Genomic DNA, 53,431 nt, shown 5'->3' with positions numbered 1-53,431 from the left:
GCTACGACACCGACCTGATGCTGGAGTGCTATATGGGCTGGAACCTGGAGTACGCCAAGCGCATCCTGCCCAAGCTGGAAAAGTTCGAGCCGCGCTGGCTGGAAGAGCCCGTCATCGCCGACGACATCGACGGCTATGCGGAACTGAACCAGCTGACCTCGATCCCGATCTCCGGCGGCGAACACGAATTCTCGCTCTATGGCTTCAAACAGTTGCTGGACCGCAAGGCGGTGTCGGTGGTGCAGTACGACACCAACCGCGTGGGCGGCATCACGGCGGCGCACAAGATCAACGCGCTGTGCGAGGCCTACAGCGTGCCGGTGGTGCCGCATGCCGGCCAGATGCACAATTACCACCTGACCATGAGCACGCTGGCCTCGCCCATGAGCGAGTACTTCCCCATGTTCGACGTGGAAGTCGGCAACGAGCTGTTCTATTACATCTTCGACGGCGAGCCGGTGGCCAAGGAAGGTTTCATCGACCTGGACGACGACAAGCCCGGCCTGGGCCTGACGTTGAAGACGGAATACCTCAAAGACTTCAACATCATCGAATGAACATGGCTACCTACCAGAACCCGCGTTATCGCGGCATATTCCCGGTCGTGCCCACCACCTTCACCGAATCCGGCGAGCTGGATCTGCCCAGCCAGAAGCGCGCGGTGGATTTCATGATCGACTCGGGCGTGGATGGCCTTTGCATCCTGGCCAATTTCTCCGAGCAGTTCGTGCTGTCGGACGACGAGCGCGAAATCCTGACGCGGACCATCCTGGAGCACGTCGCCGGCCGCGTGCCGGTGATCGTGACCACCACGCACTTCAGCACCCAGGTCTGCGCCGCGCGCAGCCGGCGCGCGCAGGAGCAGGGCGCCGCCATGCTGATGATCATGCCGCCTTACCACGGCGCGACGATCCGGGTGTCCGAGGAACAGGTGGCGGGATTCTTCCAGCGCGTGTCGGACACGGTGGATATCCCCATCATGATCCAGGATGCGCCGGTCGCAGGCACGCCGTTGTCGGCGGCGGCGCTGGCGCGGATGGCGCGCGAGATCGAGCACGTCGCCTACTTCAAGATCGAAACCGCGGGCGCGGCCAGCAAGCTGCGCGACCTGATCGCGCTGGGCGGCGAGGCCGTGGAAGGGCCCTGGGACGGCGAGGAAGCCATCACCCTGCTGCCCGACCTGGATGCCGGCGCCACCGGCTCCATGACCGGCGGGGGCTTCGCCGATGGCCTGCGGCCCATCATCGAGGCCCATCGCGCAGGCAGGCGCGACGAGGCCTACCGCCTGTACGAGCGCTGGTTGCCCCTGATCAATTACGAGAACCGGCAGGGCGGCATCCTCACGGCCAAGGCCTTGATGAAGGCCGGCGGCGTGATCGCGTGCGATGCGCCGCGCCACCCTTGGCCGGCCATGCGCGCAGAGGTCCGGCAGGGCCTGCTGGAGACCGCGAGCCGTCTTGATCCGCTGGTCCTGCGCTGGGCACGCTGAGCAGGGATTGATCAGCCTGCCAAACACACTGTTCCGTCACGGCGAACAAGCCTGTCACGCGTGACGGTTAAAATCCCTGGCTATCCATCCAGTCGGGGGCGCGTGTGCAGCCGGTCATTTCAGTTCAGGATCTATCCAAACGGTACGCATCCGGATTCCAGGCGCTCAAGAGCGTGAACCTGGATATCCGGCGCGGCGAGATCTTCGCCCTGCTCGGGCCCAACGGCGCGGGCAAGACCACGCTGATCAGCATCATCTGCGGCATCGTCAATCCCACCGCCGGCCGCGTGCTGGCAGACGGCCACGACATACTCACGGAGTTCCGCGCGGCCCGCGCCAAGATCGGCCTGGTGCCCCAGGAAATTTCCACCGACGCGTTCGAAAGCGTCTGGAACACCGTCAACTTCAGCCGCGGCCTGTTCGGCAAGCCGACCGACCACGCCTACATCGAAAAGGTGCTGCGCGACCTGTCCCTGTGGGACAAGAAGGACAGCCGCATCATGGCGCTGTCGGGCGGCATGAAGCGCCGCGTCATGATCGCCAAGGCGCTGTCGCACGAACCCGCGATCCTGTTCCTGGACGAGCCCACCGCCGGCGTGGACGTCGAGTTGCGGCGCGGCATGTGGGAAATGGTGCGGCGCCTGCGCGAAAGCGGCGTCACCATCATCCTCACCACGCACTACATCGAGGAAGCCCAGGAAATGGCCGACCGCATCGGCGTGATCCGCAAGGGCGAGATCATCCTGGTCGAAGAGAAGCACGCGCTGATGGCCAAGCTGGGCAAGCGCCAGCTGGCGCTGACGCTGAAGGCGCCGCTGCCGGGCATCCCCACGGCGCTGGACGCCTTCCAGCTGGACCTGTCCGACAACGGCCACAAGCTGGTCTACACCTACGACAACCAGGGCGGCGGGGAAATCTCCCGGCTGCTGCATGAGCTCTCGCGCCTGGAGATCGAATTCACCGACCTGAATTCGTCGGAAAGCTCGCTCGAGGATATCTTTGTCAGCCTGGTGCACGGTCAATCATGAACTTCTACGCCATCCGCGCTATCTACCTGTTTGAAATGGCCCGCGCGTGGCGCACGCTGATGCAGAGCGTGCTGTCGCCCGTGATCTCCACCTCGCTGTATTTCGTGGTGTTCGGTTCCGCCATCGGTTCGCACATGGTCGAGATCGACGGCGTGAGCTACGGCGCCTTCATCGTGCCCGGCATGATCATGCTGTCGCTGCTGACACAAAGCATCGCCAACGCGTCCTTCGGCATCTACATGCCGCGCTTCTCGGGCACCATCTACGAAATCCACTCGGCGCCCATCTCCTACGTGGAGATCGTCATGGGCTATGTGGGCGCTGCCGCCAGCAAGTCCATCATCCTGGGGCTCATCATGCTGGCCACGGCGCGCCTGTTCGTGTCGTTCGAGGTCGCGCATCCGTTCTGGATGCTGGGTTTCCTGGTGCTGACGGCCGTGACCTTCAGCCTGTTCGGCTTCATCATCGGCATCTGGGCGGATGGCTTCGAAAAGCTGCAGATCATCCCGCTGATGATCATCACGCCGCTGACCTTCCTGGGCGGCACCTTCTATTCCATCAAGATGCTGCCGCCGTTCTGGCAGACCGCCACGCTGTTCAATCCGGTGGTGTATCTGGTCAGCGGCTTTCGCTGGGCCTTCTATGGCGTGGCGGACGTCAGCGTCGGCGTCAGCGTGGGCATGACGCTGGTGTTCCTGCTGGCCTGCCTGATCGGCGTGCGCTGGATCTTCAAGACCGGCTACCGGCTGAAGACCTAGCCCAGACGGACAGGGGGACGGTGGCTCAGGCTTGGGCCGCCGGCGCGCGGCGGGCCAGGCCGTCATGGGCATCGAGCAGGCGCTCGCGCCAGGCGTGGACCGGATCGTCCTGGGCCAGCAGTTCCAGCGTGCTGGTGCAGCGCGCCCACATGAACATGCCAAACACCGCGTAGTCGGCATAGGCCGGCTGCGCGCCCGCCAGATAGGGCTGCTTGCCCAGCATCTGCCGCAAGGGCAGCAGCGCCGCGCGCAGCGCGGCGATCTGGTCTTCATAGCCCGCCGGCAGGTCTTCCAGCCGGCCGAAGCGCTTCTCCCGCGTGGCGCGGAAATAGTCCCGGTCCTTTTCATGGATCAGGCCGTGGATGCTGGGCAGCAGCAGCCGCGCCAGCGTCGGCACCAGGGTTGTGTCCGACCATGAATTCACGAAAAGGCTCAGCGCACGGCCGCTGGCGCCGCCGAACAACGAGGGCCGCTCGGGGAAGGTGTCTTCCAGGTAGCACGCGATCTGCCAGGAATCGCTGACGACATGGTCGCCGTGCACCAGCACCGGCACCAGCTTCTGGCCGGAAAAGTCTATGGCTTCCTTTTCGGTGAAGCGCCAGGGCACGGTCGCCGCGGTCAGGCCCTTGTGGGCCAGGGCCATGTGGGTCTTCCAGCAATGCGGGCTGAAGCGCAGCGAGGCGTCGGCGCCCGCCAGGTCATAGAGAGTGAGATCCGGGGTCAAGATACTGCGCTCCTTCTACGTGTCGGTGAGGGAATCCGGAACAGGATAACCGGTTGCGCAGGGCGGGTGGCTCAGGCTTGCCGGACCCGCTATTTGCCGGCGTCGGGCCGGGCCAGCGTGCGGCCTAGCAATTGGCCGGGCCAGCCATTCACGTCGAAGGTCGAAATCCGTTCGTAGCCGCAGGATTCGTAGAAGCGCACCAGAGCGCCGCTGCCGCCGCCGTAGCAGTCCACCCGCATGCGTTCCACGCCGGCGGCGCGCGCCTGCTCATCGGCAAATGCCAACAGGCGCCGGCCCAGGCCGCGCGCCCGGTCGTCGCGCGAGGCCACCAGCAACCTTACGTAGATTTCTGGTGCGGTCGCCGCAGGCACATAGGGCATGGATGCGCCCAGCACCAGCGCGCCATGGATGCCCCCGCCCGGTTCCTCGGCGACCCACGCCCCGGGCAGCGCGCAGGCTTCGGTCACGTTGGCGATGCGCTTGGGCAAGGCCGACCAGGGCTCGCTGCCCCATTGCCCCTCATTGCCCATGTCCACGAACCAGGCGATCACTTCGTCGAAGACCCGCAATACTGCGGGGGCATCTTCCACGCGTGCGCGGCGGATCGTCAGCTGGTTTGTCTCGTTTGCCGTCAAGGTCACAACGCCTCCTGGTTCCTTTCGCTCGGGTATCCCGAACTGGCGTCATCATAGTTGCGCCGCCAGGAGCCTGGGCGATTCGCGCTCAGTTCCACAGCAGCCTGAGCGCCGCCGCCGACAGATAAAGGCCGCAGCCGAACACCGCATGCGTCGCCAGGCTGCGCAGGCGGTTCCTCCAGGGCGTGGGCGTGCGGGACGCTGCAATCCCCGCGCCCATGGCGGGCTGCATGACGAAAAACGGCATGACGACGGTTGCCACGCCCACGGCCAGCGCGGGCAGCCATGTGGGATCACGCAACCATGCCGCGCCCTGGACGCCGACGAGCAGCGCGGCGAAGGCTACGCCCACGGCGTAGTGGATCGTCCACCCCAGCGCCGATTCGCCCGCGATGGGCTCGGCCCGGCCGATATTGGCGTGGGCGAGCTTGCCCCGGCACAGGTGGCCGGCCCACCGGCCGACCAGCGCGTAGCCCAGCGTGGGCATGCCCAGCGCTTTCTGGAGCATGCCCCACAGGTCCATCACGACCGTCGCGCCGATCCCGATCAAAACCACTTTCGCCGCCAATTCCATCGATTCCATGTCCTGTTCCTTCCGTTGATGACCGCATCGTTTGCAGGCATGATAGAAGTTGAAGTCAACTTCAAGTCAAGGAGGACGCCATGGATATTTCGGAAGTCGCCCGGCGCACGGGCCTGCCGGCCTCCACGCTGCGCTTCTATGAAAACAGGGGCTTGATCGCGGCGGTCAGCGCCGCCGGCGAGCGCCGGCGCTTTGCGCCCGGCGTGCTGGATCAACTGGCGCTGATTGCGCTGGGGCAGGCCGGCGGCCTGTCGCTGGACGAGATCCAGGCCATGCTTGCGCCCGACGGCGCGTTGCGGGTGGACAGGCAGTTGTTGCTGGACAAGGCCGACAGCATAGATGCGACCATCAAGCGCCTGCGGGCGATGAGTCAGGGCCTGCGCCATGCGGCGGTATGTCCTGCCGCCAACCATGCGCAATGCCCGACTTTCCAGCGCTTGCTGAAGGCGGCTTCCGGCAGGGTGAAGCAAAGCAGAACGGCTCCGGCCGTCGCAAAGAAAAAAAACGCCATCCGTTCCTGAGGACGGATGGCGCCAACACTAGCTCTCGGAGAGCCTTACCCTACTTCGCGGCGGGGGCGCCCTTGCCCATGCTCATCAAACGTTGCTTGAGCTGGGGGTCCTGCTGGATGGCCTGGCCGATGCCGTTGAATTCCTCGACGCTCAGGCCGTCGGCCTGCACCAGCTTCACCATCTTGGCGTCGGCTTCCTCGACGACCTTCTGCTTGGCGGCATCTGTCTTGGCGGCGTCGACCTTGGGACGGTATTCGTCGACGACGCCGGAAATCTTCTGCGAAGCCGAAGCGAAACGCTGCAATTGCTGGTCGGTCGGCTGGATCGCGGGTGGGGGCGCCATGCGCGGTTGGGCCTGGCCTTGCGCCTGGCTGGCTTGCTGCGCAAGGGCGGGAGCACCGGACAGCGCCGTCGCCAGCACGGCGGCGGACAGGAATGCATAAGTGGAACGCTGCATGAAACCTCCTTGTTCCGGTTGAATGTCGGGCCATGATGACGACCGGGGCGGTGCGGGGGCAAGTTTCGCGATGTGTTTTCCTGTTTCGGCAGGCCACGGGATCGGCGCGCGCCCCGGGAGGGAGTCCCCCGGGGCGCGGCGGAAACGTTTTGCGCGGTTTCGTAGTCGCTGCTGGCCGCGATGTTTCCTTAAATTTATGCGGGACGGGTCTACACGATCAGCATGCTCAGCATTACCAGCGCCAGCAGCAGCACGTAGACGCGGGCGTGCAGGCGGTCGGGGATGCGCGGGATCAGCGGCGCGGCCAACCGGATGCCGACCAGCGAGCCCAGCGCCAGCGCGGCGAAGGCCAGCAGGTCCACATAGCCCACGATCCAAGGCGCCAGCGGCTCGGCCAGGCCGCCGGCCGCCGCCATGTAGGCCAGCGTTCCCACCACCGCCACCGGCAGCGTCAGCGGGTTGGCCATGGCGGCCGCCTTGGCCATGGGCAGGCCGCGACGCCGCAGCAGCGGCACCGTCATGACGCTGCCGCCCACGCCCAGGAAGGCCGCCACCGCGCCGATGATCACGCCGCCGCCGACCAGGACGCCACGGTCCAGGGGCTGGGGAGACGCGTCCTGCTGCGCCATGAAACCCTGGCGCAGCAGGCAATCCAGGATGGTCACGCCCAGGTAGGCGATGAAGGCGTAGCGCACGAAGTCGCCGCTGGCGCGCGTGGCGGCGAGCGCGCCTAGCGCCGCGCCTGCGGCGATGAAGCCGGCCAGGGGCCAGACATAGGCCCGCAGGATGTTGCCGGCGCGCTGGTGCTTGCGCGTGGCCGCCACCGAATTCACGATCATGACGCAGGTGGAAGTGGCCACCGCGATGTGCATGGCCGCCAGGCCGATGGCGTCGTGCGCGCCGTGCGCGGCCGTCAACACCGCATACAGCACAGGCACCACGACAAAGCCGCCGCCAAAGCCGAACAGCACGGTCGTCACGCCGCTCAAGCAGCCGAACAGGGCCAGAACCAGATAAAGCATTGCTGCGTCCTTCCAGGGGAAAACGCCACGATACGGCGGCCGGCCTTGGCCCGCTTTCGAGGATGAGACAATAATATTCGAGTTTCGGCCAATCGACCTGCCGTGAAGGCGCTTGAACGGGCCATGATTCCCAGGCTATGCGCCCCAGGCTATGCGCCCCAGGCTATGCGCCCCAGGCTATGCGCAATACCCACATCGACCGCTACGACCATCTGAACCGCGCCGTCGTCGCCATCGGCAACGACTATCCGCCTGGCCGGCTGCTGCCGGCCCACGCGCACCGCCGCGCGCAACTGCTGTATGGCGCCACCGGCGTCATGCACGTGGTCACGCGCGACGGCAACTGGGTGGTGCCGCCGCAGCGCGCGGTGTGGATCCCGGCGGGCGTGACGCACCAGGTCCGCATGCTGGACGTCAGCACGCGCAGCGCCTACATCGAGCCGGGAGCGGCGCGCGCGGACCGCGAGGCCTGCGAAGTGATCGAGGTGTCGCCGCTGCTGCGGCAGCTGCTGCTGGACGCGGTCGACATGCCACCCGCCTACGATCTGGCGGGGCGTGACGGCGCGCTTGCAGCGCTGCTGCTGCACGAGGTCGAGCGCGCGCCGGTGCTGCCGCTGCATATCCCGCTGCCGCGCGACAGGCGCCTGGCGCCCTTGTGCAAGGCCTTCATCGCCGCGCCTGACGCGCGCGCGGCGCCGCAGGCCTGGGCCGAGCGCCTGCACATGAGTCCGCGCACCTTCAGCCGCCATTTCCGACAGCAGACGGGCATGGCGTTTTCGGAATGGCGGCAGCGCGCCTGCGTGGTGCTGGCCCTGGCCCGCCTGGCCTCGGGCGAGTCGGTGACCGCCATTGCGCTGGATTTCGGCTACCAGAGCCCGGCGTCGTTTTCGACGATGTTCCGGCGGGTGCTGGGCCGTCCGCCCACGGAGTATCTGCGCGAGGGCTGAGGGCAGTTGGTACTATGCCGGCTCCCGTGGCGGCCCCTTCGGGCCGCCGGGCCACGCCATTCCATGACCATTACACATACGCCGCTATCCATCGGCATCGCCGGCGCGGGCAGCGCCGGACTGGCCGCCGCGCTGGCGCTGGCGCAAGCTGGCCATCAGGTGCGCGTCTTTGAAAAGCACCAGGGGTTCACCACCCTGGGCGCGGGGCTGCTGCTGCAGCCGCCCGGCGTGCGCGCGCTCAAATCGCTGGGCGTCGACGTCGCGGCGCTGAACGTAGGCGCGCCGATCGATCGCCTGCTGGGCCTGTCGCATCGCGGCTGGCGGGTCGTGGACATCGATTACGTGGGCGACGGCGCGCGGGCCGTGACGCGGGCGGCGCTGGGCGGGGTGCTGTTCGAGGCCGCGCGGCGCGCGGGCGCCGAGTTCTCGTTCGGCTGTCCGGTCGAGACGCTTGCGACCCGCGAGGGCAGGGCGCACGTGACGCATGGCGCGGGCGCAGCCCGGGCCGAGTCCAGTTTCGATGTGTTCGTGGTGGCCGACGGCGCCGCGTCCGCGCTGCGCGAGCAGGTCGGATTGGCGGCAAGTTCGCGCGCCTATGCCTGGGGCGCGTTGTGGGGCCAGTTCTGGACGCCCGGATGGCACGGCGCGACGCAGCTGTTGCAGCGCTTTCGAGGCACCAGCGAAATGATGGGCTTGCTGCCCACCGAGATCGGCCCGCAGGGCGTGCGGCTGTCGCTGTTCTGGAGCATCCGGCACGACGCCTTGCCGGCCTGGCGCGCCGCGCCCATCGGCGCCTGGAAAGACCGCATGCTGTCCCTGTGGCCGGAGGCCGCGCCCGTGGTCGATCAGATTTCGCGGCACGACGACCTGGCGGTGGCCACCTACCGGCACACCTGGCCGCGCGGATTGGCGGCGGGCCCGTATTGCGCCGTGGGCGATGCGGGCCACGCGATGAGTCCTCAGCTGGGATTGGGAACGACGCTGGCGGTGCTGGATGCGATGGCGCTGGCGCGGGCCCTGGGGCAGCATGGCGCCGCCGCGGGACCCGCGCGCTACGCCCGCAGCCGCTTATTGCCTTCGCGCCTGTACCAGAGCCTCAGCCGGGCGCTGACACCGTGCTTCCAGGCTTCAGGGCCGGGGTTGTGGCGCGACCTGCTGTTCGGCGGCGGGCTGCTCGTGCCGGGGATGAAGTCATTGATGAAGCGCGGCCTGCTCGCCATGCCGCAGCCGGGGGAATCGGGCCGCGGCTGAGCGGCCGCGCGGCGGCCCTCAGGCCGCGTACCAGAGCACGGCGAAGAAGTGGCACACGGTGCCGGCGAGCACGAACAGATGCCAGATGAAATGGCTGTAGCGCCAACGGTTGTCGAGCACGAAGAAGGCCACGCCGCCGGTGTAGGCCAGTCCCCCCGCCACCAGCCACCACAGGCCGCCCGTGGGGACGCGCTCGATCAGCGGATTGACTGCGATGATCACCAGCCAGCCCATCGCCAGATACAGGCCCGTGGAGATGGCCGGGCGGTTGAGCCGCTTGCTGGCTTTCAGCCCGACTCCCAGCAGGGCCATGCCCCAGACCAGGCCGAACAGGGTCCAGCCCCAGGGGCCGCGCAGGGCGCCCAGGGCGAAGGGCGTGTAGGTGCCCGCGATCAGCAGGTAGATGGCGGAATGGTCCAGCACGTTGAAGAGCTGCTTGGCACGGCTTCTGGGCAGCGCGTGATAGATGGTGGACGCCAGGTACAGCAGGCACATCGTCGCGGCGAAGACCGCGGCGCCCGCGATGAAGGCGGCATCGCCCTGGCGCACGGCGGCCAGGATCAGGATGGGGGCAGAGGCCACGGCGCCCGCGGCGCCGACGCCGTGGCTGATGGCGTTGGCGATTTCCTCGCCCAGGGTCTGGGGTCTGTCGTTGGGAAACATGAATGCGTCTAGGTTGGTTTAGCCTACACCTTAGGCGCTTTGGGGCGGCGGCTCAAGGCGGCGTGCCGGTTGGCCGCGGTCGAGGCGGTATCCGTTTGATCTACTGCAAATCGGCCTGCGTGTCGGCGTCCCGAAAGCGCTGCCTGGAAGTTACTCTGTGATACATTCAGCGCGCAAGCAAACGCAGGTTTACTGGCCGAGGCCCAGCAATGGCGCGCAGTTTCACCAACTTGTTTTTCAAGGCCGCGAAGAAAATCGGCAAGCTGCAGCGCGCCGCCATGCGCATGGCCACGCCCAAGGCCGCCAAGAAGCGCAGCGCGCCCAAGCGCCGGGCCGCCAAGCCCGCTGCGGCCTCAGCTTCCCGCAGCGCCGCCGCGCCTTCGCTGGGGACGGGCCGCTGGGAAGCCTCCCGGCAATTCTCCGACGCCCAGGGCCGCCGTCTTACCTTCGCGCGCTACACGCCCGCCGCGGCGCCGCGCGCCGGCATGCCGCTGGTGGTGATGCTGCACGGCTGCAGGCAGACGGCGCTGTCGTTCGCCCGCGGTTCGCGCATGAATCAATGGGCCGACGCGGGCGGCTTCATGGTGCTGTATCCGCAGCAATCCATGACCCGTCAGGTGCAGCGTTGCTGGCGCTGGTTCCAGCCCGACGACGCGCACGGCGGGGCGGAAGCCGACCTGATTGCCGCCCTGATCCGCGCGGAGTGCGCCAGGCATGCGCTGGACCCCGAACGCGTCTACATCGCGGGGCTTTCGGCCGGGGCCGGCATGGCCGCGCTGGTGGCATTGCGGCATCCGCGCCTGATTGCCGCCGTGGCCATGCATTCCGGGCCGGTCGCGGGGGACGCCCACAGCGCCACCGGGGGCATAGGCACCATGCGGCGCGGCGCGCTCAAGCCGTTATTGCCCTTGCTGGAAAAGGTCGCGGACCCAGCGGTGTTCCGCCTGGGCATGCCCGCCATGATTCTGCAGGGGCAGCTGGATCCTACGGTGGCGCCGCGCAACGCGCGGCAGTTGTTCGAACAGTTTCGCGCCGTGAACGATCTGCCGCCCGAAAGCGTACCGGTCGAGCGCGTGCTGGGGTTGGGCACGGATAAGTCCTACCGCCGCGTCGACATGCTGCGCGGCAGCCGCACGCTGCTGCGGCTATGCGAAATCACGCTCGTGGAGCACGCCTGGAGCGGCGGCGACGCCTCGGTGCGCTATCACGCGCGCAGCGGGCCGGATGCCTCGGCGCTGATCTGGCGCTTCTTCCAGACGCACCGTCGCGTGGCGCGCGGGCAGGCGGAATAGGCCTGGGGCAGCTCGCGCAGCAGGTGGCGGTTCCGTAACCGCCTCGGCAGTAAGATCAGCGTGTTCCCGGCGTATTCCGCGCCTACCGCCTCGTCCCTGTAGGGAGCTCCGACATGTCACTATCCATGTATCAGGCCAGCGTGCCTGCCTTCGTCCGCGGCCTGAAGGTGCTGGCCGCGCTACTGCAAAAGGCCGCCGACCACGCGGCCGCCGCCGGCATGGATCCGGCCGAACTGATCAATGCCCGGCTGGCGCCGGACATGTATCCGTTGAGCGGCCAGATCCAGCGCGCCAGCGACGCGTCCAAATTCGCGGTGCAGCGCCTGTCGCGGGTGGAAGCGCCCAAGTTTCCGGATGAGGAAACCACGTTCGAGCAATTGCAGCAGCGCATCGCCGCCACGCTCGCGTATCTGCAGGACGTGCCGGCGGACCGGCTGGATGGCGCCGAAGGCCGCAAGGTTTCGCTGGCGTTCGGCGACTTCAAGCAGGAGTTCCGCGGCGACGACTACCTGCTGACGTTCGCGCTGCCGAACTTCTACTTCCATGTCACGACGGCCTACGCCATCCTGCGCCACGCGGGCGTGAAGATCGGCAAGCTGGATTTCCTGGGGCCGTATCCGCAGCCGGCCGCTTAACTCTGTTTCTTGGTCGCGTCGCCGCAGCCTTCCATCGGCCCCATCTTCGCCATGTTCTCCTGCACTTCTTGCGGCGTCAGGTCGAACTTGTGCGTGGCGATGGACCAGCGGTGTCCGCAAGGGTCCACCACCTGGCCGTAGCGGTCGCCCCAGAACATGTCCGCCACGGGCATGGTCACCTGGGCGCCGGCCGCCACCGCCTGTTTCATCGCCGCGTCCACGTCGGCCACGTACAGGTGCAGGGTGACGGGCGTGCCTTTGAGCGCCTTCGGGCCCAGGCTGCCCCATTCGGGGAAGTCGTCCATCAGCATCATGACGGAATCGCCGATGCGTATGGCGGCATGCATGATCTTGCCGTTGGGGCCGGGCAGCCGGGCCAGCTCCTCGGCGTTGAAGGCTTTCTTGTAGAAGTCGATGGCCTGCGCCGCGCCTTCGCACACGATGTGCGGGGTGAGCGTATGCATGCCTTCGGGTATGGGTTTGCTTGCAGGGTTAGCCATGAGGTATCTCCAGATTGTTGCGTTTGAAGGGGCGGGAAAGATCCTGCCGCCTCAGTTGCCTACCAGTGTGGCGAAGCCGCCCCAGCACATGCGCTTGAAATCGAACACGCCTTCGCAGCAGTGCTCGGCCAGGCGCGGGTCCGACATGACCTTGGCGTTGATCCGGTCGCGCTCCGCCTTGTTGGCGTAGGTGATCCAGGCGAACACCACCGTCTCGTCCTCGCGCGCGCCGGCAGCGGCGCTGAATGCGGCGAAACCTTCCTTGTCGATCTCTTCGGCCACGCATTCCCGGTAGTCGAGGGCGCCGTGCTCCAGCCACACTGTCTGCGCCTGCTGCGCCATCTTCCGGTAGGTTTCGAGGTTGGCCTTGGGCACGGGCAGCAGGAAGCCGTCTACATACTTTTCCATCAGTAACTCCTTGATCCACGTTGTTCTGTTCCGCGCCAGGACGCCCCGCAAGCCGCCCCTGGCGCTGCCCGGATCTCATTCCGGCAAGTGTCACTGTATCGGGATCGGCGGCGATCTCAGATAGGCGATTGCGACAATCTTGAGGGTGGATTGCGACAGCTGGCAGGCGTATGCTTTGCAGGATGAAAAACGTCGCCTTCCTACTGCCCCTGGGGGCGAACATCGCCTCGCTGGAAACCGCCAGGCATGGCTTCCTGGTCGCCAACGAATACCTGGCTGCGCACGGGCGCGAACCCCGGTTCACGGTGCGCACCCTGGCCGTGAACCGCGAAGTCCGCCTGGACCAAGGCCGCATCACGGTGCAGGCCGACATGGTCCTGGCCGATGCCCACGACATCGACATCTGCATCGCGCCGCCGCTGCTGGGCTCGGTGTCCGACGCGGTGTTGTCCAACCGCGAACTGATCGAATGGCTGTCTCGCCATCACCGTGATGGCGGCGAAGTCGCCAGCCTGTGCATGGGCGCCGCGTTGCTGGCGGCGGGCGGCGTCCTGGACGGCCAGCAGGCGGTGGTCCACTGGGTGGCGCAGAACCTCTACGCCAGCCTGTTTCCCAACGTGCAATGGGTCAGCGACCGCGTCGTCATGGCGGACAACGGCATCTACACCAGCGGCGGCGCGTTCTCAGCCGCGCACCTGGTGCTGCATCTGATCGAAAAATACACCGACCGCGACACTGCCATCTGGTGCGCCAAGTACTTCCAGCTGGACTGGAGCCGCCAGAGCCAGTTGCCATTCGCGGTGTTCGTGGGGCAGAAGGCCCACGCCGACGAGGTCGTGCGCGCGGTGCAGGATTACATCGAAGGCCGCTACACGGAAAAAATCACCGTCGAGGAACTGGCGGACCGCCACGCCATGGGACGCCGGACGCTGGAGCGCCGCTTTCGCCAGGCAACCGGCAACAGCATCGTCGAGTACGTGCAGCGGGTGCGGGTGGAAGCGGCCAAGAAGCGCCTGGAGACCTCGCGCAAGAGCGTGGCCGAAGTCATGTACGAAGTCGGCTACAACGACACCAAGGCCTTCCGCGATATTTTCAACAAGTACTGCGGCATGTCGCCGGTGGGCTATCGCGAGCGCTACCACTTCCAGTAGCGGCTCTAGCGCAATGCGGTGCGACCGCGTATCGCGCGCCGCGACATCCGCGGGTTCGGGCGCGCTACCTTAGCGTAGTCGCCGACACCCTGTCCGGATACCAAGCGGTGAATTTCATTGCGCCGGCCAGCGCCGCCACCGTCACTGCGATGGCGACCGCCTGCGGCAATTGGGGCTTATACAGCAGCAGCGCGTCGGCCGCCACCATGCTCGCAAACGCCAGCGCCCAGGCCGTGGCCACGGCATAGTTCATGCGGGCATAGCGGCGGTTCTTCCAGACGTATTCCGGCTCTTTTTCCCGCGCATATTCCAGTGTGAACGGCCGGCGCAGCGCCAGGGTCAGCAACACCAGGGCCAGTATTCCGGCGTCGACCCGCAGGCGCGCCTGGGCGATCGTCCAGGAATCCCCGTCCGCCATCGGGGCATACAGGGTCAGTCCTGTGAACAGCAGCAGCGTGCCGGTTTCCAGGATCTTGATGCGCCGTTCGGGGCTGAGCCAGTCGCGAAGCACCAGCCCGGCGGATACGAAGGTGCCGGCAGCAAGCCCTTCCAGCACACCGACGGTTCTTTCAATGATGACAAACACGATGAACGGCGCGAACGCCAACAGGATATTCATCTTGGTTCCCCGACCTCGAGCGCGCGCCCCCGCGCGTTGTCAGCGTCGCCTTGAGAATCAAGACGCGAACTTGTCTATTTACGCCTGTCCGCCAGGGTGCGGGATATGACGCCGTTCGCCTATCGGCAAGGTGACCGTGTACGTATGGACTATTGTTCCGGTGGCGCAGCGATGCATCGGCCGTCTGGCCGGCGCCGGCTGGCGCAAAGAAGTAGTTCGACGGGCGATGGCCGGCTGACGCGCGGCACGCAGGACGGACCACCTTCGGCGGACCTTCCGCCGCGACGACGCAGACGTTGATCCGCCAGCGGACGTCGGCTAAGGTCATGGGCTGATTACAACCCCGCCGCCGAGGAAACCATGACATCAGCCCTTCCGTCCACGACCCTGAGCGTGGATCCCGCCTGGATCGACGAGTACGGCCACATGAATGCCGCCCATTACGTGGGCATCTTCGACCGCGTCGGCTTCCAGTTGCTGCGCGAGGTCGGGGTGGGGCTGGACTACACCGAGGCCACGCGCTGCGGCATCTACACGATGAACGTGCACGTGGCTTATCTGCGTGAAGTGCTGGCGGGCGATCCGCTCGCGTTGCGCATCCGGCTGCTGGAAGCGGACGACAAGCGCCTGCTGTGCCTGATGGAGCTGATGCAGACCCGCGACGGTTACGTCGCGGCCACCATGGAGCAGCTGTCGCTGCATGTGGATCTGGAAACGCGGCGCGCCAAGCCGTTTCCGCCGGAGTTGGCGCAGCGGCTGGCGCGCACCGTCACGGAGCACGCCGCCCAGCCGCTGCCGGCGGGCTACCGGCGGCTCTTGCCGCTGAAGCCGCCGCGTTGAGTCATCCCGCCTTACCGGCCCGACCGTTCAGCGCGCGACCGCGATCGGCCGGTCGCCCGAGATCGTGGTGCGGTGCATCTCGCGGTCGAAGCCGTCATAGTCGTTCATGGCCAGGTGCTGGGTGCAGCGGTTGTCCCAAAGCGCCAGCGAGCCCGGCGCCCAGCGGAAGCGGCAGGTGAACTCCGGCCGCGCCGCGTGGCGGTACAGGAACTGCAGCAGGGGTTCGCTTTCTTCCTGGGTCATGCCGTCAAAGCGCAATGTATAGGTGCTGTTCACATACAGCGCCTTTTTGCCGGTGGCCGGGTGCACGCGCACCACGGGGTGGACCACTTCGCTGGCGGCGCGGTCGTCGGTGCGCACGTCCATCTTGTGGGCCGGGTCGCCGTTGTTCACCACCGCGCCACCCGCGCCATAGGAGCGCACCGCGCTGTGCACAGCGCCCAGCCCGTCCAGTATCTGCTTCAGCCGGTCCGACAGCGCGTCGTAGGCGCGGTACATGTTCGCCCACATGGTGTCGCCGCCGTAGGGCGGAATGACGCGGCCGTATAGCGCCGAGCCCAGCGGCGGCTCTTCGGCATAGCTCATGTCCGTGTGCCACAGGCCGCCGAACAGGCGCCGGGTGGTTTCCGCGCGGCCTTTCATCACGGGCAGGATGGTCGGGTGTCCTTCCAGCGCCCGCACGAAGGGCACTTCCAGCAGCTCGCCGAAGCGCGAGCTGAAATCGATGTGCTGCTGCGGCGTCAACTGCTGGTCGCGGAAGAACACCACCAGGTGCTCGTGCAGTGCGTTGCGCACTTCGTCGAACTGATCGTCCGATAGCGGCCGCGACAGGTCGATGCCGCGGATCTCGGCGCCCAGCGCGCCGGCTATCGGTTGGGTTTCCAGATGGCGATACGTGGTCATGCTTGTCTCCTTGCCTATTGAAGCTTGATCTGCGCCTTGCTCACCAGCGCGCCCCACTTGTCGGTTTCCGCCGCGATGTAGCGGCCGAAGTCCGCCGGCCCTTCGGCCGAAATGATGCCGCCCATGGCGCCTATCTGTTCGCGCACGTCGGGCATGGCCAGCACGGCCAGCAGTTCCTTGTTCAGGCGTTCGATGATGGGCTTGGGCGTGGCGGCAGGCGCCAGCACGCCGAACCATCCGGCGATCTCGTAGCCCGGCAGGCCTGCCTCGGCCATCGTCGGCACGTCGGGCAGCTGCGGCGAGCGCGCCGTGCTGGTGATCGCCAGCGCGCGCAGCTTGCCGGCCTTCACCAGTTGCAGCGCCGAGGGCATGTTGTCGAACATCATCGGCACGTGGCCCGCCACGGTGTCGTTCAGGCCCGGCGCGCTGCCGCGGTAGGGCACGTGGGTCAGGCGCACGCCCGCCGACGCGGCGAACAATTCGCCCGCCAGGTGCAGCGAGGTGCCCGCGCCGGGGGTGGCGTAGTCCAGCGGCGCTTTCGATTTCTTCGCGTAGGCGATCAGTTCCTGCACCGAACGCACCGGCAACGCGGGATTGACCACCAGCAGGTTGGGCACGCTCATCAGCATCGTGACGGGCGCCAGGTCCCGCTGCGGCTTGTAGGGCAGGTCCGGGTAGAGGGCGGGGTTGATGGAAATGGGGCCGATATTGCCCATCACGATGGTGTAGCCGTCGGCCGGCTGCTTGACCGCGAAATCGGTGCCTATGTTGCCGCCGGCCCCGGCCTTGTTCTCGACGATGACTGGCTGGCCCAACCGTTCGCCGAGCTTGTGGCTGACCAAGCGGGCCAGCATGTCGGTCGATCCGCCCGGCGGGTAGGGCACGATCCATTTGACCGGCTGCGCGGGCCAGCTTGCTTGCGCTGCGGCGGATCCCGTACAGAACACGAGACCCGCCGCCAAGGCGAGTGCGATGCGTTTCATAGCTATGTCTCCTTCCCGGGCTCGCCGGTCTTGCCGGGAGCATCGTTTATGTGTATTGTTCACCTAGTGATCAATACGTTTATCAGGTGAACGATTGAAGAATAATAGATCGATTCAGCGGTGTCTATCCATCATGCGGGCCTTCCGCGGCAACGGCCGACCCACGCTGGCCGAACTTGCGCGCGCGGTCGACCTGCCGCACGCGACCGTGCTGCGGTTTCTGCAGACGCTGGAAGAAGAGGGCTACGCGGCGCGCGAAGACAGCCGCTGGCGGCTTACGCCGCTGGTTTTCGAGCTGGGGTTCGCGGCCATGGAGAGCCTGGGAGTGACGGACGCCGTGCAGGAGATCCTGCAGAACCTGGCCGACGCCTATTCAGGCACGTCCAACCTGGGCGAGGCCAACCCCGAAGGCGTGATCATCATCGGCCGCGCCATGGCGCCGGCCGAGCGCCGCCGCCTGGTGGTGATGAACCTGCGCGTGGGCAGCGTGCTGCCGCCGGCGAGCGCGTTGGCCGGCGGCTTGCGCCTGGGGCCGGGGGAGTGGACCCGGTTCGACTACCCGGACAGCAACCAGGTGTCGGTGGCCGTGCCCGTGCCGCAGGCCGGCTCGCGCCTGTTGTCGGTGGGGATTTCGGTGGCCGCCCCGGAAGTGGCAGGGAACCGGCTGGAAGCGGACATGGTGCCCGCCTTGCAACAGGCGGCGCAGACCATCGCTGGTGTGATCCGGGTCGGCGTGGTGTGAGCGCGACGGCCCGGATCAGTCCTGGGCCGTCTGCGGCAGTTTCGCGATCACCTTGATCTCGAAGTCGAAACCATTGAGCCAGGTCACGCCCACCGCGGTCAGGGCCGGGTACGGCGCCACGCCCCAGAATTCCGGCACCACCTGCCAGATCGTCTCGAACCGGGATGCCGGGTCGACCATGAACACCGTCACGTCGACCACGTCGTCGAAGCTGCTGCCGGCCGCCGCCAGGATGGCTTGCAGATTGCGGAACGCAAGCCGCACATGCTCCTGCAGGTCGGGCTCGGGCGTGCCGTCCTCGCGGCTGCCCACCTGTCCCGAGACGAACAGGAATCCATTGGAACGAATTGCGGGTGAATAGCGGTCGCGCTCATACAAGGCGTGACGCCCCGGGGGAAAAACAACGTCGCGTTGGGTCATGGCTATCTCCATCTATGGGCCGCATCCGGCCCGGGATTGACGATGTAGGCACTTTAGGTGCCCCCGTTGCCGCGATAAACGGGCAAGTCCGTCCATCACTGTTTGTAGAATCCAAATAATCAGGAAGAGCGGGAGCAGAGATGGACCGTTTCGACGCGATGCAGGCCTTCGCCCGCGTGGTGGAATCCGGCAGCTTCACCAAGGCGGCCGAGACCTTGCACATGAGCAAGACCAGCGTGACGCAACTGGTGCAGCAGTTGGAGGCGCGCTTGCGCGTCAAGCTGCTGAACCGCACCACCCGCAAGGTCAACGTGACCGCCGACGGCGCCGCCTACTATGAGCGCGTGCTGAGGCTGCTGGCCGACATGGACGATGCCGAGACCAGCCTGTCCGGGGCGTCGGCGGTGCCGCGGGGGCGTTTGCGCGTGGACGTGCCCAGCCCGCTGGCGCGCATGATCCTGGTGCCGGCCTTGCCGGCGTTCCATGCGCAATATCCCGACATCCAGCTGGACATGGGCGTGAGCGACCGGATCGTCGATCTGATCGGCGAGAACGTCGACTGCGTGGTGCGCGGCGGCGAACTCACCGACCAGTCGCTGATGGCACGGCGCGTGGGCGACTTGCTGCTTGGCGTGTACGCGGCGCCGGAGTACCTGAAGCGCGCAGGCACGCCGGCGCATCCGCGCGAGCTGGAGGACACGCATCACCGTATCGTGGGCTTTCTGTGGGCGCGCAACGGCAAGGCTTTGCCCTACGCCATGCGCCGCGGCGGCGAAAGCCTCAAGGTGCACGGGCGCTATGTGCTGGCGGTCGACGACGGCAACGCCTATCTGGCGGCCGGCCTGGCCGGGCTGGGCGTGCTGTGGTTGCCGGACTACATGTCACGCGCCCACGTCGACAGCGGCGAGCTGGTGCCGCTGTTCCAGGACTGGCGCCTGGATTCCATGCCGATGTACGTGGCGTTTCCGCCCAACCGGCACGTGAGCGCCAAGCTGCGCGTGTTCATCGATTGGGTCGCCGGGCTGTTGGGGCAGTACACGCCGGACCGACCGCGCGCCTGAGACTGGCGCGCGGCGCGGGCCGGCTTCGCGTCTTTCAAGCCTGCTGGCTGCGCGCTCCGCGCAGCAGCTTGCCCGGCAGTTCGCCGGTGGCCGCGCCGCCTTCGAAGATCGGCAGGCCATTGACCAGCGTGGCCACGTAGCCGTCGGCGCGCTGGATCAAACGGCGGCCGCCGCCCGGCAGGTCGAACACCATCTCCGGGCAGTGCACGCGCACCGCATCGGGATCGATGATGTTGACGTCGGCCTTGTAGCCGGGCTGCAGCAGGCCGCGATCCAGCAGCCCGTACACGCTGGCGGTGTCGCGCGTCTGGCGCTTGACCACATGCTCCAGTTCCAGCAGCGGGCCGCGGCGGCGGTCGCGGGTCCAGTGGCTGAGCATGAAGGTGGGCATGCTCACGTCGCAGATGTAGCCGCAATGCGCGCCGCCGTCGGACAGGCTGTTGACCGTGTAGGGCTGCTGCATCAGCTGGTGCAGGTGGTCCAGGTTCTCGTACGAATAGTTGAAGGACGGGTAGTAGAGGATCGCCTGGCCCTCGTTTTCCAGCATCAGGTCATAGACGATCTCCAGCGGCGCGCGGCCGCTGCGTTGCGCCATTGCGGCCACGCTTTCCCCGGGCAGCGGTTCGTAGTCGGGATCGCTGCCCAGGCGGAAGATCTTGTGGAAGCTGCTGAACAGCGTTTCAGCGCGGCGGTCCAGAAGGCCGCGCTGTTCGTTCATGATGCGGCTGCGCGTGGCGGGGTCGCGCAGGCGGGCCAGCTTTTCCGCCAGCGGCAGGGCATGCAGCGCCTGATAGCTGGGATGCGCGATGAACGGGTGCAGCGTGCTCTGCCACGAAAACAGGATGCCCAGCGGACGTCCGCTGATGCCTGCCAGCAGCGGCACGCCTGCGCGGTGCGCGCGGTCCAGGCTGCCGGCGATCTGCTTCCAGACGTCGGGCGCGGCGTCGGTCTGCTGCAGGTTGAACAGCACGGGCAGGCGGTTGTGGCGCGCCAGCTGCTCCAGCCACGGCATTTCGCCTTCCATGGCGGGATGGTTGGCGGTCATCTGGAACACGCCATGCCCGACTTCGCCCATGACCGAGCCCAGGGCGGTGATCTCCTCGCCGGTGGCGAAGGTGCCGGGCGGATACTTGCGTTCGTCGTACTTGTGCAGGAAGGTGCGCGAGGTGGAGAAGCCCACCGCGCCGGCGGTCAGCGCTTCGCGCACCACTTCGCGCATGGCGATCAGGTCGCTGGGCGAGGCCTCGTCGTGGTGGATGGCGCGTTCGCCCATCACGTAGGCGCGCACCGCGCTGTGCGGGATCTGTGCGCCCACGTCCAGGGCCTTGGGGCGGCGGTCCAGCGCGTCCAGGTATTCGGGAAAGGTCTCCCAATCCCACTGGATGCCTTCGGAAAGCACCGAGCCGGGTATGTCCTCGACGCCCTCCATGACCTTGATCAGCCATTCGCGCCGTTCGGGTTTGACGGGGGCGAAGCCCACGCCGCAGTTGCCCATGATGGCCGTGGTGACGCCGTGCCAGGTGGAAGGGCTGAGATACGGGTCCCAGGTGGCCTGGCCGTCGTAGTGGGTGTGGATGTCCACCCAGCCCGGGGCCACCAGGCAGCCGTCGGCGCGGATCTCGCGGCGCGCCGCGCCGGCCCGGCCTTCGGCCTGGACCACGCGTCCGTCCTCGATCGCCAGGTCCGCCTGGTAGCGGGGCCGTCCCGATCCATCGACGATGGTGCCGCCGCGTATGACCAGATCATGCATTGCGCTCTCCTTTCGATACGTGCCGCGGTTACTGGAGGACCAGGCCGATGCGCTTGATCACCGCGCCCCAGCGTTCGCTGTCCTGCTGGACGATCTGCGCGAACTCCTTGGGACCCGCGCCGCTGACTTCATTGCCCTGGGACACGATGCTCTGGGTTACGTCGGGCGAGTCCAGCGCCTCGCGGAACACCTGGGCCACGCGCTCGGCCAGCGCGGGCGGCATGTCGCCGGGGCCGAAGATGCCTTGCCAGCCGACGATGTCCAGCCCGGGTATGCCTTGCTCCTTCAGGGTGGGCAGGTCCGGCAGCACGCTCAGGCGGCGGTCGGTGGCCGGGCCCAGCAGCTTGACCTTGCCGGCGCGCGCGTTTTCCACGGCGGTGGCCGTGCCGTCGAAGTAGACCTGGACCTCGCCCGCCAGCAGCGCGCGGCTGGCGTCGGCCGTGCCCTTGTAGGGGACGTGCACGATGTCGATGCCGGTCTGCTGCTTGAGTATTTCGCCGTTCAGATGCGAGGTGGACCCCGGGCTGTAGGAAGCGAAGTTCAGCTTGCCAGGATTGGCCCGCGCGTAGTCGATCATCTGCGCCGTGGTCGAAAAGGGCGCGTCCTTGTTGGCGACCAGCACGGTGGCAGAACGCACCACCTGGATGACCGGGGTGAAGTCCTTGACAGGGTCGTAGGGCAGCTTCTTGTACAGATGCGGATTCTGCGTGTGCGTGACGACGATGGTGTAGAGCAGGGTGTAGCCATCGGGGTTGGCGCGGGCCACTTCCTGCGCGCCTATCATCGTGCCCGCGCCGGGCTTGTTGTCGACGATGACCGGCGCCCCGGTGCGTTGCGTGACCTTCATCGCCAGCATGCGCGCCAGCGCGTCGGACCCGGACCCGGCCGGAAACGGCACTACCAGGCGGATGGGCTTGCCGCCGCCAGGCCAGGGCGGCGCCTGGGTGACGGGGGCGGCGGCCGCCGAAAGACAGGCCAGGGCGCCCAGCATGGCAGCCCCGCCGCTACCCAACAGCTTCAAGAACGACTTGCGGTTCATCTTGTCTCCTCCTGGGGGTAGGCAATGTCTGGCATTGCTCTGGAATGAGGTTCACCACAGGGCGCCGGCGCTGCAATCTTCCGTCGCTGCAAGTCTTTTGTAGTCTTGCCTTTGCGGTCAATCAAATGCATATTTGGCGCAATATTGATGAGAAAAATACATGAGCCTCACAATACGGTCGCTCCAGCACTACGCCGTGCTCGTCGAGGAAAAGCACTACTCCCGCGCGGCGCAGCGGCTGCATCTGACGCAGTCCGCGCTGACGCGCAGCATCCAGTCGCTGGAGGACTCACTGGGCCTGGTGCTGGTGGACCGGGCGTCCACGGGCGTCACGCCCACGCAGGCCGGGTGCATGGTGCTGGAGCGCGCGCAGCGCATCCTGGCAGAAACCCGCGACCTGCGGCGCGAAGCCGAGTTGATCCGCGGCCACGACACAGGCCGGGTGAACCTGGGCGTGGGGGCGTTTCCGGCGGCCGGATTCCTGTCGCCGCTGCTGGTGCGCATCGCGCGCGAGCATCCGGGCCTGAGCGTGCACGTCGAGATCGAAAGCTGGCAGCGCCTGCTGGACAAGCTGCTGCAGGACAAGCTGGATTTCGCGGTGGCCGTGACGCACAGCCTGCCGCCGCCCGACGACTTTTCGGTGCGGCCCTTGCCTCCGCAGCATGGCGGCCTGTTCACGCGCGCCGGCCATCCGCTGCAGGGCCTGGGCAAGCCGCGCCTGCGCGCCGCGCTGGCGCAGTACCGGCTGGCCGCCACCGACCTGCCGCTGCGGGCGCGCGAGTACCTGGCCCGGCTGTATCAGGTGGCACGGCCGGAAGACCTGCCCATCGCCTTCGAATGCGATAGCGTCGCCACGTTGCGCGAGGTGGCGCTGGGCAGCGACGTGGTGCTGTTCTGCACGCGCGAGGCCATCGCGGCCGAGCTGGCGCAGGGCGTGCTGGAGCCCTTGCCGCTGTCCTATCCCGCCGCCGGCCCGCTGACCTACAGCGTCATCCACCGCGCGCGCCGTACCCTGTCCCCGACCGCCGAGCGGGTCATCGAGCTGGTGCAGGACCTGCTGTCGGGCGCGGCCGCGCCGCAGGCCGTCTCCGGGAAAACGCGCCGGGCGCGGCGCTAGCGTCGCGGCCCAAGGGGGCTGAATGCCAGGGGCCGCGCCTACATCCGCTCGCCGGGCAGCGCGCTGGCCTGCTGCACCCAGTCCATGAACTGCGCTTCGTCCAGCTCATCGTCCTCACGGATATCCAGATAGCGCGTGTCCTGGCTCTTGGACGGTCCCGGCGGCACGGGCCGCAGCTGCGCGCCGCGAAAGAACGCCACCTTCACGTACTTGGTGAAGCAATGGATGCTCAGGAACCAGGCCTGGCCGTCCATGCCATACAGCGGCGAATTCCACTTGACCGCCTTCTGCACGCCGGGCGCTGCGCGCTCGATCAAGGCGTCCAGGCGGCGTCCGAGATCGCTCTTCCAGCCAGGCATGGCCGCGATATAGGCCTGCACCGGCGCGTCGCCCGCGCCCTTGGCGATCTGCGGATTGCCGCCGGACAGCAGGACGGGTTGCGAATCTGCTTTCTTGGTGGCCTTCACGGGTTTCGCCGTGGATTTTTCTGCCATGCGTGGGCTCCTTTCGCTTGACCTCAAGTCGACTTGAAGTGAAAGACTATCTGCATTCCGGCACGAGACGGACGGGAGTGTTCCCTTGCCCTGAGCCGTGACCAACAACCTGGGAGTTCAAGCATATGTGGGATGAACGCTACGCCGTCGACGAATACGTGTATGGAACCGAGCCGAACGCTTTCCTGGCGGAAAACGCCGGCCTGCTGTCCGGGCCGGTGCTCAGCCTGGCCGAGGGAGAGGGGCGCAACGCCGTCTTCCTGGCCTCGCTGGGCCTGGACGTGCTTGGTGTGGACGGTTCCGCCGTTGGACTCGCCAAGGCGCGCAGGCTGGCGGGGGCGAAGGGCGTATCGATCCGCACCGAAACGGCGGACTTCGCCGGGTACGAGCCGCCGCCGGCATCCTTCGGCGCGGTGGTGTCGATCTTCGCCCACATGCCCAGCCACGTGCGCAGGAGGCTGCACCGCCTGGCGGAACGCTCCCTGCGGCCAGGCGGCATCATCCTGCTGGAGGCATACCGGAAAGCGCAGTTGGGTCGCGGCACCGGCGGGCCTCCAGATGCGGACATGCTCATGGCGCGCGAGGACCTGGAGCAGGACTTCCCGAATTGCCAGGTGCTGCTTTCCCAGGAAATCGAACGCGACGTGGTCGAAGGCATATTCCACACGGGTCCGGCATGCGTGGTGCAGTTCATCGCCAGAAAGACGTGAGGGCGGCCAGGCCCACTCCTCAATCGGGAATCTCCGGTTCGACCAGCCGCATCAGCTGCGCCAGCGACTCCTGCCAGCCCAGGTAGCACATCTCCGGCGGTATCGCCGCCGGTATGCCTTCCTGCACGATGCTTACCTCCGTGCCGCAGGCGACCTGCCGCAGCGTAACGGTGGTCTGCATGCGGCCGGGCAGGTTCGGATCGTCGAACTGGTCCGAGTACCGGATCTTCTGGCCCGGCGACAATTCCAGGTACTCGCCGCCGAAGTCATGGCTGTGGCCCGTGCCGAAGTTGCGGAACGACATCTTGTGCATGCCGCCGACCTTTGCATCCAGTTGATGGACCTGGCAGGTGTAGCCGTAAGGGGGGAGCCAGCGCGCGATCGCGTCGGGTTCCAGGAAGGCCCGATAGATGCGTTCGGCCGGCGCGCGCATGACGCGATGCAGGGTTACGGTTCCGGTAGTCATGGTAAGTCCGCCTTTCAGGAAAGTTGTGCGTACTGACACGACGTACGAGTTGACCGGAAATCGACAACCGAAATCCTGGGGGAAACCCTTAAACGGCACATCTGGTCACGATTGGCCGGGCCGATGCGGACCTTTATTCGATGGGCTCGCGCATCACCAGCACGGCGATCGTATGGTTCTTCCAGAACACCTGGTGTATGCGGGGCGCCAGCGCGCGCAGCTCCTCGGGCCCGGCGCCATCGAACGTCACCAGGACCGCGGGCCGTTCGCCCTCGCTAGGCACCCGCTGGATGCGGTCGCAGGATGGAAAGCCGTATTTCATGAGAAAACCGCGGATGTCCTCGTCGGAGGTGCTTTCTTCCACATGGTTGATCAGCAGGGCGGCCATGAGCGTTCTCCTTGGAAGCCTGCGGGCGTCAGAGGCGCACCGCTCAGAATTTGGCGGGGACCATGCGCAAGGGATGTCCCGGGTCGCGGTAGCCGCCGGCTTTCTGCCGCTTGGGCAGCTTCACCTTGGCCCGCGGCATGCGCTTGTACGGGATGCGGGCGAGCAGGTGGCTGATGATGTTCAGGCGCACCTTTTTCTTGTCGTCGGATTGCGCAACATACCAGGGCGCCACGCCGGTATCGGTGGCCGCGAACATGTCGTCGCGGGCGCGCGAGTAGTCGTACCAGCGGCTGTACGAATCCAGGTCCATTTTGGTCAGCTTCCAGATCTTGCGCTCGTCGTTGATGCGGGCCTGGAGCCGGCGGGTCTGTTCTTCTTCGCTGACTTCCAGCCAATACTTGAGCAGGATGATGCCCGAGCCCACGATGGCCCGTTCGACCAGCGGCACGCCTTTCAGGAAGATCTTGACGTCGTCCTTGGAGCAGAACCCCATTACCCGTTCGACGCCGGCCCGGTTGTACCAACTGCGGTCGAAGATCACGACCTCGCCCGCCGCCGGCAGGTAAGGCAGGTAGCGCTGCATGTACATCTGGGTTTTCTCGCGGTCCGAAGGGGCGGGCAGGGCGATCACGCGGAAGACGCGCGGGCTGACCCGCTCCGTGATCGCCTTGATCGTTCCGCCTTTGCCGGCGCCGTCGCGTCCTTCGAAAATGATGCAGACCTTGGCGCCCGTCTGGCTGACCCATTCCTGGAGCTTGACCAGCTCCACGTGCAGCCGGGCCAGTTCCTCGGCGTATTGCTTTCCCGAAAGCTTGGCTTGCGCCGGCTGCTTGTCCTCTGCTGCTGCCTTCTTCTGAGCGTTCATGACGGCACTCCAGAATATGCTGCGGGGAAACGGTCGGAACGTTGGAATTTTTCACTTTAGCGCCGACCGTTGCCCCTTGTACACAGGCAGGTAGGAGCAGTTCGTTTTATTTAGTGCTTGCGTCGAAGCTATCCTCTGGCGAGAAGCGGAAAAGGCCAATAGAATCAATTCGCGCACAGCGCTCCGGCAAGGTCGGAGCTGCGTCGTGGACCATGGCGGTCAGGCTCTACACGGACCCGATAACCGATGTCGCCGCTGATCTGTTTGAATCGGCTGTTGCTGATCGGCATGCTCTGCCTGGGCGGCTGCATGCGTGTGGGGCCGGACTTCGAGCCCCAGCGCACCAGCTGGGTCGCGGACTGGAGCACTCCCGCGCTGCAGCAGGCCAGCCTCCAGCAACAGCAGCCGGACGCCCGGCAGTGGTGGCAGATTTTCGGCGACCCCGTCCTGGAAGCCCTGATCGCCCAGGCCGATGCCAACAACGCGGGCCTGCGCATCGCCGGCCTGCGCATCATGGAAGCGCGCGCGCAGCTGGGCATCGCCCAAAGCGGACGCTACCCGCAATCCCAAGTGATCGGGGCCAATGCCCTGTATCAGCACCGGTCCTCGCGCTCGGCCGAAGGCAATCCGCGCCCCAGCAGCTTCTGGCAATACAGCGCCGGATTCGACATAGGCTGGGAGCTGGACTTCTGGGGCCGGTTCAGCCGCGCCATCGAGTCGGCCGACGCCCTGTACTTCGAGGCCCAGGCCAATCGCGACGATGTGCTGGTGCTGCTGCACGCCCAGGTGGCCGAAAGCTACTACGCGCTGCGCACCGCCGAGGCGCGGCTGCGGATCGCCCGCGACAATGCCGCCATCCAGAAGCGCAGCTACGAGATCACGCAAAAGCTGTTCCGCAGCGGCGAGACCGACGAACTGGACTTGCAGCAGGCCCGCACGCAGTACCTGAGCACGCTGGGCACCATTCCCGAATTCGAAAGCCAGATCATGCGGACCCGCAACGCCCTGGCGGTCCTGGTCGGCCGGCCGCCCGGACCCATGCCGGAACTGGACAACAAGACGGCGGAGGTGCCGCTGATCGACCGCGCCGTGCTGCAGGACGTGCCCGCCAACCTGCTGCTGCGCCGTCCCGACATCCGCGCAGCCGAACTGCGCATCGCCGCGCAGTCGGCGCAGGTGGGGGTGGCCGCGGCGGACCTCTATCCTTCGCTGACCCTGCTGGGCAGTATCGCCTGGTCCGCCACCTCGCTGGCGGGCACGGCGGGCGGCGCGGCGCTGCTGGCCGGCCCGGTCCTCAGCTGGAACGTATTCGACCACGGCCGCCTGCAGAACAATGTGCGAGTGCAGGACGCCCGGCTGCAGCAACTGATCGTGGCCTACCAGGACGACGTCCGGCAGGCGGCGCGCGAAGCCGACGACGCGGCCAGCGGCCTGATCAAGGCGCTGGAGCGCGACGGCATCCTGCAACAGTCGGCGCAGGCCGCGGGGCGTTCGCTCACGCTGGCCAACGCGCTCTACCGCGAAGGCTATACCGATTTCCAGCGGGTGCTGGACGCGCAGCAGGCACTGGCCGTCCAGCAGGACGCCTACGTCGTGAACCGGGGCGGCGCCGTAAGCGACCTCATCGCCCTGTACAAGGCGATGGGTGGCGGCTGGTATAGCGCGGAACCGGTGCTCGACCCGGCGACCCGCGAACAGATGCGGCAGCGCACCGATTGGGGCGATCTGCTATCCGAGCCGGCGCCTGCTTCCCCAACTGCCCTGTCCGCGCAAAAGGTGCGACCCGATGAGTGACTCGCCGTCCCAGCCCGCCGCAGCCCCCGCGCCGGATCCCGCGAAAAAGGGCGTCCGATGGACGGTTCTGTTCATCGTGCTGAGCCTGGCCTGGTATCTGCTGGCCGACCGCTATACGCCTTACACGCAGCAGGCGCGGGTGCAGGCCTTTGTCGTGCCGGTGGCTTCCGAGGTATCGGGGCGCGTGACGCGGGTGTACGTGCGCAACAACCAGGATGTCGAGGCCGGCGCGACGCTGTTCGACGTCGACCCGGAGCACTACCGCATCGCCGTGGATCGCGCCCGCGCCGATCTGGAGTCCACGCGCCGGCAGATCGGCGCCGGCACGGCGGGCATCGATTCGGCACAGGCTTCCTTGCGCGCGGCGCAGGCCAATGAGCTGAAGGCCCGCCAGGACAGCACGCGGCTCGAACGGCTGTACCGCGAGGACCAGGGCACCGTATCGCTGCGGCGGCTGGAAATCGCGCGGGCGAATCTGACGCAGGCCATCAGCCAGGTCGCGGCCGCGCGCGCCGAGGTGCAGCGCGCGCGCGAACAGGAAGGCGGCAGCGAGGAAGACAACGCCAAGCTGCGCAGCGCCGCCGCTGCCCTGGAAAAGGCCGAGCTGGACCTGGCCAACACGCAGGTGCGGGCGCGTTCGGCGGGCCTGATCACCGACCTGCGCACCGACACCGGGCAGTTCGCGGCCGCCGGCAACCCCGTCATGACGCTGATCGCGATCCACGACGTCTGGATCAGCGCTGAAATGACCGAGAACAACCTGGGCCACGTAGAGCCCGGCACGCCGGTGTCCATCATCCTGGACGCGCTGCCCGGGCAAATCTTCAAGGGCCGCGTGCGCAGCGTTGGGTATGGCGTCAATGTGGGACCGGGCACGCCGCCCGGCGCCTTGCCCACGGTGCAGAACAGCCGCGACTGGCTGCGGCCCGCGCAGCGCTTTCCCGTGATCGTGGAATTCGATCGCGACGACCTGCCGGCCTTGAGCGGCGTGCGCGTGGGCGGCCAGGCCGAGGTCATGGCGTTTCCCAGCTCCGGCAATCCGCTCAACCTGCTGGGCCGCGCGTACATGCGGCTGATGAGCTGGCTTTCCTATGCGTACTGATCCCGATCCTCGCGGACGCCGCGCGCTGCGTGTGGGCGCGGGCGCGGCTTTCTGCACGGCCATCAGCTATGGCCTGGACCTGCCCATCGCCATGGTCGCGCCGGTGCTGGGCGTCATGTTGCTGGCGTCGATGAACCGGCCCCTCTCGTTCAGGAGCGGGCTGGGCCTGATGCTGATGGCGCTTCTTACCACCGCGATCGGATTGCTGCTGAGTCCCTTGCTGCGCTACTACCCCTTGAGCGGCGTGCTGCTCATCGCGCTTTGCCTTTTTTTCGCTTTCCGCCACGGGCTGCGCGGCGGCAATGGCTTGTTGTCGACCTTCCTCATCATCGGGCTGACCATGATCTCCGCCGCCGGCACCGTCGACTTCGCCTTGGCTTCCCTGGTGATCGAGGCGCTGGGCAAAGGGTTGCTGGTCGCGGTCCTGGTGTTGGGCGGCTGCCACCTGCTGTTTCCCGAGCCGGCGGCCGCGCCCGCGCCGCCGGCGGCGCCCGTGCTGCCGCCCGACCAGGCCAGCCGCCTGGCCTTGCGCGCCTCGCTCGTTGTGATGCCGGCGTTCCTGCTGGCGCTGACCGACCCGCTGGGCTACATGCCCATCATCCTGAAATCGGTCAGCCTGGGGCGGCAGAGCTGCGTCACCGCCGCGCAGGGCGCGGCCCGCGAACTGCTGGGCTCGACCCTGCTGGGCGGCGCGCTGGCAGTGGCTTTCTGGTGCGCCCTCAGCCTGTTCGTGAACCTCTGGATGTTCTTTCTCTGGATGCTGCTGTTCGGCCTCATCGCCGCGCGCAAGCTCTACCGGCTGAGTCCGACCCGCCATCCGCCCAGCTTCTGGCTGAACACGCTGGTGACGCTCATCATCCTGCTGGGCCAGTCGGTGCAGGACAGCGCCGCCGGCAAGGACGTCTATACCGCGTTCGCGGTGCGCATGGGCTTGTTCATCGGCGTCACGCTCTACGCCTGCCTGATGCTGCGCCTGCTCGAATCGCGGGCGTCGGGCAGCCCGAAGCCTGGAGCGAATCCTTCAACCGCAGTCCCTTCAAACGCTTGACCAGGAGGCAGCCATGCCATTGCCAGACGAACCGGTCCAACCCGCGCCCGCAGCGGGCTGGCGCTTCAAATGCGGGATAGGTTTGTTCATCATCGCCTTCGCCCTGTGGTTCCTCATCCCGGTGGCAGGCTACCTGGACGTGCCAGGCCCGCGCATCGCCGCGCTGACCGGCACCATCTTCATCGCCAACAAGGTGCTGCTGCTGAGCTGCATCGCCGTCATGGGCAAGGAAGGCTTTCAGCGGCTGAAGTCCATCGTGTTCGGCCATGCCAAGAAGCTGGCGCCCGTGCAGAAGGTCGGCCCCGTGCGCCATGCCATCGGCCTGGTCATGTTCTTCCTGCCCATCCTGACCTCGGTGCTGGAACCCTACATCGACGAAATGTGGCCGGGCCTGCGACCCAATCTGTGGCAGGCCCAGCTGGTCGGAGACATCATGCTGATCGCCAGCTTCTTCGTGCTGGGCGGGGATTTCTGGAGCAAGCTGCGCGGCCTGTTCGTGCGGACGGTGTAGCGGGCGGGCCGCCACGGCCGGAGCCGGCGTTTTCATAGGAAAATGCCGGCTTGCGTTCCGACGCGTAACCTCAGCCATCAACCAGGATCCGCCATGCCGCAACTCGACATCTATCAGGTAGACGCTTTCACCGCCGCGCCCTTTGGCGGCAATCCGGCGGCGGTCGTGCCGCTGCAGGCATGGCTGCCGGACGAAACGCTGCAACGCATCGCGGAAGAAAACAACCTGTCCGAAACCGCCTACTTCGTGCGCAAGGGCGATGTCTACGAGCTGCGCTGGTTCACGCCCGCGGTGGAGGTGGACCTGTGCGGCCATGCCACGCTGGCGTCGGCCTGGGTGCTGTTCGAACAGCTGGGCGCAACGGAAGACGTGCTGCGCTTTGCCACGCGCAGCGGCGAACTGCAGGTGCGCCGCGCGAGCGACCGGCTGGCGATGGATTTTCCGGCCAAGCGTCCCGAAGCGCAGGAGATCCCGCCGGGTCTGCTGCAGGCGCTGGGCCTGCCGGGCGCGCAGGCGTTCTACAAGACGGACGACTATCTGGTGGTGATCGACGATGAAACGCGGATCGATGCCTTGAAGCCGGACTTCGCCGCGCTGGCGGCTTTCGAGACGCGCGGCGTGGCGGTGACGGCGCCATCGGCGCAATTCGATTTCGTGACGCGCTGGTTCGGGCCGCGGGTGGGCGTGAACGAGGATCCGGTGACCGGATCGGCGCACACCTCGCTGGCGCCGTACTGGGCCCAGCGCCTGGGCAAGCGCAGCCTGAGCGCGCAGCAGGGCGGGGCGCGCAAGGGCCAGTTGCAATGCGAGGTGCTGGATAACGGCCGGGTGATCATCAGCGGCCAGGCGGCGTTGTACCTGCGCGGCTCGATCTTCATCTGAAGCCTGGCGGGCCGCGGCGCAGGCGCGCGGCGGCGTAACAAAAGAGACGTTGACACGGTTTATGCTCAACACTAGCATAAACCGTGCTCTTTTTTTGATCATTAAATGCTCAATATGAGCATAACAATTCGCGAGGAGACGCGTCCATGGACACCCCCAACCGCCGGTACGTCGAATTCGATCTGCCTGCCACGACTAGCTGCCCCAGCGCCGTCGGCCAGGCCTGGGCCCGCGTGCCCGAACCCTTGCCAGCCAACGAACGCGCCGCCTGCGTGGCGCGCATACGCGAACTGCTGATGCGTGAACGCGCCGTGCTGGTCGCCCACTACTACGTCGATGCGGAGTTGCAGGAGCTGGCTGAACAGACCGGCGGCTGCGTCGGCGACTCGCTGGAGATGGCGCGCTTCGGCCGCGACCACGAGGCTCGCACGCTGGTGGTGGCCGGCGTGCGCTTCATGGGCGAGACCGCCAAGATCCTGAGCCCGGACAAGCGCATCCTGATGCCGGACCTGGACGCCACCTGCTCGCTGGACCTGGGCTGTCCGGCCGCCGATTTCGCCGCCTGGTGCGATGCCCATCCGGACCGGACGGTGGTGGTCTACGCCAATACCAGCGCGGAGGTGAAGGCGCGCGCGGACTGGGTCGTCACCTCGTCGATCGCGCTCGACGTGATCGCCGACCTGCATGCGCGCGGCGAGAAAATCCTTTGGGCGCCGGACCGCCATCTGGGCGACTACGTGCAACGCCAGACCGGCGCCGACATGCTGCTGTGGCAGGGGTCCTGCCTGGTGCATGACGAGTTCAAGGGCACCGAACTGGAGCTGCTGCGCGCCGAGCATCCCCAGGCCAAGGTGCTGGCGCATCCGGAATCTCCCGCGGCGGTGCTGGCGCAGGCGGACGTGGTGGGCTCGACCACCCAGCTGATCGAGGCCGCGCGCAAGTTCGACGCCGGGCTGCTGATCGTCGCGACCGACCAGGGCATCCTGCACAAGATGCGCGCGCAGGCGCCCGGCAAGACCTTCCTGGCCGCGCCCACCGCGGGCAACAGCGCCAGCTGCAAGAGCTGCGCGCATTGCCCCTGGATGGCGATGAACGCCTTGGGCAACCTTGCCGAGACACTGGAGCACGGCCGCAACGAGATCACGCTGGACCCCGCGCTGGGCCTGCGCGCCAAGGCGCCGATCGATCGCATGCTGGACTTCGCGGAACAACGCAAGCGCCGCGTGCAGGCCAGCGGCGACTTCGCACGCGACACGGCGCTATACGCCAGCGTCGGGCCGGCCTAAGGACTACCGGAGGTCCGCTCATGGAATTCGACGTCATCATCATCGGCAGCGGCCTGGCCGGCATGGCCGCGGCGCTGGAACTGGCCCCGCGCAGGCGGGTCGCCCTCGTGTCGAAGGGCGAGTTGCGCGACAGCGCCAGCAACCGCGCCCAGGGCGGCATCGCCGCGCCGCTGGGCGCGGACGACAGCATCGAGGCGCATGTCAGCGACACTCTGGTCGCGGGCGCAGGCCTGTGCGACTTGCCGGCCACGCGGCACATCATCTCCCGGGCCTGCGGCGCGATCGCCTGGCTGCAGGAGCAGGGCGTCGCGTTTACCCTGGAGCAAGGCGGCTTGCATCTGACGCGCGAAGGCGGGCACGGCCTGCGCCGCATCGCGCACGCGGCGGACGCGACCGGCAGCGCCATCGTCGCGGCGCTGGAGGACCGAGTGCGGCGGCAATCCGGCATCACGCTGCTGCAGGCGCATTGCGCCGTGGACCTGATTCTGGACGGCGCCGCGGGTACGGCCGCGGCGCGCTGCCGCGGCGTGCGCCTGCTGGACCTGCGCAGCGGGCGGATCTTCGACGCAACGGCCGGCCATGTCGTGCTGGCCACGGGCGGCGCGGGGCAGGCATACCAGACGACGACCGCGCCGCCGGCCGCGACCGGCGACGGCATCGCCATGGCCTCGCGCGCGGGCTGCCAGATCGCCAACATGGAGTTCACGCAATTCCATCCTACCGGCCTGCACCACGCGCAGGCGGGCGGATTCCTCATCTCCGAGGCCGTGCGCGGCGAGGGCGGTGTGCTACGCCTGCCCAACGGCGCGCGCTTCATGCCGGCGCACGATGCGCGCGCCGAACTGGCGCCGCGCGACATCGTGGCCCGCGCGATCCAGGGCGAGATGGAACGCCATGGGTTGGAATGCGTGCAGCTGGACATCAGCCACCAATCGCCGCAATTCCTGCGGGAACACTTTCCCACCATCCAGGCGCGCTGCCTGGCGCTGGGCATCGACATCACGACGGCTTCCATCCCGGTTGCGCCCGCCGCGCATTACACCTGCGGCGGCATCGCCGCCGACATGGCCGGGCGCAGCAACCTGCCCGGCCTGTACGCGGTGGGCGAGGCCGCCTGCACCGGGCTGCATGGCGCCAACCGCCTGGCCAGCAATTCGTTGCTGGAATGCGTGGTGACGGGGCGGGCTGCGGCGCAAGACATACTCGGGCAGAAGCGGGCCGATGTTTCCCGCAGAACTCCGGCACCCGACGCAATCGCCGTGCCGGCGTCGCCCGATCTGGCGCGGCTGCGGCGCGACCTGCGACAACTGATGAGCCGGGACGTGGGCGTGCTGCGCAGCGATGCATCGCTGGCGCGTGCGGCGGCCTTCATTGGTCCGCTGCGAGCACAGACGGAAGCGCGGCTGTTGCGCGAGGGCTTGAGCCTGGAACTGCTGGAGCTGCGCAACCTGGCTCTGGCGGCTGATCTCATCGTGCGGGCGGCGAGTGCGCGGGGTGAAAGCCGCGGGGCGCATTTCAACCGCGATCGTCCGGGCCAGGACGCCGTGGATTTGCGGCTGCGCGCGCCTGCCGCAACCGCCTAGGCGCGGGCAGGGCAGTGTCCGGCCGGCCAGCGGCTCAGGAAACCCCGGTCAGCAGATGCTGCGCGGCGCCCGTCGCCGCGCGCCTGAAACGCGACGGCGACACGCCCATGTGCTCGCGGAAGAAGCGGGAGAAATTGCCGGGCGTGGAGAAGCCCAGGTCCAGCGCTACGGAGGTCAGGGGCTGCTCCTGGTGTACCAGCAGGCGCACGGCTTCTTCGACGCGCACGGCGCTCCAGAAAACTTGCGGCGTGGTGTTGAGCTGATCGCGGAACAGCGCGAAGAAATGGCCGCGCGACAGGCCCACGCGGCTGGCGACTTCTTCGGCCGTGATGGGTTCATGGGCGTGCTCGCGCATGTAGGCGATCGCCGCGCGCAGCCGGCGGTCCAGCACCGGCGTCGCGGGCATCTGGTTGCGTGGGCGCTCCGGTTCGATCGACGATTCGATTGCCGCTTGCAGCAAGGCCTCGACTTCGGCATCCAGGTCCGCGCCGGGGTGGTCCTGCGGCGCCACGATCTTGTCCAGCAAGCGCCAACAGCCCTGGCGCACCGCCGCGTCGATGGGCACGCCCGGCGCCGCGAAGTGGAATGGCCGCCCCGTGGCGGCCCGCCGTTCGTCCAGCCAGGGCTTGGCGATGTAGAGCACCAGGAAGATGGCCGGGCCCGACCGTTCGAGCAGTCTGGCGTCGTGCGATTCGTACGTATTGGTGCCTAGCGCCAGGTGTTCGCTGTAGGGGACCGGAGTCTGGCCGACATGCCCCAGCACGCGCGCGCCGCCCAGCCACAGGGCCAGCTGCACTTCCGCATGCGCGTGCGCGATCAGGTCGTCGCGCAGTTCCAGCACAACGGCGCGGCCGAACGCGCCTTCGTGCAAGGCGTAGGTCTCCTGCATGTCTGTCTCCCGTTTTTCTTATCGCCTCGTCGCGCAAGCCTGGGCCTGCGTGCGGGCGGGTGCGGCGCTCAGGGAATTTTATGGGCGTTTACGCGTTTGTCCGCGCTAGGTGTATTCACTAGGCACAAAATCTGACTCTGCGATAAGTCCGCGCACGCAGCGATAAGCGCGCCACCGCCTGCGCCGATACAGTCCTGAAAAATTGCCGGCGCGGTGCCGATGCAAACAGCGACTGTTCAGATAAAGGGAGGCGGCAGCATGAGCACGCAACACGTCAACGGCATGGCCGTGGAAATCGACGGCGAGGGGCCGGCACTGTTGTGCATACACGGCCTGGGCGGTTCCTCGAATACCTGGACGCCCGTCATGGGCGCCTTCGACGGTTTCCGCGTGATCCGTCCTGATCTACCGGGCAGCGCTCGTTCGCCGCTGGGCGAAAAGCGCCTGTCCATCGCTACCTACGTGGACGCGTTGGTCGGACTGCTGGACGCATTGGATATCGATGTGGCGCATGTCGCCGCCCATTCGCTCGGAACCGTCGTGGCCCAGCATCTTGCCGTGGCGCATCCGGGCAGGGTCAAGTCGCTGGCCCTGTTCGGCCCGCTGGCCGCTCCGCCCGACGCGGGCCGGCCCGGCATCCGCGCGCGTGCGGAGCTGGCGCGCGGCGGCGACGCGGCCATGCAGGAGATCGCCGACGCCATCGTCAAAGGCGCGACCAGCGCCCAGACCAAGCAGGATCAACCCGCCGTGCTGGCGCTCGTGCGCGAGAGCGTGATGCGCCAACCGCCGCAAGGCTATGCGCAGAGCTGCGAGGCGCTGGCGGATGCGCAGCCGGCCGCCGTCGAGACTATCGGCGCGCCGGCCCTGCTGGTCACCGGCGATCAGGACGGCGTGGCGCCGCCCGGCAATGTCGAGGCCCTGGCCGCGCGCATGCCAGGCAGCCGCCGCATCGTGCTGGACGGATGCGGCCACTGGACCACCTACGAAAAGCCCCAGGCCTGCACCGAGGCCCTGCGGGAGTTCCACGCGGCGCTGCGCTAAGCCACGTTTTCCTGGCGTTTCAACATAAGAAATCGGCCCCAAACGCGGGCCGGAGGAGACCTGTCATGTCCAGAATTGCCATTACCAACGTCGTCATCTTCGATGGCAGCGGCAAGCAGCCTTTTCAAGGCGAGGTGCTGATCGACGGCGCGCGCATTTCGCAGGTCGCGCGCACGCCCGAGCAGGTGAGCCGGGAGGGTGCGCGCATCATCGATGGGCGCGGCCGCTTCCTGATGCCGGGCATGACGGAAGCGCATACGCATTTTTCCTGGAACGACCAGCCCACGCTGGCCGCGATCCAGTTCATGCCGCCGGAAGAGCACATACTCTGGTGCGTGCGCGTGGCCAAACGCTATCTGGAAATGGGCTGGACCTCGGCCATCGGCGCGGCCGCGGCCAAACCGCGCCTGGACGTGGTGCTGCGCAATGCCATCAATGCCGGCGAATGCCCGGGGCCGCGCTACCTGGCCGGCAGCCAGGAGATCACAACCATAGGCGCGCTGGGCGACAACTCGCTGCCGCACATGCCGTTCGACGAACTGAGCTTCGGCAGCGTGTGCTGTGGCCCCGAAGAGATCCGGCGCTCGGCGCGCACCTTCATCAAGTACGGCGTCGACCACCTGAAGATCAACCTGTCGGGCGAGTACATCGCCGGCCTGCCGGCCGAGATGTCGCCCTTCGCCGAAGACGAAATCGCCATGCTGGCGAACGAGGCCAAGCGCTATGGCAAGCGGGTCGCGGCGCATGCGCGCTCCAGCGAGTCAGTCAAGCAATGCGTGCGCCATGGCATCGAGATGATCTACCACGCCAGCTTCGCCGACGAAGAGGCGCTCGACATGCTGGAAGCCAACAAGGACCGCCATTTCGTTGCGCCCGGCATAGGCTGGCTGATCCGCACCGCCTTCAACGCTTCCGAATACGGCATCACGCCCGCCATCGCCGAACAGATGGGCTACAAGCGCGAGCTGGAAATCGCCTCGGAGTCGCTGCGCAAGATGCACAAGCGCGGCATCCGCATCCTGCCCGGCGGCGACTACGGTTTTGCCTGGATGCCCCACGGCACCAACGCCCGCGACCTCCAGTACTTCGTGGACTACATCGGCATGACCCCGACCGAAGCGCTCGTGTCCGCCACCCGGCTGGGCGGCGAGATCATGCAACGTCCGCACGAATTGGGCATGCTGCGTCCTGGCTATCTGGCGGACGTGGTCATGGTCGATGGGGATCCGCTGAAGGATCTGTCGTTGCTGGTGGATCCGGAGCGGATCTTGCTGGTGATGAAGGATGGGGAGGTGTGTAAGGACATTTCCCGGCAGGGGTTGGATGCGGAGCCGCTGCGTGCCGAGGCGGGCAGGGAAGCTGCGCTGGTGTTGTGAGTCTGGCGGCGCCTTTCCAGGCGCCGCGTTCACCCGCTCAAGCCTCTCCCACCCCCTCCCTCACGCTAGCTGCCAGCATCTGCGCCGTCGCCGCCGACAAGGTCCAGCCCAGGTGCCCATGCCCCGTGTTGTAAAACACGCCGGGCCGCCTGCCCGGGCCCACGCGGGGCATCATGCTCGGAGTCATGGGCCGCAGCCCGCACCACGGCACCACGCGCGAAGTTCGGATGCCGGGGAAGTGCTTGCGGGTCCAGTCCACCAGGGGCTGCACGCGCTCCGCGCGGATGTCCATGTTGAAGCCATTGAACTCCGCCGTGCCGGCCACGCGGAAGCGGTCGCCTAGGCGGCTGGTGACGATCTTGGCGGCTTCGTCCAGCAGGCTGACGCGCGGCGCGGCCGCCTGGCTGGCGGCGTCGTCCAGATGCACGCTGATGGAGTAGCCCTTGACCGGGTAGATGTTGAGCGTGTCGCCCAGCTGCCTGGCGAACTGCCGGCTGACGGCGCCGGCGCAGACGACGATGGCGTCGGCCTCGTGCTGTTCGCGGCGCGTGCCGCCTTCGCGTACGACGTCGAGCACGTAGGGCGCGCCGTCCAGGCTGATGTTGCGGATGTCCGCGTCCTGCGCGAAGCGCACGCCGCGGCGTTCGCAGGCGCGAGCCAGGCCGCTGGTGAACTTGTGGATGTCGCCGGTGGCGTCCGAAGGCGTGTAGAAGCCGCCATGGCAGGCGGTTTGCAGCGTGGGCTCGATGCTGCGCGCTTCCTCGGGCGACACCGCGTAGCGCTCCAGCCCGCCTTCCTGCAGCAGGGCATTGGCGCGGCGCGCGGTCTCGAAGCTGGCGGCGTCGTGGTAGATGTGCAGGATGCCGCGGCGCTCCAGGTCGAAATCTATGCCTTCTTCTTCCGCCATGGCGTACAGATGCTGGCGCGCGGCGATGGCCAGCCGGGTGGTCTCGATCGTGTTGCGGCGGTAGTTGCGGATCTGTCCGATGAACTGCGCCAGCCAGGAGTACTTGTGCCAGCTGAAGCGGGGATTGAGTAGCAGCGGCGCGTTGTGGCGGCCGAGCCAGCGCAGGCCTTTCATGATGGTGGCGGTGCTGTTCCAGACCTCGGCGTTGCTGGCCGACAACTGGCCGCCGTTGGCGTAGGAGGTCTCCATGGCCGGATAGCGCTGGCGGTCATAGACAGTGACGTGATATCCCAGTTTGCTCAAGGCATAGGCGGACGTGACGCCGGTGATACCGGCGCCAATGATGGCGATGCGGGGCATGATGGCTCCAGATTGAGTGGCCGCGGCCACCCGGCCGCAGCACCCCATCTGTCTCTGTACCTGAGAGCTTCACCCGCGGCGCAGACGGCGGCGGGTTCCCCTTCGGTGGGCGCGCTTGGCGCCTCTCTCCAGATTGTCTAGACCGCGCAGTCCTGTTTGCCTGAGAGTTTCCGGGGCGGTTGCTCCGTCGGCGCCTGCCGCGGGGGCAGGTCTCTTCTGCGGGGTTTTGGATCGACGAGGCGAGAATAGCCAAATTCCCCTGGGATGAGACCAAGGGTTAGTACCAATAAGGCGTCGCATCGCGCTACGATGCATGCGCGCCGCCGTCGCGGCGCCACGGATCCGACACGACAGGGAATGACGAGAATGCGCTTGAACAGCATGCTGCGCACGGGATTGTTTGCGCTGATGGCCGCAGGCTGCGCGCTGGCGCAGGCCGGCCAGGCAGAGACGGACCGCAAGGTCGACGAGGCGGTCCAGGCCGTCATGCGCGAACACGGCATTGCGGGCATGTCGATCGCCGTGACCCGCAACGGGACACAGCATTTCTACAACTATGGCGTGGCGTCCAGGCAGACCGGCAGGCCTGCCGGCAGCGATACGCTGTACGAGATCGGCTCCATCAGCAAGACCTACACGGCAACCCTGGCAGCCTATGCACAGGTGCGCGGCCGCCTGGCCTTGAGCGACAGTCCGGCCAAGTACCTGCCGGAGCTCGCCGGCAGCGACTTCGCCAAGCTGAGCCTGATCAACCTGGGGACGCACACGACCGGCGGCTTCCCCTTGCAGGTGCCCGACGCGATCAAGAACCAGGCGCAGCTGATGGCCTATCTCAAGGCCTGGAAGCCCGAGCATGCCGCTGGCACGTATCGCACCTACGCCAACCCCAGTATCGGCATGCTGGGCATGGTGGCGGCCAAGAGCCTGAACCGGCCGTTCAAGGCGGCCATGGAGCGGGACCTGTTTCCGAAGCTGGGCCTGACCAGCACCTACATCGACGTGCCCGCCGCCAGGATGGCGGACTACGCGCAGGGCTACAACAAGCAGGATGCCCCCGTGCGCGTGAATCCGGGCGTGCTGGCCGACGAGGCCTACGGCGTGAAGACCAGCGCACGCGACCTGATCCGCTTCGTCGACGCGAACATGGGTTTGAACCTCGCCGATGCCGAGCTGCGCGGCGCAATCGCGCAGACGCACGTCGGCTATTTCCAGCTGGGCGACATGACCCAGGATCTGGTCTGGGAGCAATTGCGCTATCCGGCAACGCTGGACGCGCTGTTGACGGCCAATGCCGGCAACTACAACAGCCAGAGCCAGCCCGTGGCGGCGTTGAACCCGCCGCTGCCGCCGCAGGAGACCGTGTGGATCAACAAGACGGGTTCGACCAATGGCTTCGGCGGTTATGTGGCGTTCGTGCCGTCGAAGAAGCTGGGCATCGTGATACTGGCCAACCGGAATTATCCCAACGAGGCCAGGGTCCGGCTGGCGTACCGGATCCTGGGCGAGCTGGAGCAATAGGCCCGCTATCGCGCGGGCGGCTGCCTCGCCGCGTCGTAGCGGGGCAGCAGGTCCATCACTTCCAGGCGCTTGCACAATTGCGCCAGCCGCTCCATCTTGTAGGCATTCACGTCCATGCCGGCGTAGTCATAGAAGCCCTGGCCGTCGCGCAGCCCGTTGCGCCCTTGTTCCATATTGCGGGCGATGACCGCAGGCGAGGAGAAGCGCGGATCGATGGCACCGGCGAGGTAGCGCGAGGCGTAGTAGAGAATGTCGCCGCCGCCCCAGTCGATGAACTCCAGCAGCCCCAGAACCGAAAAACGCAGGCCGAAGCCCAGGCGCACGGCCGTGTCGATGTCTTCGGCGCTGGCCACGCCTTCCTCCACCATGCGGGCCGCTTCGTTCATGGCCAGGGCCTGGATGCGGGGCACGATGTAGCCCGCGGCGGGGGCGCACTGCACGGGCTTCTTGCCCGCCAGGCGCAGCGCTGCCAGCAGCCCTTGCGTCGCGGCCTCGCTGGTCTGCGGGCCGCGGCTCACTTCCACCAGCGGTATCAGGTAGGCGGGGTTGAGCCAGTGCGCGTTCAGGAAGCGCTGCGGGTTTTGCACCAGTTCCGCCAGCTCGGTGATCAGAAAGGTGGACGTGGTGGACGCGATGATGCTGTCCGGCGCGCAGGCCGCTCCCAGCCATACAAAGGCATCGCGCTTGGCGTCCAGGCGTTCAGGCACGGCTTCGAACACCACGCGCGCCTGCCGCAGGTCTGCCTCCGCATCCTCGCGCGTGCATAGGCGCACGCGCGCCAGCGCAACCTCCGCCTGCGCGGCGTCGAGCAAGCCCAGGCTGCACAGGATGCCGAGCTCGCGGCGCAGGTCGTCCCGCACACGGGCGAAGTACCCGGCCTGCTCGGCGGACGTGCGCGATTTGATGTCTATCAGCGTGACGTCCAGTCCCGCATGGATGTATGACAGCGTGATGCCCACGCCCATGCGGCCGGCGCCGACTACGCACATTTTTTCATTCATGGCTTGCATCTCCGTGTCAGCAGCCTTCGGCCAGAAGCTGGCGCATGTCCGCGTGCGACAGGCGGTCCAGGCCCAGGCGTTCGAATGTGCGTCCTTCCGCGTAGAGGTCGCGGCCGGTGACCGCGCTGGCCAGGCTCAGCAGGCCTTGCGCGACCGGCGTCGGCACGCCCGCCCAGCGGCCGGCGGACACCAGGAATGACAGGCCGAGCCGCGTGTCTTCGAGCATGTAGCGGTGCGTGTGCAGGTCTATGTCCTCGCGCCAGTCGCCGCTGTCGGTGAGCTTGCCATGGGCGCCGCGGCCGTACATCCATTCATCGCCTTCGGCGGCATAGTGGTCGGCCAACGGGAAGTGGGGCGCGGCATAGCCCAGGGCCACACGGATGGCGATGCGCTCCGCGTCCAGCGCGTCGGTCACGCGCCGTATGGAGGCCTGGGTGCCTTCGTTGTGGATGTCCCATTTGTCGAAGTGTTCCAGCGGCCCTGCATTCATCATGATGAGCGGCGGATGGATGATGGGGCCGGCGTTCATCAGTGCGCCCGAAAGTCCGTCCTCTATCGGTTCGATGCTGGGGTAGGCGCGCTGGACCACGGCCAGCGCCTGCTTCGACAGCCGCCGCGGAAAGACGCCGGTGGGCAGACGGGTGGCGTAGCCGCTGATCACGACCTTTTCGCCATGCTTGCGGGCCAGATAGGGCAGGGTGCCGGTTTCGGCGAAGGCCGTATCCGCGACGTTTCCCGCGTCTTTCATGGCGCGGGCGAAGACGTAGCAGCCGAAGGTGCCAGGCGGCAGGAACACGACCTGGCCGTCGCGCAGCAGCGGCGCCAATTCCCGCGCCAGCGCTTCGTGGGTGGTGGAAGGCAGGGGAATGACCAGCAGCTCCGCATGCTCCACGGCTGTGGCCAGGTCGCGCACCAGCTGCAACTGCCGCGGTCCGTCGCCCAGCGGAACCTGGCGGCTGCCGCGATAGTCGGTGACCGTCAGCGCGCCCGCATCCCGCAAGCCCTGGAAGGCCGACCAGTCCCTGCGCCACCAATGCACGTGATGGCCTTTCTCAAACAGCTCGGCCGCTGCCGCGTAGCAGCCGTGGCCGCCGCCTATGACGCTGATTCTCATGGTCAAGCTCCGTCAGATGGAGCCTTGATCCTAGCGGCGGCGTGCAGGCGGGGCTGCGCCGAACGCGCAAGCGGCGTTCCGATCCGGCAAGCGAATCCGGCGCTGCCGTGCGACGCCTAATGCCTGCTTTGGCGCAGGGTGTCCGACGGCAGGCAGCCGTAGCGCTTGCGGTAGTGGGTGGCGAAATGCCCGAAGCTGGAAATGCCGTGCCGCAGCAGGATGTCGGTGACGCTATCGCCTTCGCCGGCTTGCGCAAGCGCCGCGTGCACCTGGGCCAGCCGCTGGTTGCGCACGTAGTCGCTGGGACTCTGCTTCAGGAACTGCGAAAAGCCGTTTTGCAGCGTGCGCACGGAGACGCCGCAGTAGGCCGCCAGGTCCATCAGCGATAGCGGCTGGTCCAGATGGCTTTCTATGTAATCGCGCGCGCGCCGCACGTGCAGCGGCAACGGCTGGCGGCGGTCTGCCTGCAAGGCCTCGGAGTAGTTGTGCGGCAGCTGGGTCAGCAGCAGCGTCAGCAGGTAGTCCGAAAAGCCGGCGGCCAGCGTTTGTGTGACGCCTTCAATGGCGGGATGGCGGTACAGCCGGCACAGATAGTCCAGCGTTTCGCGCACCGCCACCGGTCCGGGAGCGTCGGCATCCATTTGCAGGTCGAACACCAGCGCCTGCTTGATAGGGCGTTCAAGCAGCCGCTGCAGCTGGCGCTCCAGCGCCTCGCGCTCGATGCGCAGGATCAGGTTGCGGCAGTCGCGGCCGATGCGGATCACGCTGCGCTCGGACGGCGAGGAAATGGTCAGGCTGCCCGCGCTCATCGACGCGCTGCGCTTGCCCAGCGTGATCAGCCCGGAGCCTTGCAGCGTGATTCGGATCAGGTAGTAGCTGGCGATATCGCCGGCGTCGATCTCGACTTCCGCGCCATAGTGCAGATCGAACAAGGCCGCATTGCCGAAGAAGACGCCGTACAGGCGGGATTGCAGGGGTTTTCCCGGGGGGACGCACATGCGGTGCGACCAGAGGTGCTGGCTGACCTGGTCCTTGATCTCGGCGATGTTGCCCGAGTCCAGCAAGCAATGGCGGTCCAGCGGATTGGTGTCGTTGAACATGCTTTCCTGCGCAGCGGGAACAGTCATTGCGTCAGGCGTATAGAGGCTGGCTGCGCAAAGACCTACAAAAGATGGGCCTGCAAGCAAGTGAGACGCGACCCGGTCCTTGGGCATGGGCAGATCTCACCACCATACAAGGGAAACAAACCATGACTGACGGCAGCCCGCGGCACGGATCAAAACCTAGCTACGCCTACGAGTGGTATGTCGTGGTGATATGCATGCTAGCGTACATATTTTCCTTCGTCGACAGGCAGATCCTGGCGCTGATGATCGAGCCCATCAAGCACGACCTGCAGCTGTCCGACACGCAATTCAGCTTGCTGCACGGGCTGGCGTTTTCCTTGTTCTACGCCTTCATGGGCATACCGATCGCCTTGCTGGCGGATCGCTATTCGCGGCCCAAGATCATCGCGATCGGCGTCGCATTCTGGAGCCTGGCCACGGCGGCCTGTGGCCTGTCGCGCAATTTCGCGCAGATGTTTCTTGCGCGGATCGGCGTGGGCGTGGGCGAGGCGGCGCTGTCGCCTGCCACGTACTCCATGCTCAGCGACATGTTTCCGCGTGAAAAACTGGGGCGCGCAGTCGGGATATATTCGATCGGCTCGTTCATCGGCGGCGGCATGGCATTCCTGATCGGCGGCTACGTCATCAACCTGCTCAAGAGTGTGGATACCGTTGCCTTGCCCTGGATAGGCGCGATGCGGCCCTGGCAGGTGACCTTCTTCATTGTGGGATTGCCAGGCCTGCTGATCGCGCTGCTGATCCTGCTGACGGTGCGAGATCCGCAGCGGCTGGGCTTGCGGCGCAATGCCTCGGGGCAGGTGCAGAAGCCCGCCATGAAAGATACTTTCCGCTTCCTGGGCCGCCACCGCAGCACCTTTTTCTGCCACTACCTGGGCTTCTCGTTCTATGCGATGGTGCTGTTCGCGCTGCTGGGCTGGACGCCGGCGTTCTACATGCGCAAGTTCGGCATGTCGCCTTCGGAAGCCGGCTACATGCTGGGCGTGGTCGTGCTGGTCGCCAACACCGCCGGGGTGTTCTGCGGCGGCTGGCTGATGGACTGGCTGGCCAAGCGCGGCTACAGCGATGCGCCGCTGCGCGCCGGCGTGATCGGCGCGGCCGGCATGGCCTTGCCGGCGGTGATCTTCACCCAGGTCGATTCCCTGTGGTGGTCGGTGGGCTTGCTGCTGCCGGCCATGTTCTTCGCCTCGTTCCCCATGCCGACCTCGACGGCTGCGATGCAGATCCTGCCCCCCAATCAGCTGCGCGCCCAGGTGTCGGCGCTATTCCTGCTGATCTCGAACCTGATCGGGCTGGGCCTGGGCACCACCGCCGTGGCCATGCTGACTGATCGGTTGTTCAAGAACCCGGCGGCAGTCGGGCAATCCATCTCGGTCCTGATTGGCGTGGCCGCGGTGTTGTGCATCGGCCTGCTCGCCGCTGGCTGCAAGCACTACCGGCGTAGCCTGAACCTGGAGGCGCAGGAGGCGCCGCCGCTTGCGCCGGCGCGCGTGTCGCCCTGAACGTGGCTGCCCGGGTCGCGATGCGGCCCTTTTTTGAACTCTGTTACCTCTCCGTTGAACTGCACATTCCTCGTAAAAGAAATGGTGCCGGGGATGCGCTATAACGGACGCTTGACGCATTACTGTTCCTCCAATTCATGCCCCGTTTTTCCCGCTGTTCGTCGCTGACCCTGTCCGTTGCCCTGGTGGGCGTCCTGGCGGGATGCTCATCCCCCAAGCCAGAGTTCGAAAAAGAAGACTTCACCCAGAACAACACCTACTCGCGCACCGTCGAAGCAAGTAACGTCGCCGCCTGCGACGCGGGCCGCCGCGCCTTGCTGAGCCAGGGCTACAACATCGACAAGTTCGAGGGTTCGCGGGTCACGGGGCACAAGAATTTCCAGGACGAGAACGGCCAGCATACGCAGATCGCCTTCAACATCGAATGCGCCTCCGACGGCAGCGCGAACGAGCGCGCCACGGTGTTCGCCAACGCGGTGCAGGACCGCTATTCGATCAAGCGAACCAACAGCTCGGCCAGCGTGGGGGTGAGCGTGCTGGGGCAGGTGTCCATGCCGTTCGGCTCCAGCGACGATTCGCTGGTGAAGACGGGCAGCCAGACGGTTGCGCGACCCAAGTTCTACGAAGGTTTCTTCCAGTTGCTGCAGCGTTTCCTGCCGGACGCGCAGGCGGCCGCCGCGCCTCATCCGCCAGCGAGCCGTGCCAAGGCGCAGCCCAAGGCCGCGCCGGCCGAGCCCGCGGAATCTCCGGACAAGCCAGCCGATACCCTGAATCCGGCCGCGGCCAACGGCGGTAGCGAATCTCCAAAAGCGCCGGCGCCTGGTGGGCCCGCGTCCGCCGCTCCGGCAAGCGCCGCGCCGGCAAGCGCCGCGCCGACATCCGCCGCGCCCGCTTCGACCGCTCCCGCTCCGGCGTCGGCCCCTGCATCCGGCGCGGCCGCCCCGGCCAGCCCCGAGGCGGCCAAGTAAGGCAGCCTTGCGGGGCACCGCTTGCCGTAGCGCAAACGGATGCGCCGCGCCGACTCGCGGCGCGGTCCGCATCCGGCGATAATCGCGGGCATCATGACCTATCAACTCCTGAAAATGCTTCACGTGGCGGCCGTGGTCGCCTGGCTGGGCGGATCGCTGTTCGTGTCCTTGTTCCTGCTGTCCTCGCAGCCGCAGGACAGCGAAGAAGCGCCCAAAGAACGCAAGATGCTGGGCGCGTTGCGCCGTTGGACTCTCTACGTGACCACGCCGGCCATGGTGCTGACCTGGCTGGTCGGCCTGCACCTGGCCATGACTTTCGGCTGGTTCGCGATGACCTGGATCTGGGTCAAGGTTGGCTTCGCGCTGGCGCTGTCGGCGCTGCTCGGCATCCAGAGCGCGGCATTGCGGCGCATGGCCAATGGCAGCGCCAAGCGTCCGCCGCTGGTGGATCTGTACGCGCCTTTCACCGTCATCGCTTCCGCGGCCATCGTGACGCTGGTGGTCGTCAAACCCTTCTGATCTGCGCGGCGCATGTGCCGGGACCATATGCCCAGCCGCCATAACCAAACGCCCCTGTAATAAGGACTCAACGAACTATTCGTTCGCGGGGTCCGTCCCCCTCCCTAGAATCGTTTCTCTCATAACCGCATAGCCTGAGAGGCGATTCCAACATGACTTCCCGTTTCTTCAAGCGCCTGCTGGGCGCGGTGCTGGCTTCGGCGGCAATGTTCCATGGCCCGGCATTCTCGGCCGATCCCAAACCCCTGAAGGTGGGCGTGCGCGGTGGCGTCGACGAGCAGATCTGGGAGGTGGTGGCCCAGGTCGCCAAGAAGAACGGCCTGGCCGTGGAGCCCGTGGTGATCACAGGCACCGCCAGTCCGAACGAGGCGCTCAACAACGGCGACCTGAACGCCAACGCCTTCCAGCACATCCCCTTCCTGAACGACCAGATCAAGCAGCGCGGCTACAAGCTCGTATCCGTGGCCAACACGCTGATCTCGCCCATCGCGTTCTACTCCAGGAAGTACAAGTCACTCAATGAGCTGCCCGAAGGCGCCCGCGTCGGCATTCCCAACGACCCCAGCAACCAGACGCGCGCGCTGGTCATCCTGCGCGACCAGGGCCTGATCACGTTGAAGGACGGTTTCGATCCGGCCACCGGCACGGCGACCTTGGCGGACGTGACCTCCAACCCCAAGAAGCTCAATTTCGTGGAAAGCGCCTCCGTGGTGCTGGCGCGCTCGCTGCCGGACGTGGACACCGCGGCCATCGTCAACAGCTTCGCCTATCAGGCCGGGCTGATCGCCACGCGCGACGGCATCGCGGTGGAAAAGAAGGAAAACAACCCCTACGTGAACATCATCGCGGTTCGCGAACAGGACAAGAACGCGCCCTGGGTGCCTGAACTGGTCAAGGCCTATCACTCCGAGGAAGTGCGCCAGTTCATCCTGAGCAAGTACGAAGGCTCGGTGATTCCGGTTTTCTGAGATCGGAATCGGGCAATGATGCAACACGAATTCTCCATGGCCGAGCTGGCCGACGCCGCACCGCGACCGCAGGCCGTTGATGCGCACGTCGTGTTCGAAGGGCTGCAGAAGCGCTACGAGGGCGCGCAGGGGCCGGTGGCCGCGCTGTCCGATGTGTCGTTTTCCATTGCCCGCGGCGAGGTCTTCGGCATCATCGGACGCAGCGGCGCAGGCAAGTCCACGCTGCTGCGTTCCATCAACATGCTGGAGCGGCCCAGCGCCGGCCGGGTGCGGGTGGACGGCGTGGATGTGGGCGGCCTGGACGAGAACGCGCTGGTGGGGCTGCGCCGTCGCATCGGCATGATCTTCCAGCACTTCAACCTGCTGTCGGCCAAGACCGTGGCCGAGAACGTGGCCTTGCCTTTGCGCGTGGCGGGCGTCAGGCCCGCCGCGGCGCGGGCTCGGGTGGAGGAACTGCTGGAACTGGTGGGGCTGCGCGACAAGGCCGATGTCTATCCGGCCAAGCTGTCCGGCGGCCAGAAGCAGCGGGTGGGCATCGCCCGCGCGCTGGTGCATGAACCGGAGATCCTGCTGTGCGACGAAGCCACGTCGGCGCTGGACCCGGAAACCACGCAGTCGATCCTGGCCTTGTTGCTGGACATCAACCGCAAGCTGGGCCTGACGGTGGTGCTGATCACGCACGACATGGCGGTGATCCGCGAGGTCTGCCACAGGGTGCTGGTGCTGGACGGTGGCCGCAAGGTCGAGGAAGGCGAGGTCTGGCGCGTGTTCGGCAATCCCCAGGCCGATGCCACGCGGGCCTTGCTGCGGCCCTTGCAGCACGACTTGCCCGCCGATCTTGCCGGCAGGCTGGTGCCCGACCTGCAGGGCCGCGCGGGCATAGCGGTGCTGCGGCTGCGCTTTACGGGGCAGGGGCGTCCGGATGGCGTGTCCCTGCAGGCGTTGGCCGCGCTCGGCGCCGGTGCGACGTTGCTGCATGGCGGACTGGACCGTTTGCGCGGCCATGCGCAGGGCAGCCTGCTGGTGTCCGTGCCTGCGGACGCATTACAGGAAGAGGCCGCGCGCGCCGCGCTGGTGGCCGATCAGATCAAGGTGCTGGGTTATGTCGCTGCCGATGCTTGATAAATACCTGCAGGCATTCCTGCAGACCCTGGCGATGGTGAGCGTCTCTGCCGTCATCGCCATCGTTTTGGGCCTGACGCTGGCTGTGGTGCTGACCGTCACCGCGCCGGGCAATCTCTATCCCAGGCCGCGCTTCAACAAGGTCCTGTCGGTGACGGTCAATACCTTCCGCGCCATCCCCTTCATCATCCTGCTGGTGGCGATGCTGCCGTTCACGCGCTTCCTGGTGGGTACCACGCTGGGCACGTGGGCCGCCATCGTGCCGCTGTCGGCCAATCTGGTGCCGTTCTTCGCGCGCATCGCCCAGGTCAGCCTGAACGACGTGGACCACGGGTTGGTGGAGGCCGCCAGGGCCATGGGGTGCCGTCGCTGGCACATCGTGCGCCACGTGCTATTGCCGGAAGCCTTGCCGGGCATCATCGGCGGCATGACCGTCAGCGTCATCGCAATGATCAACGCCTCGGCCATGGCAGGCGCCGTAGGCGCCGGCGGCCTGGGCGATCTGGCGATCCGCTATGGCTACGAACGCTACGAGACGCGCGTGATGTTCGAGGTGATCGTGATCCTGATCGCGCTGGTCTCCATCGTGCAATTCACCGGTGAATGGCTGTCGCGCCGCGCCGACCACAAACGCTGATTCCGCGCCGGGGCTGTGCGCCCCGGCCTTACCCGAACATACAGGAACGCTGAAATGTCTTTGTCCCCGCAACACGGTTTTGCCACGCGCGCGATCCACCTGGGCTATGACCCGCTGGACGAGCAGGGCGCCTTGTCTCCGCCCCTCTACCTGACTTCCACATACACCCAGGACGGCATCGAGTCCTTCGACCAGATCCGCCTGGGCGAAAAGCAGGGTTACGTCTACGGCCGCACCCGCAATCCGACGCAGGCGCTGCTGGAAGAGCGCCTGGCTTCGCTGGAAGGCGCCGAAGCCGGCGTGGTGACCGCGTCCGGCATGGCGGCGATTTCGGCGACCCTGTTCTCGCTATTGCAAAGCGGCGATGAAATCGTCGTGGACCAGATTGTGTACGGCACCGCCTTCACCCTGTTCACGCAGGGACTGGCGCGCTTTGGCGTGCGCGCGGTATTCGCCGACTTCACCCGCCCCGAGACCGTAGCCGCGGCCATCGGTCCCAAGACACGCGCGGTCTATTTCGAGACGCCGGCCAATCCCAACCTGCGCCTGGTGGATATCGCGGCGGTGTCCGCCATTGCCCGCGGCAAGGGGCTGCTGACCATCGTCGACAACACCTTCGCGACGCCGGTGCTGCAGCGTCCGCTGGAGCATGGCGCCGACATTGTGCTGCATTCGGCCACCAAGTACCTGGGCGGCCACGGCGACCTGCTGGCCGGCGCCGTGCTGGGGCGCAAGGAACACATCGACGCAATCCGGCTGCAAGGGCTGCGCTACTTCACGGGCGCCACCTTGTCGCCGTTCACCGCCTTCCTGGTGCTGCGCGGCATCAAGACGCTCGAGCTGCGCGTGGCGCGCCACAGCGAATCCGCCTTGAAGGTGGCCAGGCTGTTGCGCGAGCATTCCGCGGTGGCCGACGTGTTCTATCCCGGCTTGGCGGATACGGCGGGCGCGGAGATCGCGCGTCGCCAGCAATCGGCCGGCGGCGGCCTGGTCGCGTTCGAACTCAAGGGCGGACTGGCGGCGGGGCGCGCGCTGCTCAACAGCCTGAAGCTCGCGCGCATCGCGGTCAGCCTGGGCGATCCCGAAACCCTGATCCAGCATCCCGCGTCCATGACGCATGCCAGCTACTCGGCCGAGGATCGCGAACGCTACGGGCTGTCGGAGGGCTTGCTGCGGCTGTCGGTGGGCCTGGAGACGCCCGAGGACATCCTGGCCGATCTCAAGCAGGGCCTGGACCGGGTGTAGCGGCTGCGCGCCGCCACGCCACCCATTCCCCACTGTCCTCGAAGTTGCGTGGCCCGCGCGCGGCGGCGGCCAGCCCCGCGCGCAGCGCGCCCATGTCCAGCCCGGGCATGTTCCGTTGCAGGGCGGGAGGCAGCCGTTCGGCGTCCAGCGTGGCCTCGTCGAACTCCATGGCCATCAGCCCGCCGCCGTCGCTGGGCACGCGCAGGAACCACAGGCCTTCCATGTAGTCGCCCGACCAGGGGTCGGGAAAGACGGCCTGCGTATAGCGGAAGCCGAATTCATGGATCTCGCTCCAGGGCCAGAATTCCCGCTGGCCCAGCGCGCGCGCCAGTTCGCTGCTGCGCGTGAAGCCGGCTTCATCGAAGCTCAGGGTTTCGCGCAGGGGATCTTCGGGCGGCGTCGGGCCGGCTAATAGCCGTTTGATGAATGACCACATGGCGCAGGGGCGGGTGACGGGAGACCAGTGTAGCGGCCGTGCGCTCTGCAAAAATGTTACAACGTTTGATCGAAGTCAAATCCGCAGGGCAGGGCTCGGAGTAGCGTTTGCGCTTTTCCCGACAGCGGCCCCAGGCGCAAGCCTGACAGGCGCGGACAGGACGATCAGCGTAGCGAGGACAGGATCGATGACAGACAAGACAACGCCAGCCACCGAACAAGCCGTAGCCGAGACGCCGCGCAAGCGCGCGGCCAAGCGGACCGCAGGCGCTGACACCAGGGCGGTCACCAAGCCGGCCGTCAAGACGGTAGTCAAGACCGTCGTCACGCCAGTGACCACCAGCCGCAAGCCGCGCGCGGCCAAGACGCCCGCGGCGGGCGACGCCGTGTCGGCCGCGGCCGCCGCCGAGCCGGCTCTCGATGTGCGCAAGCGCGTCGTCGCGCGCCAGGACGCCGCGCGTCAGGAGACGGTGGCCGTGCTGGCCGATATCGCCCGTCGCTACAACGTCAGCGCACCGGCCCAGGCGCGCGAGGCGCTGCGCTCGGTCATTGAGGAACTGTCGCCGGACGACGCGCAGGCCGTGCATCGCGCGCTGCTGGAAGCCAATTCGGCAGCGCCGCGCACGCGCCGCAATCCCGACGATGAGCTGGCCGCGGACTGGCGCGAAGGCATCTATCCCTATCGCCACCGCATGCTGCGCCGTAACTACGAAAAGCAGAAGTACAACCTGCAGGTCGAACTGCTGAAGCTGCAGGCCTGGGTCAAGGCCACCGGCCAGCGCGTCGTGATCCTGTTCGAAGGCCGCGACGCCGCCGGCAAGGGCGGCACCATCAAGCGCATGATGGAACACCTGAACCCGCGCGGCGCGCGGGTGGTCGCATTGGAGAAGCCCTCCGATACGGAAAAGGGCCAGTGGTACTTCCAGCGTTACGTGCAGCATCTGCCCACCGCGGGCGAGATCGTCATGTTCGACCGCTCCTGGTACAACCGCGCCGGCGTGGAGCGCGTGATGGGCTTCTGCACCCAGAACGAATACCTGGACTTTCTGCGCCAGGTGCCGGACTTCGAGCGCCATCTGGTCAGCAGCGGCATTCACCTGATCAAGTTCTGGTTCTCGGTCAGCCAGGAAGAGCAGCGCCGCCGTTTCCTGCAGCGCAAGGTGCATCCGCTCAAGCAGTGGAAGCTCAGCCCGGTGGACCTGGCCTCGCTGGACAAATGGGACGACTACACCCGGGCCAAGGAGGCGATGTTCGCGCACACCGACACGGCCGATGCGCCCTGGGTGGTGGTCAAGTCCGACTGCAAGAAGCGCGCGCGGATCAACGCGATGCGCTACGTGCTCAGCCGCCTGCCGTACGAAGGCAAGAGCAGCGATCCCATGATGGCGCTGGATTCGCTGATCGTGGGCCGCGCGCTGTAGCTGCTCAGGCGCCCAGCGCCTGCAGGTTCAGCGTGTAGCTGCGTCCGATCCACACCGCGCAGTCGCGGTGGTCGCGCAGGGAGTCGCCTGTGTTGGGATGCATGAAGACATCCAGCGCCCCGTGGTGCAGCGTCAGCCAGGTGGCGATCTCCGCGAAGCGCTCGGGCGTGAAGGCAATCTGGTAGCTCCACTGGGGATGCGGGCCGACGGGGCGCTCATGGAAGCGCCCCAGTTCCATCTGGCCGGCAAAGCGCGCGGCGATCCGTTCGCGCAGGGCGTGGGCGGCGTCGCGGCTGGCGGCGTCGAAATAGACATGGGCGTGCCAACTGGCGACGGCGCTGGTTTGGGGTTCGGTCATTGCTGGTGCTCCGTCGGTGTCAGCCGCCCGCGCGCTTGGCGCGGATGCCTTGTTTTTGCAGGGATTCCATGACGCGCTCGCAGTGGTCGCCCTGGATTTCGATCACGCCGTCCTTTACCGTTCCGCCGGAGCCGCAGGCGTTGCGCAGCTGTTTGCCCAGCGCATTCAGCGCCGCGCCGTCCAGCGCCAGGCCCTTGATCACGGTGACGCTCTTGCCGCCGCGCCCCTTGGTTTCGCGCGACACGCGGGCCACGCCATCGCCGGCGGG

The 53,431-nt window shown here is 66.9% G+C and carries 59 protein-coding genes and 2 riboswitches (2 of these 61 only partly in view); of the genes, 33 read left to right on the top strand and 26 right to left on the bottom strand.

Annotated elements, in window-relative coordinates; genetic code table 11:
- The 4 genes from HV793_RS25100 to HV793_RS25085 all read left to right on the top strand — a co-directional run.
- Positions 1-557: the 3' portion of an L-rhamnonate dehydratase gene (locus HV793_RS25100; protein ID WP_118932506.1), read on the top strand. 616 nt of this gene lie to the left of the window's left edge; 557 of the gene's 1,173 nt are visible here — the last part of the coding sequence; the start codon falls outside the window, past its left edge; it ends in the stop codon at positions 555-557.
- A 2-nt stretch (positions 558-559) separates the two neighbouring features.
- Complete coding sequence (locus HV793_RS25095; protein WP_175214105.1) at positions 560-1,489, top strand: dihydrodipicolinate synthase family protein; 930 nt, start codon at positions 560-562, stop codon at positions 1,487-1,489.
- A gap of 104 nt (positions 1,490-1,593) precedes the next feature.
- Entirely contained in the window at positions 1,594-2,517 is a 924-nt protein-coding gene (locus tag HV793_RS25090) for an ABC transporter ATP-binding protein (protein ID WP_054452839.1), read from the top strand.
- Positions 2,514-3,275 carry an ABC transporter permease gene (locus tag HV793_RS25085; RefSeq protein WP_042794334.1) on the top strand — a complete coding sequence of 254 codons (762 nt, stop codon included), beginning with the start codon at positions 2,514-2,516 and terminating at the stop codon, positions 3,273-3,275. The genes HV793_RS25090 and HV793_RS25085 overlap by 4 nt, the downstream gene beginning before the upstream one ends.
- A gap of 25 nt (positions 3,276-3,300) precedes the next feature.
- Here HV793_RS25085 and HV793_RS25080 read toward each other — a convergent pair whose 3' ends face one another.
- From HV793_RS25080 to HV793_RS25070, 3 genes are all read right to left on the bottom strand, one after another.
- Positions 3,301-3,999: a glutathione S-transferase family protein gene (locus tag HV793_RS25080; RefSeq protein WP_054452837.1), complete on the bottom strand. Its 699-nt coding sequence runs from the start codon at positions 3,997-3,999 to the stop codon at positions 3,301-3,303.
- A gap of 89 nt (positions 4,000-4,088) precedes the next feature.
- Positions 4,089-4,640 (bottom strand): GNAT family N-acetyltransferase, encoded by a 552-nt coding sequence (locus tag HV793_RS25075; RefSeq protein ID WP_233564528.1) that lies wholly within the window; start codon positions 4,638-4,640, stop codon positions 4,089-4,091.
- 82 nt (positions 4,641-4,722) lie between these two features.
- Positions 4,723-5,217: a DUF2938 domain-containing protein gene (locus HV793_RS25070; protein ID WP_175214104.1), complete on the bottom strand. Its 495-nt coding sequence runs from the start codon at positions 5,215-5,217 to the stop codon at positions 4,723-4,725.
- Positions 5,218-5,297: 80 nt separating this feature from the next.
- Here HV793_RS25070 and HV793_RS25065 point away from each other — a divergent pair, with 80 nt between their 5' ends.
- Positions 5,298-5,738 carry a helix-turn-helix domain-containing protein gene (locus HV793_RS25065; protein WP_054452829.1) on the top strand — a complete coding sequence of 147 codons (441 nt, stop codon included), beginning with the start codon at positions 5,298-5,300 and terminating at the stop codon, positions 5,736-5,738.
- 40 nt (positions 5,739-5,778) lie between these two features.
- Here HV793_RS25065 and HV793_RS25060 read toward each other — a convergent pair whose 3' ends face one another.
- Together HV793_RS25060 and HV793_RS25055 are read right to left on the bottom strand one after the other, a co-directional pair.
- Positions 5,779-6,186, bottom strand: a complete 408-nt coding sequence (locus HV793_RS25060) for a DUF4168 domain-containing protein (protein WP_125470564.1) — start codon at positions 6,184-6,186, stop codon at positions 5,779-5,781.
- 209 nt (positions 6,187-6,395) lie between these two features.
- Positions 6,396-7,208, bottom strand: a complete 813-nt coding sequence (locus HV793_RS25055; protein WP_119449974.1) for a sulfite exporter TauE/SafE family protein — start codon at positions 7,206-7,208, stop codon at positions 6,396-6,398.
- Positions 7,209-7,387: 179 nt separating this feature from the next.
- Here HV793_RS25055 and HV793_RS25050 point away from each other — a divergent pair, with 179 nt between their 5' ends.
- The gene (locus tag HV793_RS25050; RefSeq protein WP_119449973.1) at positions 7,388-8,155 is read left to right on the top strand and encodes an AraC family transcriptional regulator; all 768 of its coding nucleotides are present in this window, start codon (positions 7,388-7,390) and stop codon (positions 8,153-8,155) included.
- Between the two features lie 63 nt (positions 8,156-8,218).
- On the top strand, positions 8,219-9,406 hold the full coding sequence (locus tag HV793_RS25045) for an FAD-dependent oxidoreductase (RefSeq protein WP_175214103.1): 1,188 nt from the start codon (positions 8,219-8,221) through the stop codon (positions 9,404-9,406).
- A gap of 18 nt (positions 9,407-9,424) precedes the next feature.
- Here HV793_RS25045 and trhA read toward each other — a convergent pair whose 3' ends face one another.
- Positions 9,425-10,069, bottom strand: coding sequence for a PAQR family membrane homeostasis protein TrhA (gene trhA / locus HV793_RS25040; RefSeq protein WP_119449971.1), 645 nt, complete (start codon positions 10,067-10,069; stop codon positions 9,425-9,427).
- A gap of 209 nt (positions 10,070-10,278) precedes the next feature.
- Here trhA and HV793_RS25035 point away from each other — a divergent pair, with 209 nt between their 5' ends.
- Positions 10,279-11,361 carry an extracellular catalytic domain type 1 short-chain-length polyhydroxyalkanoate depolymerase gene (locus HV793_RS25035; protein WP_054452817.1) on the top strand — a complete coding sequence of 361 codons (1,083 nt, stop codon included), beginning with the start codon at positions 10,279-10,281 and terminating at the stop codon, positions 11,359-11,361.
- Between the two features lie 113 nt (positions 11,362-11,474).
- The gene (locus HV793_RS25030; RefSeq protein WP_119449970.1) at positions 11,475-11,996 is read left to right on the top strand and encodes a DUF1993 domain-containing protein; all 522 of its coding nucleotides are present in this window, start codon (positions 11,475-11,477) and stop codon (positions 11,994-11,996) included.
- Here HV793_RS25030 and HV793_RS25025 read toward each other — a convergent pair.
- Positions 11,993-12,496, bottom strand: coding sequence for a VOC family protein (locus HV793_RS25025; protein ID WP_125470560.1), 504 nt, complete (start codon positions 12,494-12,496; stop codon positions 11,993-11,995). The two genes, HV793_RS25030 and HV793_RS25025, sit on opposite strands and share 4 nt — an antisense overlap.
- A gap of 51 nt (positions 12,497-12,547) precedes the next feature.
- Positions 12,548-12,904, bottom strand: a complete 357-nt coding sequence (locus tag HV793_RS25020; protein WP_175214102.1) for a DUF1428 domain-containing protein — start codon at positions 12,902-12,904, stop codon at positions 12,548-12,550.
- A gap of 170 nt (positions 12,905-13,074) precedes the next feature.
- On the opposite strand from HV793_RS25020, the gene HV793_RS25015 reads away from it, so the two are divergent.
- Entirely contained in the window at positions 13,075-14,055 is a 981-nt protein-coding gene (locus HV793_RS25015) for a GlxA family transcriptional regulator (protein ID WP_054452809.1), read from the top strand.
- Between the two features lie 64 nt (positions 14,056-14,119).
- Here HV793_RS25015 and HV793_RS25010 read toward each other — a convergent pair whose 3' ends face one another.
- On the bottom strand, positions 14,120-14,674 hold the full coding sequence (locus HV793_RS25010) for a hypothetical protein (protein ID WP_175214101.1): 555 nt from the start codon (positions 14,672-14,674) through the stop codon (positions 14,120-14,122).
- Positions 14,675-15,034: 360 nt separating this feature from the next.
- Between HV793_RS25010 and HV793_RS25005 the strand changes: the two genes are divergently transcribed.
- A complete protein-coding gene (locus HV793_RS25005; RefSeq protein ID WP_119449968.1) occupies positions 15,035-15,514 on the top strand; it encodes a thioesterase family protein in 480 nt (159 codons plus the stop codon).
- A gap of 27 nt (positions 15,515-15,541) precedes the next feature.
- Here the strand turns inward: HV793_RS25005 and HV793_RS25000 are convergent, their stop codons facing one another.
- Both HV793_RS25000 and HV793_RS24995 read right to left on the bottom strand, forming a co-directional pair.
- Complete coding sequence (locus HV793_RS25000; protein WP_054452803.1) at positions 15,542-16,417, bottom strand: TauD/TfdA dioxygenase family protein; 876 nt, start codon at positions 16,415-16,417, stop codon at positions 15,542-15,544.
- 14 nt (positions 16,418-16,431) lie between these two features.
- Positions 16,432-17,400, bottom strand: a complete 969-nt coding sequence (locus tag HV793_RS24995; RefSeq protein WP_119449967.1) for a Bug family tripartite tricarboxylate transporter substrate binding protein — start codon at positions 17,398-17,400, stop codon at positions 16,432-16,434.
- A gap of 94 nt (positions 17,401-17,494) precedes the next feature.
- Here HV793_RS24995 and HV793_RS24990 point away from each other — a divergent pair, with 94 nt between their 5' ends.
- On the top strand, positions 17,495-18,142 hold the full coding sequence (locus HV793_RS24990) for an IclR family transcriptional regulator (RefSeq protein ID WP_225589268.1): 648 nt from the start codon (positions 17,495-17,497) through the stop codon (positions 18,140-18,142).
- A gap of 15 nt (positions 18,143-18,157) precedes the next feature.
- On the opposite strand, the gene HV793_RS24985 is transcribed toward HV793_RS24990, so the two are convergent.
- A complete protein-coding gene (locus HV793_RS24985) occupies positions 18,158-18,562 on the bottom strand; it encodes a RidA family protein (RefSeq protein ID WP_054452797.1) in 405 nt (134 codons plus the stop codon).
- A gap of 140 nt (positions 18,563-18,702) precedes the next feature.
- Here HV793_RS24985 and HV793_RS24980 point away from each other — a divergent pair, with 140 nt between their 5' ends.
- The gene (locus HV793_RS24980) at positions 18,703-19,623 is read left to right on the top strand and encodes a LysR family transcriptional regulator (protein ID WP_175214100.1); all 921 of its coding nucleotides are present in this window, start codon (positions 18,703-18,705) and stop codon (positions 19,621-19,623) included.
- 34 nt (positions 19,624-19,657) lie between these two features.
- Here the strand turns inward: HV793_RS24980 and HV793_RS24975 are convergent, their stop codons facing one another.
- Both HV793_RS24975 and HV793_RS24970 read right to left on the bottom strand, forming a co-directional pair.
- Positions 19,658-21,373: an N-acyl-D-amino-acid deacylase family protein gene (locus HV793_RS24975; protein ID WP_175214099.1), complete on the bottom strand. Its 1,716-nt coding sequence runs from the start codon at positions 21,371-21,373 to the stop codon at positions 19,658-19,660.
- A gap of 28 nt (positions 21,374-21,401) precedes the next feature.
- Positions 21,402-22,412, bottom strand: coding sequence for a Bug family tripartite tricarboxylate transporter substrate binding protein (locus tag HV793_RS24970; RefSeq protein WP_119449964.1), 1,011 nt, complete (start codon positions 22,410-22,412; stop codon positions 21,402-21,404).
- 160 nt (positions 22,413-22,572) lie between these two features.
- Between HV793_RS24970 and HV793_RS24965 the strand changes: the two genes are divergently transcribed.
- On the top strand, positions 22,573-23,529 hold the full coding sequence (locus HV793_RS24965) for a LysR family transcriptional regulator (RefSeq protein ID WP_175163134.1): 957 nt from the start codon (positions 22,573-22,575) through the stop codon (positions 23,527-23,529).
- A 38-nt stretch (positions 23,530-23,567) separates the two neighbouring features.
- Here HV793_RS24965 and HV793_RS24960 read toward each other — a convergent pair whose 3' ends face one another.
- Positions 23,568-24,023 carry a DUF1801 domain-containing protein gene (locus HV793_RS24960; RefSeq protein WP_175214098.1) on the bottom strand — a complete coding sequence of 152 codons (456 nt, stop codon included), beginning with the start codon at positions 24,021-24,023 and terminating at the stop codon, positions 23,568-23,570.
- Between the two features lie 125 nt (positions 24,024-24,148).
- Here HV793_RS24960 and HV793_RS24955 point away from each other — a divergent pair, with 125 nt between their 5' ends.
- Entirely contained in the window at positions 24,149-24,733 is a 585-nt protein-coding gene (locus HV793_RS24955) for an SAM-dependent methyltransferase (RefSeq protein WP_119449963.1), read from the top strand.
- A 19-nt stretch (positions 24,734-24,752) separates the two neighbouring features.
- Here HV793_RS24955 and HV793_RS24950 read toward each other — a convergent pair whose 3' ends face one another.
- The 3 genes from HV793_RS24950 to ppk2 (HV793_RS24940) all read right to left on the bottom strand — a co-directional run bounded on the left by HV793_RS24950 (position 24,753) and on the right by ppk2 (HV793_RS24940) (position 26,452).
- On the bottom strand, positions 24,753-25,199 hold the full coding sequence (locus tag HV793_RS24950; RefSeq protein WP_054452782.1) for an SRPBCC family protein: 447 nt from the start codon (positions 25,197-25,199) through the stop codon (positions 24,753-24,755).
- Between the two features lie 133 nt (positions 25,200-25,332).
- Entirely contained in the window at positions 25,333-25,587 is a 255-nt protein-coding gene (locus HV793_RS24945; RefSeq protein WP_054452780.1) for a hypothetical protein, read from the bottom strand.
- Positions 25,588-25,630: 43 nt separating this feature from the next.
- Positions 25,631-26,452 carry a polyphosphate kinase 2 gene (ppk2, locus tag HV793_RS24940; RefSeq protein WP_119449962.1) on the bottom strand — a complete coding sequence of 274 codons (822 nt, stop codon included), beginning with the start codon at positions 26,450-26,452 and terminating at the stop codon, positions 25,631-25,633.
- Positions 26,453-26,698: 246 nt separating this feature from the next.
- Here ppk2 (HV793_RS24940) and HV793_RS24935 point away from each other — a divergent pair, with 246 nt between their 5' ends.
- The 7 genes from HV793_RS24935 to nadB all read left to right on the top strand — a co-directional run bounded on the left by HV793_RS24935 (position 26,699) and on the right by nadB (position 34,658).
- Positions 26,699-28,246, top strand: coding sequence for an efflux transporter outer membrane subunit (locus HV793_RS24935; RefSeq protein WP_054452776.1), 1,548 nt, complete (start codon positions 26,699-26,701; stop codon positions 28,244-28,246).
- Positions 28,239-29,348 (top strand): HlyD family secretion protein, encoded by a 1,110-nt coding sequence (locus HV793_RS24930; protein ID WP_175181812.1) that lies wholly within the window; start codon positions 28,239-28,241, stop codon positions 29,346-29,348. The genes HV793_RS24935 and HV793_RS24930 overlap by 8 nt, the downstream gene beginning before the upstream one ends.
- Positions 29,338-30,396 (top strand): DUF2955 domain-containing protein, encoded by a 1,059-nt coding sequence (locus HV793_RS24925; protein WP_175214097.1) that lies wholly within the window; start codon positions 29,338-29,340, stop codon positions 30,394-30,396. Before HV793_RS24930 ends, HV793_RS24925 begins: the two co-directional genes overlap by 11 nt.
- A 13-nt stretch (positions 30,397-30,409) precedes the next feature.
- Positions 30,410-30,907: a transporter suffix domain-containing protein gene (locus tag HV793_RS24920; RefSeq protein ID WP_119449960.1), complete on the top strand. Its 498-nt coding sequence runs from the start codon at positions 30,410-30,412 to the stop codon at positions 30,905-30,907.
- Positions 30,908-31,000: 93 nt separating this feature from the next.
- A complete protein-coding gene (locus tag HV793_RS24915; protein WP_119449959.1) occupies positions 31,001-31,789 on the top strand; it encodes a PhzF family phenazine biosynthesis protein in 789 nt (262 codons plus the stop codon).
- Between the two features lie 146 nt (positions 31,790-31,935).
- Positions 31,936-33,075, top strand: coding sequence for a quinolinate synthase NadA (gene nadA, locus HV793_RS24910; protein ID WP_175214096.1), 1,140 nt, complete (start codon positions 31,936-31,938; stop codon positions 33,073-33,075).
- Positions 33,076-33,095: 20 nt separating this feature from the next.
- The gene (nadB, locus tag HV793_RS24905; RefSeq protein ID WP_175214095.1) at positions 33,096-34,658 is read left to right on the top strand and encodes an L-aspartate oxidase; all 1,563 of its coding nucleotides are present in this window, start codon (positions 33,096-33,098) and stop codon (positions 34,656-34,658) included.
- Between the two features lie 34 nt (positions 34,659-34,692).
- On the opposite strand, the gene HV793_RS24900 is transcribed toward nadB, so the two are convergent.
- Complete coding sequence (locus HV793_RS24900) at positions 34,693-35,547, bottom strand: helix-turn-helix domain-containing protein (RefSeq protein ID WP_175214094.1); 855 nt, start codon at positions 35,545-35,547, stop codon at positions 34,693-34,695.
- 258 nt (positions 35,548-35,805) lie between these two features.
- On the opposite strand from HV793_RS24900, the gene HV793_RS24895 reads away from it, so the two are divergent.
- Positions 35,806-36,588 carry an alpha/beta fold hydrolase gene (locus HV793_RS24895; protein WP_175214093.1) on the top strand — a complete coding sequence of 261 codons (783 nt, stop codon included), beginning with the start codon at positions 35,806-35,808 and terminating at the stop codon, positions 36,586-36,588.
- Positions 36,589-36,653: 65 nt separating this feature from the next.
- On the top strand, positions 36,654-37,964 hold the full coding sequence (locus tag HV793_RS24890; RefSeq protein ID WP_175181816.1) for a metal-dependent hydrolase family protein: 1,311 nt from the start codon (positions 36,654-36,656) through the stop codon (positions 37,962-37,964).
- 37 nt (positions 37,965-38,001) lie between these two features.
- Here HV793_RS24890 and HV793_RS24885 read toward each other — a convergent pair whose 3' ends face one another.
- The gene (locus HV793_RS24885; RefSeq protein WP_119449954.1) at positions 38,002-39,231 is read right to left on the bottom strand and encodes a D-amino acid dehydrogenase; all 1,230 of its coding nucleotides are present in this window, start codon (positions 39,229-39,231) and stop codon (positions 38,002-38,004) included.
- Positions 39,232-39,275: 44 nt separating this feature from the next.
- A riboswitch (glycine riboswitch) is annotated at positions 39,276-39,367 on the bottom strand.
- Position 39,368: 1 nt separating this feature from the next.
- A riboswitch (glycine riboswitch) is annotated at positions 39,369-39,460 on the bottom strand.
- Between the two features lie 128 nt (positions 39,461-39,588).
- Between HV793_RS24885 and ampC the strand changes: the two genes are divergently transcribed.
- Positions 39,589-40,749 (top strand): class C beta-lactamase, encoded by a 1,161-nt coding sequence (ampC, locus tag HV793_RS24880; protein WP_425321815.1) that lies wholly within the window; start codon positions 39,589-39,591, stop codon positions 40,747-40,749.
- A 5-nt stretch (positions 40,750-40,754) separates the two neighbouring features.
- Here ampC and HV793_RS24875 read toward each other — a convergent pair whose 3' ends face one another.
- The 3 genes from HV793_RS24875 to HV793_RS24865 all read right to left on the bottom strand — a co-directional run bounded on the left by HV793_RS24875 (position 40,755) and on the right by HV793_RS24865 (position 43,991).
- A complete protein-coding gene (locus HV793_RS24875) occupies positions 40,755-41,750 on the bottom strand; it encodes a 3-hydroxybutyryl-CoA dehydrogenase (protein WP_425321814.1) in 996 nt (331 codons plus the stop codon).
- Between the two features lie 16 nt (positions 41,751-41,766).
- Entirely contained in the window at positions 41,767-42,864 is a 1,098-nt protein-coding gene (locus HV793_RS24870) for an NAD/NADP-dependent octopine/nopaline dehydrogenase family protein (protein WP_119449951.1), read from the bottom strand.
- 116 nt (positions 42,865-42,980) lie between these two features.
- A complete protein-coding gene (locus tag HV793_RS24865; protein WP_225589267.1) occupies positions 42,981-43,991 on the bottom strand; it encodes an AraC family transcriptional regulator in 1,011 nt (336 codons plus the stop codon).
- A gap of 122 nt (positions 43,992-44,113) precedes the next feature.
- Between HV793_RS24865 and HV793_RS24860 the strand changes: the two genes are divergently transcribed.
- From HV793_RS24860 to HV793_RS24830, 7 genes are all read left to right on the top strand, one after another.
- Complete coding sequence (locus HV793_RS24860) at positions 44,114-45,490, top strand: spinster family MFS transporter (protein WP_082400869.1); 1,377 nt, start codon at positions 44,114-44,116, stop codon at positions 45,488-45,490.
- A 137-nt stretch (positions 45,491-45,627) separates the two neighbouring features.
- Positions 45,628-46,458: a DUF2242 domain-containing protein gene (locus HV793_RS24855; RefSeq protein WP_175214090.1), complete on the top strand. Its 831-nt coding sequence runs from the start codon at positions 45,628-45,630 to the stop codon at positions 46,456-46,458.
- 93 nt (positions 46,459-46,551) lie between these two features.
- Positions 46,552-46,977: a CopD family protein gene (locus HV793_RS24850; RefSeq protein ID WP_054453660.1), complete on the top strand. Its 426-nt coding sequence runs from the start codon at positions 46,552-46,554 to the stop codon at positions 46,975-46,977.
- 152 nt (positions 46,978-47,129) lie between these two features.
- Entirely contained in the window at positions 47,130-47,945 is an 816-nt protein-coding gene (locus HV793_RS24845) for a MetQ/NlpA family ABC transporter substrate-binding protein (RefSeq protein WP_054452716.1), read from the top strand.
- Positions 47,946-47,960: 15 nt separating this feature from the next.
- Entirely contained in the window at positions 47,961-49,067 is a 1,107-nt protein-coding gene (locus HV793_RS24840; RefSeq protein WP_054452714.1) for a methionine ABC transporter ATP-binding protein, read from the top strand.
- Positions 49,048-49,704: a methionine ABC transporter permease gene (locus HV793_RS24835; RefSeq protein ID WP_054452712.1), complete on the top strand. Its 657-nt coding sequence runs from the start codon at positions 49,048-49,050 to the stop codon at positions 49,702-49,704. Before HV793_RS24840 ends, HV793_RS24835 begins: the two co-directional genes overlap by 20 nt.
- Before the next feature lie 54 nt (positions 49,705-49,758).
- Positions 49,759-50,949, top strand: a complete 1,191-nt coding sequence (locus HV793_RS24830) for a trans-sulfuration enzyme family protein (protein ID WP_175214089.1) — start codon at positions 49,759-49,761, stop codon at positions 50,947-50,949.
- Here the strand turns inward: HV793_RS24830 and HV793_RS24825 are convergent.
- The gene (locus tag HV793_RS24825) at positions 50,924-51,385 is read right to left on the bottom strand and encodes a hypothetical protein (protein WP_054452708.1); all 462 of its coding nucleotides are present in this window, start codon (positions 51,383-51,385) and stop codon (positions 50,924-50,926) included. The two genes, HV793_RS24830 and HV793_RS24825, sit on opposite strands and share 26 nt — an antisense overlap.
- Before the next feature lie 187 nt (positions 51,386-51,572).
- Between HV793_RS24825 and ppk2 (HV793_RS24820) the strand changes: the two genes are divergently transcribed.
- Positions 51,573-52,805 (top strand): polyphosphate kinase 2, encoded by a 1,233-nt coding sequence (gene ppk2, locus HV793_RS24820; protein WP_054452704.1) that lies wholly within the window; start codon positions 51,573-51,575, stop codon positions 52,803-52,805.
- A gap of 4 nt (positions 52,806-52,809) precedes the next feature.
- Here the strand turns inward: ppk2 (HV793_RS24820) and HV793_RS24815 are convergent, their stop codons facing one another.
- Positions 52,810-53,163, bottom strand: coding sequence for a DOPA 4,5-dioxygenase family protein (locus HV793_RS24815; RefSeq protein ID WP_119449945.1), 354 nt, complete (start codon positions 53,161-53,163; stop codon positions 52,810-52,812).
- A 19-nt stretch (positions 53,164-53,182) separates the two neighbouring features.
- Positions 53,183-53,431, bottom strand: the 3' portion of a protein-coding gene (locus HV793_RS24810; RefSeq protein ID WP_054453658.1) for a translation initiation factor Sui1. Its footprint extends 111 nt past the window's final position; 249 of the gene's 360 nt are visible here — the last part of the coding sequence; its start codon lies off the right edge, out of view; it ends in the stop codon at positions 53,183-53,185.

Source organism: Achromobacter aegrifaciens (genome assembly GCF_902859965.1).
GTDB classification, from domain to species: Bacteria; Pseudomonadota; Gammaproteobacteria; order Burkholderiales; family Burkholderiaceae_B; genus Achromobacter; species Achromobacter aegrifaciens.
The sequence above is the reverse complement of the archived record's forward strand: the minus strand, read 5'-3'. Positions and strand labels throughout refer to the sequence as shown.

What these genes read in the sequence shown, in the direction of transcription:
- HV793_RS24845 (WP_054452716.1), top strand. Translation starts at nt 47,130, where the DNA reads ATGACTTCCCGTTTCTTCAAGCGCCTGCTGGGCGCGGTGCTGGCTTCG.
- HV793_RS25010 (WP_175214101.1), bottom strand. Translation starts at nt 14,674, where the DNA reads ATGAATATCCTGTTGGCGTTCGCGCCGTTCATCGTGTTTGTCATCATT.
- HV793_RS25035 (WP_054452817.1), top strand. Translation starts at nt 10,279, where the DNA reads ATGGCGCGCAGTTTCACCAACTTGTTTTTCAAGGCCGCGAAGAAAATC.
- HV793_RS25045 (WP_175214103.1), top strand. Translation starts at nt 8,219, where the DNA reads ATGACCATTACACATACGCCGCTATCCATCGGCATCGCCGGCGCGGGC.
- HV793_RS24915 (WP_119449959.1), top strand. Translation starts at nt 31,001, where the DNA reads ATGCCGCAACTCGACATCTATCAGGTAGACGCTTTCACCGCCGCGCCC.
- HV793_RS25050 (WP_119449973.1), top strand. Translation starts at nt 7,388, where the DNA reads ATGCGCAATACCCACATCGACCGCTACGACCATCTGAACCGCGCCGTC.
- HV793_RS24925 (WP_175214097.1), top strand. Translation starts at nt 29,338, where the DNA reads ATGCGTACTGATCCCGATCCTCGCGGACGCCGCGCGCTGCGTGTGGGC.
- HV793_RS25070 (WP_175214104.1), bottom strand. Translation starts at nt 5,217, where the DNA reads ATGGAATCGATGGAATTGGCGGCGAAAGTGGTTTTGATCGGGATCGGC.
- HV793_RS25060 (WP_125470564.1), bottom strand. Translation starts at nt 6,186, where the DNA reads ATGCAGCGTTCCACTTATGCATTCCTGTCCGCCGCCGTGCTGGCGACG.
- HV793_RS24980 (WP_175214100.1), top strand. Translation starts at nt 18,703, where the DNA reads ATGGACCGTTTCGACGCGATGCAGGCCTTCGCCCGCGTGGTGGAATCC.
- HV793_RS24985 (WP_054452797.1), bottom strand. Translation starts at nt 18,562, where the DNA reads ATGACCCAACGCGACGTTGTTTTTCCCCCGGGGCGTCACGCCTTGTAT.
- HV793_RS25025 (WP_125470560.1), bottom strand. Translation starts at nt 12,496, where the DNA reads ATGGCTAACCCTGCAAGCAAACCCATACCCGAAGGCATGCATACGCTC.
- HV793_RS24865 (WP_225589267.1), bottom strand. Translation starts at nt 43,991, where the DNA reads ATGACTGTTCCCGCTGCGCAGGAAAGCATGTTCAACGACACCAATCCG.
- HV793_RS24825 (WP_054452708.1), bottom strand. Translation starts at nt 51,385, where the DNA reads ATGTGGTCATTCATCAAACGGCTATTAGCCGGCCCGACGCCGCCCGAA.
- HV793_RS24855 (WP_175214090.1), top strand. Translation starts at nt 45,628, where the DNA reads ATGCCCCGTTTTTCCCGCTGTTCGTCGCTGACCCTGTCCGTTGCCCTG.
- HV793_RS24830 (WP_175214089.1), top strand. Translation starts at nt 49,759, where the DNA reads ATGTCTTTGTCCCCGCAACACGGTTTTGCCACGCGCGCGATCCACCTG.
- HV793_RS25065 (WP_054452829.1), top strand. Translation starts at nt 5,298, where the DNA reads ATGGATATTTCGGAAGTCGCCCGGCGCACGGGCCTGCCGGCCTCCACG.
- trhA (WP_119449971.1), bottom strand. Translation starts at nt 10,069, where the DNA reads ATGTTTCCCAACGACAGACCCCAGACCCTGGGCGAGGAAATCGCCAAC.
- HV793_RS24935 (WP_054452776.1), top strand. Translation starts at nt 26,699, where the DNA reads ATGTCGCCGCTGATCTGTTTGAATCGGCTGTTGCTGATCGGCATGCTC.
- ampC (WP_425321815.1), top strand. Translation starts at nt 39,589, where the DNA reads ATGACGAGAATGCGCTTGAACAGCATGCTGCGCACGGGATTGTTTGCG.
- HV793_RS24835 (WP_054452712.1), top strand. Translation starts at nt 49,048, where the DNA reads ATGTCGCTGCCGATGCTTGATAAATACCTGCAGGCATTCCTGCAGACC.
- HV793_RS24860 (WP_082400869.1), top strand. Translation starts at nt 44,114, where the DNA reads ATGACTGACGGCAGCCCGCGGCACGGATCAAAACCTAGCTACGCCTAC.
- HV793_RS25000 (WP_054452803.1), bottom strand. Translation starts at nt 16,417, where the DNA reads ATGACCACGTATCGCCATCTGGAAACCCAACCGATAGCCGGCGCGCTG.
- HV793_RS24920 (WP_119449960.1), top strand. Translation starts at nt 30,410, where the DNA reads ATGCCATTGCCAGACGAACCGGTCCAACCCGCGCCCGCAGCGGGCTGG.
- nadB (WP_175214095.1), top strand. Translation starts at nt 33,096, where the DNA reads ATGGAATTCGACGTCATCATCATCGGCAGCGGCCTGGCCGGCATGGCC.
- HV793_RS24840 (WP_054452714.1), top strand. Translation starts at nt 47,961, where the DNA reads ATGATGCAACACGAATTCTCCATGGCCGAGCTGGCCGACGCCGCACCG.
- ppk2 (WP_119449962.1), bottom strand. Translation starts at nt 26,452, where the DNA reads ATGAACGCTCAGAAGAAGGCAGCAGCAGAGGACAAGCAGCCGGCGCAA.
- HV793_RS24965 (WP_175163134.1), top strand. Translation starts at nt 22,573, where the DNA reads ATGAGCCTCACAATACGGTCGCTCCAGCACTACGCCGTGCTCGTCGAG.
- HV793_RS24890 (WP_175181816.1), top strand. Translation starts at nt 36,654, where the DNA reads ATGTCCAGAATTGCCATTACCAACGTCGTCATCTTCGATGGCAGCGGC.
- HV793_RS24945 (WP_054452780.1), bottom strand. Translation starts at nt 25,587, where the DNA reads ATGGCCGCCCTGCTGATCAACCATGTGGAAGAAAGCACCTCCGACGAG.
- HV793_RS25085 (WP_042794334.1), top strand. Translation starts at nt 2,514, where the DNA reads ATGAACTTCTACGCCATCCGCGCTATCTACCTGTTTGAAATGGCCCGC.
- HV793_RS24955 (WP_119449963.1), top strand. Translation starts at nt 24,149, where the DNA reads ATGTGGGATGAACGCTACGCCGTCGACGAATACGTGTATGGAACCGAG.
- HV793_RS25055 (WP_119449974.1), bottom strand. Translation starts at nt 7,208, where the DNA reads ATGCTTTATCTGGTTCTGGCCCTGTTCGGCTGCTTGAGCGGCGTGACG.
- HV793_RS24900 (WP_175214094.1), bottom strand. Translation starts at nt 35,547, where the DNA reads ATGCAGGAGACCTACGCCTTGCACGAAGGCGCGTTCGGCCGCGCCGTT.
- HV793_RS24970 (WP_119449964.1), bottom strand. Translation starts at nt 22,412, where the DNA reads ATGAACCGCAAGTCGTTCTTGAAGCTGTTGGGTAGCGGCGGGGCTGCC.
- HV793_RS25020 (WP_175214102.1), bottom strand. Translation starts at nt 12,904, where the DNA reads ATGGAAAAGTATGTAGACGGCTTCCTGCTGCCCGTGCCCAAGGCCAAC.
- HV793_RS24895 (WP_175214093.1), top strand. Translation starts at nt 35,806, where the DNA reads ATGAGCACGCAACACGTCAACGGCATGGCCGTGGAAATCGACGGCGAG.
- HV793_RS24875 (WP_425321814.1), bottom strand. Translation starts at nt 41,750, where the DNA reads ATGAATGAAAAAATGTGCGTAGTCGGCGCCGGCCGCATGGGCGTGGGC.
- HV793_RS24885 (WP_119449954.1), bottom strand. Translation starts at nt 39,231, where the DNA reads ATGCCCCGCATCGCCATCATTGGCGCCGGTATCACCGGCGTCACGTCC.
- HV793_RS25095 (WP_175214105.1), top strand. Translation starts at nt 560, where the DNA reads ATGGCTACCTACCAGAACCCGCGTTATCGCGGCATATTCCCGGTCGTG.
- HV793_RS25030 (WP_119449970.1), top strand. Translation starts at nt 11,475, where the DNA reads ATGTCACTATCCATGTATCAGGCCAGCGTGCCTGCCTTCGTCCGCGGC.
- HV793_RS25005 (WP_119449968.1), top strand. Translation starts at nt 15,035, where the DNA reads ATGACATCAGCCCTTCCGTCCACGACCCTGAGCGTGGATCCCGCCTGG.
- HV793_RS24815 (WP_119449945.1), bottom strand. Translation starts at nt 53,163, where the DNA reads ATGACCGAACCCCAAACCAGCGCCGTCGCCAGTTGGCACGCCCATGTC.
- HV793_RS24995 (WP_119449967.1), bottom strand. Translation starts at nt 17,400, where the DNA reads ATGAAACGCATCGCACTCGCCTTGGCGGCGGGTCTCGTGTTCTGTACG.
- HV793_RS24850 (WP_054453660.1), top strand. Translation starts at nt 46,552, where the DNA reads ATGACCTATCAACTCCTGAAAATGCTTCACGTGGCGGCCGTGGTCGCC.
- HV793_RS24975 (WP_175214099.1), bottom strand. Translation starts at nt 21,373, where the DNA reads ATGCATGATCTGGTCATACGCGGCGGCACCATCGTCGATGGATCGGGA.
- HV793_RS24950 (WP_054452782.1), bottom strand. Translation starts at nt 25,199, where the DNA reads ATGACTACCGGAACCGTAACCCTGCATCGCGTCATGCGCGCGCCGGCC.
- HV793_RS24960 (WP_175214098.1), bottom strand. Translation starts at nt 24,023, where the DNA reads ATGGCAGAAAAATCCACGGCGAAACCCGTGAAGGCCACCAAGAAAGCA.
- nadA (WP_175214096.1), top strand. Translation starts at nt 31,936, where the DNA reads ATGGACACCCCCAACCGCCGGTACGTCGAATTCGATCTGCCTGCCACG.
- HV793_RS24930 (WP_175181812.1), top strand. Translation starts at nt 28,239, where the DNA reads ATGAGTGACTCGCCGTCCCAGCCCGCCGCAGCCCCCGCGCCGGATCCC.
- ppk2 (WP_054452704.1), top strand. Translation starts at nt 51,573, where the DNA reads ATGACAGACAAGACAACGCCAGCCACCGAACAAGCCGTAGCCGAGACG.
- HV793_RS24870 (WP_119449951.1), bottom strand. Translation starts at nt 42,864, where the DNA reads ATGAGAATCAGCGTCATAGGCGGCGGCCACGGCTGCTACGCGGCAGCG.
- HV793_RS25015 (WP_054452809.1), top strand. Translation starts at nt 13,075, where the DNA reads ATGCTTTGCAGGATGAAAAACGTCGCCTTCCTACTGCCCCTGGGGGCG.